The 57,029-nt window shown below is 66.6% G+C and carries 51 protein-coding genes and 1 riboswitch (2 of these 52 running past the window's edge); of the genes, 32 read left to right on the forward strand and 19 right to left on the reverse strand.

Annotation, left to right across the window (positions count from 1 at the left end; translation table 11 throughout):
- The 5 genes from EJV47_RS19780 to EJV47_RS19795 all read left to right on the forward strand — a co-directional run.
- Positions 1-974, forward strand: partial view of a glycoside hydrolase family 1 protein gene (locus tag EJV47_RS19780; protein WP_126694938.1) — the 3' portion only. 265 nt of this gene lie to the left of the window's left edge; 974 of the gene's 1,239 nt are visible here — the last part of the coding sequence; its start codon lies beyond the left edge, outside the window; its stop codon occupies positions 972-974.
- 129 nt (positions 975-1,103) lie between these two features.
- A complete protein-coding gene (locus EJV47_RS19785) occupies positions 1,104-1,808 on the forward strand; it encodes a phospholipase D-like domain-containing protein (protein WP_126694939.1) in 705 nt (234 codons plus the stop codon).
- Positions 1,809-1,984: 176 nt separating this feature from the next.
- Complete coding sequence (locus EJV47_RS28145) at positions 1,985-2,716, forward strand: tetratricopeptide repeat protein (RefSeq protein ID WP_165903839.1); 732 nt, start codon at positions 1,985-1,987, stop codon at positions 2,714-2,716.
- A gap of 58 nt (positions 2,717-2,774) precedes the next feature.
- Positions 2,775-3,473 (forward strand): outer membrane beta-barrel protein, encoded by a 699-nt coding sequence (locus tag EJV47_RS19790; RefSeq protein WP_165903840.1) that lies wholly within the window; start codon positions 2,775-2,777, stop codon positions 3,471-3,473.
- Between the two features lie 250 nt (positions 3,474-3,723).
- On the forward strand, positions 3,724-4,509 hold the full coding sequence (locus tag EJV47_RS19795) for an SDR family oxidoreductase (RefSeq protein ID WP_126694941.1): 786 nt from the start codon (positions 3,724-3,726) through the stop codon (positions 4,507-4,509).
- A gap of 62 nt (positions 4,510-4,571) precedes the next feature.
- Here EJV47_RS19795 and EJV47_RS19800 read toward each other — a convergent pair whose 3' ends face one another.
- From EJV47_RS19800 to EJV47_RS19820, 5 genes are all read right to left on the reverse strand, one after another.
- Positions 4,572-5,453 (reverse strand): ATP-grasp domain-containing protein, encoded by an 882-nt coding sequence (locus tag EJV47_RS19800; protein WP_126694942.1) that lies wholly within the window; start codon positions 5,451-5,453, stop codon positions 4,572-4,574.
- 363 nt (positions 5,454-5,816) lie between these two features.
- A complete protein-coding gene (locus tag EJV47_RS19805) occupies positions 5,817-8,279 on the reverse strand; it encodes a M4 family metallopeptidase (protein ID WP_126694943.1) in 2,463 nt (820 codons plus the stop codon).
- 351 nt (positions 8,280-8,630) lie between these two features.
- Positions 8,631-9,947: an amidohydrolase gene (locus EJV47_RS19810; RefSeq protein ID WP_126694944.1), complete on the reverse strand. Its 1,317-nt coding sequence runs from the start codon at positions 9,945-9,947 to the stop codon at positions 8,631-8,633.
- A 67-nt stretch (positions 9,948-10,014) separates the two neighbouring features.
- The gene (locus tag EJV47_RS19815) at positions 10,015-10,437 is read right to left on the reverse strand and encodes a BLUF domain-containing protein (protein ID WP_126694945.1); all 423 of its coding nucleotides are present in this window, start codon (positions 10,435-10,437) and stop codon (positions 10,015-10,017) included.
- Positions 10,438-10,492: 55 nt separating this feature from the next.
- Positions 10,493-11,311: a phytanoyl-CoA dioxygenase family protein gene (locus tag EJV47_RS19820; protein ID WP_126694946.1), complete on the reverse strand. Its 819-nt coding sequence runs from the start codon at positions 11,309-11,311 to the stop codon at positions 10,493-10,495.
- A gap of 301 nt (positions 11,312-11,612) precedes the next feature.
- Here EJV47_RS19820 and EJV47_RS19825 point away from each other — a divergent pair, with 301 nt between their 5' ends.
- The 10 genes from EJV47_RS19825 (at position 11,613) to EJV47_RS19870 (ending at position 19,963) form a co-directional block, all read left to right on the forward strand.
- Positions 11,613-12,398 (forward strand): WG repeat-containing protein, encoded by a 786-nt coding sequence (locus EJV47_RS19825; protein WP_165903841.1) that lies wholly within the window; start codon positions 11,613-11,615, stop codon positions 12,396-12,398.
- 328 nt (positions 12,399-12,726) lie between these two features.
- Positions 12,727-13,161, forward strand: coding sequence for a hypothetical protein (locus EJV47_RS19830; RefSeq protein ID WP_126694948.1), 435 nt, complete (start codon positions 12,727-12,729; stop codon positions 13,159-13,161).
- Between the two features lie 55 nt (positions 13,162-13,216).
- Entirely contained in the window at positions 13,217-13,939 is a 723-nt protein-coding gene (locus EJV47_RS19835; RefSeq protein ID WP_126694949.1) for an energy transducer TonB, read from the forward strand.
- Positions 13,940-13,975: 36 nt separating this feature from the next.
- The gene (locus EJV47_RS19840; RefSeq protein ID WP_165903842.1) at positions 13,976-14,743 is read left to right on the forward strand and encodes an energy transducer TonB; all 768 of its coding nucleotides are present in this window, start codon (positions 13,976-13,978) and stop codon (positions 14,741-14,743) included.
- A gap of 17 nt (positions 14,744-14,760) precedes the next feature.
- Entirely contained in the window at positions 14,761-15,573 is an 813-nt protein-coding gene (locus tag EJV47_RS19845) for an energy transducer TonB (RefSeq protein ID WP_126694951.1), read from the forward strand.
- Between the two features lie 12 nt (positions 15,574-15,585).
- Positions 15,586-16,308, forward strand: coding sequence for a hypothetical protein (locus tag EJV47_RS28150; protein ID WP_165903843.1), 723 nt, complete (start codon positions 15,586-15,588; stop codon positions 16,306-16,308).
- A gap of 6 nt (positions 16,309-16,314) precedes the next feature.
- The gene (locus EJV47_RS19855) at positions 16,315-17,073 is read left to right on the forward strand and encodes an energy transducer TonB (RefSeq protein WP_126694952.1); all 759 of its coding nucleotides are present in this window, start codon (positions 16,315-16,317) and stop codon (positions 17,071-17,073) included.
- Positions 17,074-17,088: 15 nt separating this feature from the next.
- Positions 17,089-17,832 carry a TonB family protein gene (locus tag EJV47_RS19860; protein WP_126694953.1) on the forward strand — a complete coding sequence of 248 codons (744 nt, stop codon included), beginning with the start codon at positions 17,089-17,091 and terminating at the stop codon, positions 17,830-17,832.
- A gap of 51 nt (positions 17,833-17,883) precedes the next feature.
- A complete protein-coding gene (locus EJV47_RS19865; RefSeq protein ID WP_126694954.1) occupies positions 17,884-18,303 on the forward strand; it encodes a hypothetical protein in 420 nt (139 codons plus the stop codon).
- A gap of 103 nt (positions 18,304-18,406) precedes the next feature.
- Complete coding sequence (locus EJV47_RS19870) at positions 18,407-19,963, forward strand: hydroxymethylglutaryl-CoA reductase (RefSeq protein WP_207895933.1); 1,557 nt, start codon at positions 18,407-18,409, stop codon at positions 19,961-19,963.
- A gap of 296 nt (positions 19,964-20,259) precedes the next feature.
- Here EJV47_RS19870 and EJV47_RS19875 read toward each other — a convergent pair whose 3' ends face one another.
- The 12 genes from EJV47_RS19875 to EJV47_RS19925 all read right to left on the reverse strand — a co-directional run bounded on the left by EJV47_RS19875 (position 20,260) and on the right by EJV47_RS19925 (position 32,215).
- On the reverse strand, positions 20,260-20,826 hold the full coding sequence (locus tag EJV47_RS19875; protein WP_126694955.1) for a hypothetical protein: 567 nt from the start codon (positions 20,824-20,826) through the stop codon (positions 20,260-20,262).
- A 149-nt stretch (positions 20,827-20,975) separates the two neighbouring features.
- Positions 20,976-21,287: a hypothetical protein gene (locus EJV47_RS28730; protein ID WP_243651232.1), complete on the reverse strand. Its 312-nt coding sequence runs from the start codon at positions 21,285-21,287 to the stop codon at positions 20,976-20,978.
- 50 nt (positions 21,288-21,337) lie between these two features.
- Positions 21,338-21,502, reverse strand: a complete 165-nt coding sequence (locus tag EJV47_RS28735; protein ID WP_243651233.1) for a hypothetical protein — start codon at positions 21,500-21,502, stop codon at positions 21,338-21,340.
- A 167-nt stretch (positions 21,503-21,669) separates the two neighbouring features.
- Entirely contained in the window at positions 21,670-22,209 is a 540-nt protein-coding gene (locus EJV47_RS19885) for a hypothetical protein (RefSeq protein ID WP_126694956.1), read from the reverse strand.
- A gap of 153 nt (positions 22,210-22,362) precedes the next feature.
- Complete coding sequence (locus EJV47_RS19890) at positions 22,363-23,565, reverse strand: homogentisate 1,2-dioxygenase (protein WP_126694957.1); 1,203 nt, start codon at positions 23,563-23,565, stop codon at positions 22,363-22,365.
- A 124-nt stretch (positions 23,566-23,689) separates the two neighbouring features.
- Positions 23,690-25,396: a S41 family peptidase gene (locus EJV47_RS19895; protein WP_126694958.1), complete on the reverse strand. Its 1,707-nt coding sequence runs from the start codon at positions 25,394-25,396 to the stop codon at positions 23,690-23,692.
- A 417-nt stretch (positions 25,397-25,813) separates the two neighbouring features.
- On the reverse strand, positions 25,814-26,533 hold the full coding sequence (bshB1, locus tag EJV47_RS19900) for a bacillithiol biosynthesis deacetylase BshB1 (protein ID WP_126694959.1): 720 nt from the start codon (positions 26,531-26,533) through the stop codon (positions 25,814-25,816).
- 52 nt (positions 26,534-26,585) lie between these two features.
- Positions 26,586-27,773 carry a cysteine desulfurase family protein gene (locus EJV47_RS19905; RefSeq protein ID WP_126694960.1) on the reverse strand — a complete coding sequence of 396 codons (1,188 nt, stop codon included), beginning with the start codon at positions 27,771-27,773 and terminating at the stop codon, positions 26,586-26,588.
- A 233-nt stretch (positions 27,774-28,006) separates the two neighbouring features.
- Entirely contained in the window at positions 28,007-29,146 is a 1,140-nt protein-coding gene (locus EJV47_RS19910; RefSeq protein ID WP_126694961.1) for a TlpA disulfide reductase family protein, read from the reverse strand.
- 84 nt (positions 29,147-29,230) lie between these two features.
- The gene (locus EJV47_RS19915) at positions 29,231-30,256 is read right to left on the reverse strand and encodes an LLM class flavin-dependent oxidoreductase (protein WP_126694962.1); all 1,026 of its coding nucleotides are present in this window, start codon (positions 30,254-30,256) and stop codon (positions 29,231-29,233) included.
- A 49-nt stretch (positions 30,257-30,305) separates the two neighbouring features.
- Positions 30,306-31,292 carry an ATP-grasp domain-containing protein gene (locus tag EJV47_RS19920; RefSeq protein ID WP_126694963.1) on the reverse strand — a complete coding sequence of 329 codons (987 nt, stop codon included), beginning with the start codon at positions 31,290-31,292 and terminating at the stop codon, positions 30,306-30,308.
- Between the two features lie 357 nt (positions 31,293-31,649).
- Positions 31,650-31,771, reverse strand: a riboswitch (SAM riboswitch).
- A gap of 126 nt (positions 31,772-31,897) precedes the next feature.
- Positions 31,898-32,215: a hypothetical protein gene (locus EJV47_RS19925; RefSeq protein WP_126694964.1), complete on the reverse strand. Its 318-nt coding sequence runs from the start codon at positions 32,213-32,215 to the stop codon at positions 31,898-31,900.
- 114 nt (positions 32,216-32,329) lie between these two features.
- Here EJV47_RS19925 and EJV47_RS19930 point away from each other — a divergent pair, with 114 nt between their 5' ends.
- The 9 genes from EJV47_RS19930 to EJV47_RS19970 all read left to right on the forward strand — a co-directional run bounded on the left by EJV47_RS19930 (position 32,330) and on the right by EJV47_RS19970 (position 39,055).
- The gene (locus EJV47_RS19930; RefSeq protein WP_126694965.1) at positions 32,330-33,061 is read left to right on the forward strand and encodes a hypothetical protein; all 732 of its coding nucleotides are present in this window, start codon (positions 32,330-32,332) and stop codon (positions 33,059-33,061) included.
- A gap of 156 nt (positions 33,062-33,217) precedes the next feature.
- On the forward strand, positions 33,218-33,637 hold the full coding sequence (ruvX, locus tag EJV47_RS19935) for a Holliday junction resolvase RuvX (protein WP_126694966.1): 420 nt from the start codon (positions 33,218-33,220) through the stop codon (positions 33,635-33,637).
- On the forward strand, positions 33,634-34,224 hold the full coding sequence (gene def, locus EJV47_RS19940) for a peptide deformylase (RefSeq protein ID WP_126694967.1): 591 nt from the start codon (positions 33,634-33,636) through the stop codon (positions 34,222-34,224). The genes ruvX and def overlap by 4 nt, the downstream gene beginning before the upstream one ends.
- Positions 34,225-34,318: 94 nt before the next feature.
- Complete coding sequence (locus EJV47_RS19945) at positions 34,319-35,302, forward strand: zinc dependent phospholipase C family protein (RefSeq protein ID WP_126694968.1); 984 nt, start codon at positions 34,319-34,321, stop codon at positions 35,300-35,302.
- 44 nt (positions 35,303-35,346) lie between these two features.
- Positions 35,347-36,549: an outer membrane beta-barrel protein gene (locus EJV47_RS19950; RefSeq protein ID WP_126694969.1), complete on the forward strand. Its 1,203-nt coding sequence runs from the start codon at positions 35,347-35,349 to the stop codon at positions 36,547-36,549.
- Between the two features lie 55 nt (positions 36,550-36,604).
- Entirely contained in the window at positions 36,605-36,976 is a 372-nt protein-coding gene (locus tag EJV47_RS19955; protein ID WP_126694970.1) for a DMT family protein, read from the forward strand.
- 143 nt (positions 36,977-37,119) lie between these two features.
- On the forward strand, positions 37,120-38,208 hold the full coding sequence (locus EJV47_RS19960; RefSeq protein WP_126694971.1) for a porin family protein: 1,089 nt from the start codon (positions 37,120-37,122) through the stop codon (positions 38,206-38,208).
- Between the two features lie 93 nt (positions 38,209-38,301).
- Positions 38,302-38,610: a CD225/dispanin family protein gene (locus tag EJV47_RS19965; RefSeq protein ID WP_207895935.1), complete on the forward strand. Its 309-nt coding sequence runs from the start codon at positions 38,302-38,304 to the stop codon at positions 38,608-38,610.
- 1 nt (position 38,611) lies between these two features.
- Positions 38,612-39,055 (forward strand): DUF2752 domain-containing protein, encoded by a 444-nt coding sequence (locus tag EJV47_RS19970; RefSeq protein WP_126694972.1) that lies wholly within the window; start codon positions 38,612-38,614, stop codon positions 39,053-39,055.
- 61 nt (positions 39,056-39,116) lie between these two features.
- Here EJV47_RS19970 and EJV47_RS19975 read toward each other — a convergent pair whose 3' ends face one another.
- Complete coding sequence (locus tag EJV47_RS19975) at positions 39,117-40,649, reverse strand: T9SS type A sorting domain-containing protein (RefSeq protein ID WP_126694973.1); 1,533 nt, start codon at positions 40,647-40,649, stop codon at positions 39,117-39,119.
- A gap of 139 nt (positions 40,650-40,788) precedes the next feature.
- Between EJV47_RS19975 and EJV47_RS19980 the strand changes: the two genes are divergently transcribed.
- The 6 genes from EJV47_RS19980 to EJV47_RS20005 all read left to right on the forward strand — a co-directional run bounded on the left by EJV47_RS19980 (position 40,789) and on the right by EJV47_RS20005 (position 52,230).
- Positions 40,789-43,134 (forward strand): patatin-like phospholipase family protein, encoded by a 2,346-nt coding sequence (locus EJV47_RS19980; RefSeq protein WP_126694974.1) that lies wholly within the window; start codon positions 40,789-40,791, stop codon positions 43,132-43,134.
- A gap of 634 nt (positions 43,135-43,768) precedes the next feature.
- Positions 43,769-44,305: a phage tail protein gene (locus EJV47_RS19985; protein ID WP_126694975.1), complete on the forward strand. Its 537-nt coding sequence runs from the start codon at positions 43,769-43,771 to the stop codon at positions 44,303-44,305.
- Between the two features lie 43 nt (positions 44,306-44,348).
- Entirely contained in the window at positions 44,349-44,885 is a 537-nt protein-coding gene (locus tag EJV47_RS19990; RefSeq protein ID WP_126694976.1) for a phage tail protein, read from the forward strand.
- Between the two features lie 48 nt (positions 44,886-44,933).
- On the forward strand, positions 44,934-45,470 hold the full coding sequence (locus tag EJV47_RS19995) for a phage tail protein (protein ID WP_126694977.1): 537 nt from the start codon (positions 44,934-44,936) through the stop codon (positions 45,468-45,470).
- 85 nt (positions 45,471-45,555) lie between these two features.
- Positions 45,556-46,500, forward strand: a complete 945-nt coding sequence (locus EJV47_RS20000; RefSeq protein WP_126694978.1) for a methionyl-tRNA formyltransferase — start codon at positions 45,556-45,558, stop codon at positions 46,498-46,500.
- An 84-nt stretch (positions 46,501-46,584) separates the two neighbouring features.
- Positions 46,585-52,230, forward strand: a complete 5,646-nt coding sequence (locus tag EJV47_RS20005) for a T9SS type A sorting domain-containing protein (RefSeq protein WP_126694979.1) — start codon at positions 46,585-46,587, stop codon at positions 52,228-52,230.
- A 133-nt stretch (positions 52,231-52,363) separates the two neighbouring features.
- On the opposite strand, the gene EJV47_RS20010 is transcribed toward EJV47_RS20005, so the two are convergent.
- Positions 52,364-54,505 (reverse strand): T9SS type A sorting domain-containing protein, encoded by a 2,142-nt coding sequence (locus tag EJV47_RS20010; RefSeq protein ID WP_165903844.1) that lies wholly within the window; start codon positions 54,503-54,505, stop codon positions 52,364-52,366.
- A gap of 459 nt (positions 54,506-54,964) precedes the next feature.
- Here EJV47_RS20010 and EJV47_RS20015 point away from each other — a divergent pair, with 459 nt between their 5' ends.
- Positions 54,965-55,303 (forward strand): hypothetical protein, encoded by a 339-nt coding sequence (locus EJV47_RS20015; RefSeq protein WP_126694981.1) that lies wholly within the window; start codon positions 54,965-54,967, stop codon positions 55,301-55,303.
- Between the two features lie 99 nt (positions 55,304-55,402).
- Positions 55,403-57,029: the 5' portion of a M61 family metallopeptidase gene (locus EJV47_RS20020; RefSeq protein ID WP_126694982.1), read on the forward strand. Its footprint extends 188 nt past the window's final position; 1,627 of the gene's 1,815 nt are visible here — the first part of the coding sequence; it begins with the start codon at positions 55,403-55,405; its stop codon lies beyond the right edge, outside the window.

Consider the following 57,029-nt stretch of genomic DNA (forward strand, 5'->3'; position numbering starts at 1 on the left):
TGGAAACCGGCCGGCGCCTGGGCGTGCAGCAGCTCTGGGATTTGTGCCACTTCGGCTACCCCGACGACCTGACGCCCCTGCACCCCATGTTTGCGCGCCGCTTCGCCTCGCTGTGCCGCGCCTTTGTGGACTTTTACCGCTCCCAGCGGCCCGAGGGGGAGCTGATTGTGACGCCCATCAACGAGGTGAGCTTTATGAGCTGGCTGGGCGGCGACGCCCGCGGCACCGTGCCCTACTGCGTGGGCCAGGGCTGGGAGGTGAAGTACGGGCTGATGCGCGCCTACGTGGAGGGCGTGGCCGCCCTGCGCGAAGCCGACCCCAGCATCCGCATCCTCACCACCGAGCCGCTGATCAGCATCGTGCCGCCGCACGGGGCATCGGCCCGGCAGCAGCGCGAGGCCCGGGAGCGGCACGAGCACCAGTACCAGGCCGTGGATATGCTCAGCGGCCGCATCTGCCCCGAGCTGGGCGGCCGGCCCGAGTACCTGGACCTGCTGGGCTTCAACTACTACTACGACAACCAGTGGGAGTGCCACAGCAACGCCCGCCTGGGCTGGGCCAACGAAACCTGTGACCCGCGCTGGCGCCCCCTGCGCAGCCTGCTGAAAGAAGCCTACCAGCGCTACCACCGCCCCGTCGTCATCACCGAAACCAGCCACCCCATGGAGCACCGCCCCAACTGGCTGCGCTTCGTGGGCGCCGAGTGCGCCGCCGCCATCGAGGCCGGCGTGCCGCTGCTGGGCGTGTGCCTCTACCCCATCATCGACCGGCCCGACTGGGACTTTCTGGACCGGCCCTGGCACCGCTCGGGCCTCTGGGACGTGGAGCAGCGCGCCGACGGCACCCTGGAGCGCGTGCTCTACAAGCCCTACGCCGAAGCCCTGCTCGACGCCCAGCAGCAGGTAGCCGCCGCCGTGCCCGGCCGACTCAAGCCCGCCAAAGCCCGCAAAGCGTCCTCCCTGCTGCTGCCGTAAGCCGTTCTTTTCGACATCAAAAAGTGTCAGGTCGAGCAGCGCGAGACATCCGGGCCAGGATGCCCGATGTTGTAACCCGGATGCCTCGCGCTGCTCGACATGACGTTCATTTAATTCTCTCCCACCCGCATGTCCCACGCTCCCGCTGCCGACCTCGACATCCTGCTCACCCGCTTCCACCAGGCCCTGCAGGATGCTACCCTTTCCGCCGCCGAAGCCGACCAGCTGCGCCGGTACGCGGCGGCCTACGCGGCCGAGGGCGGCGACGTGCCCCAGCTGCGGCGGCGGGTGTTTGAGCTGGCCAAGGAGTGGCTGAACCGCCCGCTCGACAAGGCCATCGTCAGCTGGCTGGCCGGGGCCACGGCCCTGCTGCCCGGGGCCGAGGCCCATAATCCGCAGGTGTTTTTCAGCCCCGGCTACCAGTGCGTGGCCGCCATTCAGCGCTTCATTCAGCAGGCCGCCCACCACCTCGACGTGTGCGTGTTCACCGTGGCCGACGACCGGCTGAGTCAGGCCCTGCTGACGGCCCACGAGCAGGGCGTGCGCGTGCGCCTCATCACCGACAACGACAAGCTCAACGACCGGGGCTCCGACGTGCGGGAGCTGCAGCGCGCCGGCGTGCTGGTGCGCGTCGACCAGACGGCCTACCACATGCACCACAAGTTTGCCGTGGCCGACCACCGAGCCGTACTCACCGGCAGCTACAACTGGACGCGCTCGGCCGCGCAGTACAACCTGGAAAACCTGCTCATCACCGACGACCCGGCCCTGGTGCAGCCCTACGAGCAGGAGTTTGACAAGCTCTGGCGGCAGATGGCCGTGTTCGAGGGCTAATAGCGGCTCCAGCAGCCCACCCCGAGGCTGCGGCTTTGCGGTGCGGCCGACGCCACCGTTACGTGGTGCGCAGGCAATGCCGCCGGCCGTTTCGTCGTTGGTCACCGCGGGCTGTTTGGCCGGGTGCTGTACCTTTAGGAACTCGGGACGCCCCACCCGTGTCCCGCTCAGTACCGATGAAACGAATTTCCTTCCTGCTTCCCCTGCTCACGGCGGGCCTGCTCCTGGGCACTCCCGCCCTGGCCCAGAAAGTCAAGTCCAAGACCAAAGGCGGTGCGGCCCCGGCCGAGCTGTCATTGGCGGCCCGGCGGCAGCTGCCGCTGTTTGGCGGCCTCACGCCCGAGGCGGCCCAGCAGCTGCTCGGCCCGGCCTTTTTGCAGAGCGCCGACCAGAGCTTCGCCTCCCGCACCGAGGCCAGCCAGTTTTTCGCCCGCAAAGGCTACGAGTACCTCACCGAGGGGAAGCTGGACACGGCCCGCTACCGCTTCAACCTGGCCTGGGCCCTCGACCCGAAAAACCCCGAGCCCTACCGCGGCCTGGGCCTGCTGGCGGCCAACGCCGCCCCCGACGAGGCCATCGGCCTGTTTGGGCAGGGCCTGGCGCTGAGCCCCAACAACGTGCAGCTGCTCTCGGACCTGGGCGCCAGCTACCTGCTGCGCTACGAACAAACCAAGAAGCCCAAGGACCTGAAAACGGCCGAGGAACAGCTGCGCAAGGCCATAGCGGCCGATGCCAACAGCGCCTACGCCTGGCAGCAGCTGGCCTGGGTGCACCTGCGCAAGGAGGATTACCCCGCCGCCTGGGAAGCCCTGCACAAGTCGCGCAGCCTGGATTTTAGCGGCATCGATTTCGAGCTGGTGTCGCAGCTCAAGGAAAAGCAGCCCGATCCGCAGGGCGTCTTCAAGTAAGCCCCGCAACGCCGGCCCGCCGCCGGGCGTACCGCTTGTCTCACCATTGCCTCTTTTCGTGCGCATAGCCCCTCTCCTTCTCGGCGCCGCGCTGCTGGCCCCGCTGGCCGCCACCGCCCAGGCCCCGCGCCGCCACTACGACGCCCAGGCCCGCGCCTTTTACCGCGGCCCCGCGCGCCTGACCGCCGGCGGCGGTGCCACGCTCTACATCGGCGACCTGGCCGGCCTGCGCCCCGGCCCCGCCCTCAACGTGGGCACCATCTACACCTGGCGGCCGCACTGGGCCGTGGGCGGCGAGCTGACGTGGTTTCAGCTGGCCGGCACCGATAAGGTAACGACGCGCAACCTCTCGTTTCGGGGCCGCAACCTCGCCCTGACGGCCTTCGTGCGCTACGAGCCCCTGCGCGACCTATCGTGGTACAGCGCCACCCGCAACCAGTACGCCCGCGTGAAGCCCTTCCTGCAGGCTGGCGGCGGCTTTGCCATCTACAACCCCAAAGCCTACCTCGGCCCGAACCTGCCCGGCAGCGACGCCTCCTTCCTGCCCCCGGAGCGTCCCGACTACCCCGGCACGGCCCTGATTGCGCCGGTGGGTGGCGGGCTGAGCTTCTACGTGGTGCCCCGCCTGTGGATAACCGCCCAGGGCAGCTACACCTTTACCAGCACCGACCACCTCGACGACGTCAGCCAGCGGGCCAACCCCGACCGCAACGACGGCTACGGCCTCATCGAGGTAAAAGCCGAGTACCAGTTCTGAATGGCTGAATGGCTGAATGGCTGAATGGCTGAATGGCTGAATGGCTGAATGGCTGAATGGCTGAATGGCTGAATGGCTGAATGGCTGAATGGCTGAATGGCTGAATGGCTGAATGGCTGAATGGCTGAATAAGGTGTACTCCCGGACTGCTGCCGGGTTATGTTTTAGCAATGTTTTTTCACCCCCTTACACCTACTTATCCATATGATAATCAACAATCTAACCATTCAACAATTTAACCTTTCCCCCCATGCCTTTTCCCGCTGATGCAGCCACGCGCTGGTCGTTGCAAGACCGCGTATTTCTCGTGACGGGTGCCTCGGCCGGCATTGGCGCGGCGGTGGCCCAGGAGCTGCTGGGCTTCGGCGCGACGGTGCTGGCCGTGGCCCGCCGCCCCGAGCTGCTGCAGGAAGCTGTGGCCGCCTGGCAGCAGCAGGGCCTCGACGCCCACGCCCTGCCCGCCGACGTAAGCCAGCCCGCCTCCCGCACTGCCCTGCTGGCGGAAGTGCAGACCCGCTTCGGCCGCCTCGACGGGCTGGTCAACAACGTGGGCACCAACGTGCGCAAGCCCACCACTGCCTACTCCGCCGAGGAATACCAGCACGTGCTGCAAACCAACCTCGACTCGGCCTTTCACCTGAGCCAGCTGGCTCACCCGCTGCTGCAGGCCAGCGCGGCAGGCAGCATCGTCAACATCTCGTCGGTGGCGGGCCTCACGCACGTCCGCACCGGCGCCGTGTACGGCATGAGCAAAGCCGCCCTGGTGCAGCTCACCCGCTACCTCGCCGCCGAGTGGGCCCCCGACGGCATCCGCGTGAACTGCGTAGCCCCGTGGTACATCCAGACGCCCCTGGCCGCCGGCGTGCTCGGCAACGAGGCCTACCGCCAGGAAGTCATCGGCCGCACCCCAATGGGCCGTATCGGCGAGCCGCAGGAAGTGGCCGCGGCCGTGGCCTTCCTCTGCCTGCCCGCCGCCAGCTACATCACCGGCCAGACGCTGTCGGTGGATGGCGGCTTCGTCGGGCACGGCTTTTAAGCGTCGGTTCACCGGCAGTCATTGCGAGGCGCAGCCGCGGCAATGACTGCCGGTGCTACCGCTTACTCAAACTGCGCCTCTAGCGCCTCGGTGTAGCGTTGGTACGCCGCCGGGCCGCCGGTTTCCAGGTACAGGAAGGGCTCAATCAGCTCCAGCTCCATCAGCCAGAAGGCGCCGCCCTCGGCTTCCACCCCGTCGACGCGGGCGTAGAGGCAGCCGGGAGCAAAGCGGCGCACGATGTCGGCGGCCTGCTGCTGAATGGCGGCCGGCGGCGTTTCGGCGTGGATGCCGCCGCCGAACAGGTGCTGGACGCGGAAGTCGCCGGCTTTGGGGGTTTTGCGCAGGCAGTGGCTCAGCTCCCCGCCGAAGAACACCAGGGACCATTCGCCCGAGGTCTGAATCTGCGGCAGGAAGGGCTGGGCCATGAAGTCGTACTCGTCCACCAGCGCCTGCAGCTGCGCGGTGGCGGCTTCGGCCTCGGCGGCCGTCAGGGCGAAGGTGTCCTTGGCCCCGCCGCTGACGGTGGGCTTGAGCACCAGCTTCTCGGCGCCCAGCTCGGCCAGCAGCGCGGCGGTATCCACCCGGCTGCCGCGGGGCAGCCAGCGCGTGGGCACGATGGGCACGCCGGCCTGCTCCATCTCGCGCAGGTAGCTTTTGTCGGCATTCTGGCGCACGATATGGGTCGGGTTCAGCAGGCGCACACCGCGGCTATCCAGCTCATCGAGCCAGCGGTGAAACGCGGCGGGCCGGTCGAAGTAGTCCCAAGGCGACTTCAGCACCACCGCGTCGTAGGCCTCCCAGCGCACCGCCGCATCCGACCACACGGCAAACGTGACCTCGTGGCCGCGGCTGCGCAGGGTGGCGGCCAGGCGGTGGTCTTCATCATCGACGCCGGTGGCCGCGTACCGGGCCAGCGCGTCGCAGGTAACAAGGGCAATATGCATAGGGTCGACAGACGCAGGGGCCGCGCGGGGAGTTGCAGTTGGGGCAGGGCGGCCAAACCAGAACGTCATCCTGAGCAGAGCGAAGGACCTTCCTCGCACCCTGCACCGCCGCTGATGCCAACGTGCTAACGCCAATCGACCAGAACGATAAAGTCGCAGCCACTAACGCACAATAGGCCGGGCCCCAGTGACCCGCTCTTTACCCGACACCAAGAAAAACGTCTGTACGTTGGCATCAGCGGCGGTGCGGGGTGCGAGGAAGGTCCTTCGCTGCGCTCAGGATGACGTTCTGAATACAAAAACGCCCGTCGTGCAGCTGCACGACGGGCGTTTTTGCATTGTTCAACCAAACTGAGAAGGCCGTTACTCCTTCACGAAGCGGGTGCGGAAAGCCTTCTGGCCGTCCGACAGGCTCACCTGGTAGATGCCGGCTTTCAGGCTGCTCACGTCGAGCTGGCCGCCGTCGAGCACGCGCACTTTCACTTCGGCGCCGCGCTGGTCGTACACCTTCACCGACTGCACCGCGCCCTCGTTGGGCAGGGCTACCGTCAGCAGGCCGGCCGTGGGGTTGGGGTAGGCGCGGGCCTCGCGGGCCACTTCGTTGCCGATGGGCGTCGCGCCGCTGATGCCGGCCAGCGTCGGAGCCAGAGCCGTGCCGCCGCTGATGTTCACAGTGTAGTCCTCCGTTTCGCCGTAGCTGAAGGTGCCGCAGCTGGTGGTAGCCGAGGCGTCGCTCATCACCACGCGCAGGCGGGTAGTGCCGTTCTTGGCCGTGGTGGGCGGGGTGAAGGTGCCGCTCAGCGTGCCGGTGCTCGACGAGGAGCCCGATACCACCAGCTCGCCCGAGTCGGTGAAGTCGCCGTCCTTGTTGTAGTCGATATACACCTTCCAGTACTCGGTGTAGGCGGTGCTGGTGAAGCCGGCCGAGAAGTAGATGGTCGTGGCCGAGCCGGCCGTCAGCGTGGTGCTGCTGGCCGTGCCGTTGTAGTAACCGCCGGTTTCCTTGCTGGAGCTGCGGTTGATGGAGCCCAGCTGCACCAGGTCAATCCACTCGTAGCCCTGGTTCGTGCCGTTGGAAGCGCAGTAGGTCGGCGTGGTGGGCGTGGTGCCCCCGCCGCCAGCCGCGGCCCCTACGCCCACGGCGTACCAGGCGTTGGTCACGGCCGTGACCTGGGTGGAGCCGGCGCCGAACAGGTCGGTGGCGGCCGAAATGCCGGCGGTGCGGGCCGCGGCGTAGTTCGAGGAAGCCGACAGGTACACGCTTTCCATGCGGTAGGCAATTTTCGCCGCGTTGTCGATGCCAATGCCGGCTACCGAGTAGGCGCTGCCCTTGTCGTTGGTGCCCGAGCCGCCCTGGGCCAGCAGGTAGAACCAGAAGTTCAGCACGCCCGAGTTGGTGTGCACCCCGCCGTAGTCGTTCGACTGGGTGGGGCTGCTGGTCGTGGCCTTCCAGTAGGTGCCCTGGTAGGTGTCGGGCTGGCCGTAGGCGTTGGGGTTGCTCATGGAGCGCAGCGCCCCGCCGGCCTTCATGATTTCCTCGCCGATGAGGTAGGTCGACTTGCCGGTGAGGCCGTAGGAGGATACCGCGCGGGCTTCCACGCAGGCGCCCCAGATGTCAGAGAAGCCCTCGTTCATGGCGCCCGACTCGTTCTGGTAGGTCAGGTTAGCGGTTTTTTCGCACACGGCGTGGCCGATTTCGTGGCCGCACACGTCCATGGCCGTCAGCGGCTTGAAGGTGCTGGCCCCGTCGCCGTAGGTCATGACCGAGCCGTTCCAGAAGGCGTTTTCGTAGCCGGCGCCGCCGGGCACGTCGTCGAAGTGCACGTAGCTCTTGATTTTGGCGCCCGCGTTGTCGTAGGAGTTGCGGCCGTGCACCAGCTTCCAGTAGTCGTAGGTGGCCTGGGCGCCGAAGTGCGCGTCGCCAGCCACGTTGTCGTAGTTGGCGTTGTTGTATTCGGCGGCCGTCCAGTTATTGTCCGCGTCGGTGAAGTCCACCGAGGAGGTGTAGCTGTTGCTCTTGCGGCTGTTGTAGGTTTCGATGCCCAAGCCCCGGGTGTACTCGCGCAGGCGGTAGGAGCCGTTGTAGCTGTCGGTGGCCAGGGCGCGGGTGCCCGAGTAGGCCGTGGCAAAGTTGCCGGTGGCGGCGGCGTGCTTGATGATGGCGTCCTGCAGCACGATTTCGCCGGTGTGGGCGTCCACGTAGACGTAGGCGCGGCTCACCGGCTCGGCGGCGTACACGTCGAACTTCCAGGCCAGGGTGAGCTTGCCGTTCTTGGCCGCGTCTATGCTCATCACGTTGCGCACCAGCACCAGCTCCCCGGCGGGCCGGAAGGTCGATTTGCCCTCCATCTGCTGGGCCATGGCGCCTTCATTCGCCGTTTCCCACATGTAGCGGCGGGCGCGCACGAAGCTCAGGGCCGCATCCAGGGCGGCATTGGCCGACACCGTGGGCCGCACGCTCAGCTCCTGGGCGGGCTGCTCAAAGTCGCCGCTGAGGCTTTCCACCTGCCCGTTGCGGCGGTGGGCGGTGTAGGTGGCGTGCTCCACTTTCACGCCCTTGTAGTACTGCTGAAATTTTTCGTGGGTGAAGCCCAGGCCGTCGGCCTCGGTGCGGGCCGGGCGCAGCTCGTCGTGCTGCGTCAGCGGCAGGGCGGCGGCAAAGGCGGCGTGGGCGTCGGCCGGGCGGGCCGTGGCGGCAAACTGCACAAACTCGGGCAGGCCGTCGGCCCCGTTGATGCGCTGCGCGGTGGCGCGCGAAGCGTCCTGGGCCTGGGCGGCAAAGCCGGTCAGCAAGGCCAGACCCAGGGTGGAGTATTTGTTGAGCATGAAGTGGGGAGTGGTGATTGGGTTGTGAAGAAAGTTGTACTGTCGCCGGAATTGCTCCGAGCGGCGGCCAAATTAAACATTTTTTAATCCGCGCAATACATTGATGCGTTTCACCTGAAAATATTTTCTCTGATAAAAATTTATCAACCGCTCAACCCAAATACCGCCGATTCGTATTGCGCGCCCCCGCCCCCGAGCAGTAATCAGACCGCGCTGCCAGTTTGTATATTTTCAATCAGCCATATTTCACCCACCTGCTGATACCAGCCCCTCAAACGCCGCTTCGCCCCGGCCGCGGCGCTCCGCAGAGCAGCCGCCACCGGGGCGAAGCAGATCGGGTAAGACGGCCGGCTACTTGCCCGCGCCGCTCAGGTAATCCACGGCCAGCATGGCCAGGGTGCGCACGCCGATGGGCAGGGCGCCCTCGTCCACGAAGAAGCCCGGCGTGTGGTGCGGGGCCGTGGTGGCCGGGTCGACGCCCTGGGGCATGCCGCCGAGGTAGAGGAACACGCCCGGCACCTGCTCCTGGTAGCAGCCAAAGTCCTCGGCCCCGGTCACGGCGCGCATTTCCGACACGCCGGCCGGGCCCACCACGCGGCGCAGGGTGGGCAGCACGCGGGCCGTCAGCGCGGGGTCGTTGTAGGTAAGCGGGGCAGCGGGGCGCACTTCCACTTCGGCGGTGGCGCCGGCGGCCTCGGCCACGTTGGTAGCCACGCGCTTCACGCTGCGGGCCAGCAGCTCCCGGGTACTGGCGCTGAGGGCGCGCAGGGTGCCCTGCAGCTCCACCTGCTCGGGAATGATGTTGTTGCGCACCCCGCCGTGCACCATGCCCACCGTCACCACGGCCGCGTCCTCGGTCAGGGGCACCTCGCGGCTCACGATGGTCTGCAAAGCCAGCACCACCTGCGCGGCGGCCACCACCGGGTCGACGGCCAGCCAGGGGTAGGCGCCGTGGGCCGATTTGCCCTTCACTTTGATCTGGAACACGTCGGCACTGGCCATCATGCCGCCGGCGCGGTACTTGAGCTGGCCCACCTCGGTCTGGGCGTTGATGTGCAGCCCGAACACGGCGTCGACCTTGGGCTTATCGAGCACGCCTTCCTTCACCATGAGCTTGGCGCCGCCTTCCTCGCCGGGGGGCGGGCCCTCTTCGGCGGGCTGGAAGATGAACTTCACGGTACCGGGCAGCTCAGCTTTCATCGAGGCCAGCACGTTGGCGGCGCCCAGCAGCATGGCCGTGTGGGTGTCGTGGCCGCAGGCGTGCATCACGCCCACTTCCTGCCCGCTGTACTGGGCCCGCTCCTTGGAGGCGAAGGGCACCTTGCGCTCCTCCGTCACGGGCAGGCCGTCCATGTCGGCGCGCAGAGCTACCACGGGGCCGGGCTTGCCGCCGCGCAGCAGGCCCACCACGCCGGTTTTGCCCACGCCGGTCTGCACTTCCAGGCCCAGCCGTTTCAGCTCGGCGGCCACCAGGGCGGCGGTGCGGGTTTCGCGGTTGCCCAGCTCGGGGTGCTCGTGCAGGTCGCGGCGCCAGGCTATTACCTGGGGCAGCACCCGGGTGGTGGCCGCGTCGATGCGGGCGTCGAGGGCGGGTTTCTTTTGGGCCTGGAGGGGTGCAGCTGTCAGCAGCGCGGCGGCGGCCAGGAGGGGAAAGCGGAATCGGAGCATACGAGCCGGGGGGCAGGATGGGCCGCCAAGGTACGACAGACCGCCCGGCAGGCCAATCGGCGGCGGGCTATTCCGGCGTTTGCAGCAGGTGGGCGCGCAGCATGTCCAGCAGCATCACGTCGGCGCGGCTGAGGCCGGTGCGGGTCAGGTCCACTTCTTCCAGCGTCTTGAAGCCGTGCACGTAGTCGAATAAGGCCGCATCGAGGGGGCGGAAGGCCATGCTCCAGTCGAGGAAGCTGCGGCCGGCAATGCTTTTGTCGGCTAGCTTCACCAGGCTGTGGTGGCGGACATCGGTGCCAATCTGCTCGTAGAGGGCCGCCAGCGTTATTTCGTCGCCTTCGAGCAGCTGCAGAAAGTGGCCCGGACCGTAAAACAGCATGCCCGTCACGTCCAGCTCGGCGTTTTTGGCCCGGGCGGTGGTCAGCAGGGCGTGCAGCTCGGCGTCATTGAGCGGCTGGGTGGGCGTGCTGAGGTAGATGAGGTGGTGCATGCGGCAAATCCGGTCGGTGGAGCGCCGGCCCCCTAAAGTACACAGCTGCGCCGATTTACCGCAGCCAGTCCAGAAACCGCAGGTACAGCGGCGTGGGGCTGCCCGCGTGCTTGGGCCGGTAGGGGCCGCTGAGCACCGGCACGTAGAGCACCCGCCGCCGCGAGGCCGCGCCGCTTACCTGCGCCCGGGCCACGCGGTGCCACATGCGCCCGTCGTGCACGGTCAGGTCGCCGGGCTCGGTTTCGATGGGCAGCTCCGCGGGGTCGGGACGGGTGTTGAGGAAATACAGCTTGCGGGTGAGCAGCTGCCAGCGCGACTGGCGGTGGGTGCCGGGCAGCACGCGCAGGCCGCCGCAGCGGGCCGGACAGGCGTCGAGGTGCAGGCCCACGTTCAGGAGCGGACCGGGCCGGCGGCCGTAGAACACGTCGCGCAGCGCGTCGGTGTGCCAGCCCATCTGCGAGAAGGTGGAGCCGGGCGCGTGCAGGTAGTGGCCCGCCACGAGGCCGTCTTTTTCGTCGGCGCCGATGCGGCCGCCGGGCCCCCCGAGCAGCTCGAACAAGGCCGGCAGGCGCGCATCCTGCAGCAAAGCGCCCAGCACCGGGCTGTGCTGGGCCGTGAAGGCTAGGCGCTGAATCAGCGGCTGCCCGTCGACGTCCCGGCCGTATTTCAGGGGCACGCCGCTGACCTTGCGCCGGCCCGCCGCCCGCCACTGCTGCTCCAGCGCGGCCACGGCCCGCAGCAGCGCCTGCACCTCTTCCGGGCTGCTGAAACTGCGGAAGTGCAGAAAGCCGTGCTGCCGGAAAAACGCCACCTGCTCCGGCGTCAGGCCAGCGCGGCTGAGCGTGAAACGGGGGTAGTCGGCGGGGAGCAGCATGGAGAGGGGAAGGTACTGAAGCGGCGTAAATCGGCTGTCATCCTGACGAAGGAAGGACCCTCCTCGCACCCTGCACCGCCGCTAATTCCAACGCTCTACCGTCCTTTTAACAGCACAACTGAAAAGCGCAGCCACCATGCCCCAACGAATGGGCGTTAGCGGCTGCGCTTTTCAGTTGTGCGGGGTGCGAGGAAGGTCCTTCCTTCGTCAGGATGACAGGCGGAAGAGAACCGGCGCTAGCGGCGCGGGCGAAGTTGCGTATCTTAGACCTGCCCGTTTCCACCCTGTCTCTCCCCTGCCGATGATTCGCTTTGCCCGGCTTCTTCTGGCCCTGCTGCTGCTTGGCTCCGCCCCGAGCGCTTTCGCGCAGTCGGGCGGGGAGGTACGGCTGGTGCCCTACCGCAAGGGCGCGCAGTGGGGCTACGCCGACCGCCGGGGCCGCGTGGTGCTGCCGCTGCGCTACGACGAGGCCGGCCCCTTCGTCGACGAAATAGCCTGGGTGCGCGTGGGCACGCTCTACGGCTACATCGACGGGGCCGGCAATCCGGTCACGCCGGTGCAGTACGCGCGGGCCGGTACCTTTCGGCGCGGCCGCGCCAGCGTGCAGCTGCCCGACGGCAGCACCTTCGACATCGGCCCCAGCGGGCAGCGCCTCACCGAGCCGGCCGAAGTGACGGAGGAAGACTTTCTGGCCCAGGGCGACCCGGTGCGGCAGGGCGGCAAGGTGGGCTTCCGCTTCACGGTGGGCTCGGCCGTGGTGCCGCCGGTGTACGACGAGGTGCGCGACCTGTACCACGACGGCCTGGTGCTGGTGCGCCAGGGCCCGAAGTGGGGCGTGGTGGACAACCGCGGCCGCCTGCGCCTGGAGCCGCAGTTCGACGCCATTACGGCCGTGGAGCAGAACGGCTACCAGTTTCCGGTGGTGGAGCAGCAGGGCCGCTTCGGCTACCTCGGCCCCGACGGCAAGCTGCTCGTCGCGCCCAAGTACGCCCGCGCCGAGCCCTTCGAGGCCGGCGTGGCCCGCGTAACCACCCCCGACGGGCAGACGGGCTACATCGACCAGAGCGGGCGGGAGTATTTCGAGTAGCCGGGTACCAGAAAGCCTCTTACCGAATACTTATCAATCAACTACCGATACATTAGCCATTATCTGGGATACATGTCAATTATTAAAGCATCGGTGTGAACCCTGCCAGATTCAATACAGAAAACATGAATACGGTAGGAAACCTACCAAAAGCACGAGAAAAATATAGAAGTCGGTAGGCATCCCCCCGGATACCTGCTGATTGATTTCGACATCGAAATATTTCGCCCTGTATCATATTGAATGATTGCGTAGCAGCTACCCCCTCCGGGATACCACTGAAGCTGCATCAGACCCCACGCTTACTCACATCAATACTTCTTCTGCTATGTCTGATACCCTCCCTACCCTTGCCGGTCAGGCCGCCATCGACCGGCTGGCCGAACGCATTGCCCTGCGCGACACGCCCCCGGAGCTGCGCAATCCGCACCGCTACGAGCCGCCCTGGGTGCGGGCCCGCCTGGCCGGGGCCCTCACGACGCTGCTGCCGGGGCGTAACAGCCGCGGGCTGGCCATTCGGGCCGCCATGTGCCACGCCTTTGTGGAACGGGAAGCCCTGACAGCCGCCGAACTGGCCGCCGTGGCCGGGGTACAGCGCCTGGCCGCCGGCCGCGCTCTGGCCGATCTGGGCGAGGTGGGCTTGCTACGGGCGGCCTACAAAGGCGGCAAGCGCCGCCGCTACCGCCTCACCCGCTTCGGCGAGGACTGGCTGCTAGCCCTGGCCCGCTGTGAGACGCCGCCCCTGGCCCCAGCGGCCCCGTAGCGGCGGCCAATATTTCAGCTGGTCTGCGCGTTAGCCTGATCTATCCCCGCCCGCTATGCTGCACGAGCTGCCCATTACCAACGTCCGCCTCAGCGCCTGCCCCGAAGCCTGGGAGCAGATGACGCCCACCGCGCGGGGCCGCCACTGCCGCAGCTGCCAGCGCGAGGTTATCGACTTCACCCAGGGCACTGCCGCGCAGCTGTCTGCGGCCCAGGCTGCCGCGTCTGATGGCCGGGTGTGCGGACGATTTCGGGTCGAGCAGGTAGCGGCGGGGGCCAGCTTGCGGCTCCGGCAGCGCTGGTTTCTGGCCGCTGCCGTGCTGGTACTGCTGCAGGGGCTGTCGGCCTGCGAGGTGCGGGAGCAGCTACCGGCGGCACCTGCCACCACCAAATCGGATGCCCTCGCCTTGACCGCGCTGGCTGATTCAAACAACGTTGCGACGCAGTCCTGCTCGGAAGAGCGAGTATTTGTCGGCATGATATCGGAACCCATGCCCGAATTTCCGGGAGGCCAGGAGGCTATGCTGGAATTTTTGCGCGCCACGGTCCGCTACCCGGCCACGGAGGCAGAGGGCAAAGTGTTCGTCACCTTCACGATTGATGGCACCGGCGCCATTCACGATGCCAAAGTGCTCAAGGGCGTGCACCCGCTACTTGATGCCGAGGCCCTGCGCGCCGTGCGCCTGATGCCCCGGTGGCAGATAAATTTTCACGTTCAGCCACCGCGCCCGTCATATGGGGTCGGCTATACCTTGCCCATAAGCTTCCGGCGCGGTTGATTCGTCGTCGCGGAAACGCCTGCATTAATGTCCGCCATGCTGTACGAGTTGCCCATTTCAAACGTCCGCCTCAGCGCCTGCCATGTGCCGGCCGAACAGCTCACGCCCGTAGCCGGCGGGCACTTCTGCGCCAGCTGTCAGCGCACGGTGCAGGACTTCACGCAGGCCTCGGCCGCCGAGCTGGCCCGGGCCCAGGCCGCCGCGCCCGATGGCCGGGTGTGCGGGCGGTTTCGGCTCAGCCAGCTGGCCCCCGAAAGCCGCCCGGCGCCGCTGCGGCTGCGGCCCCGGCTGCGGCAATTCCTGCTGGCGGCGGTGTTGGTGCTGGCACAGGGGCTGAGCGCCCGGCAGGCTTGGGCGCAGCTGCAGCCGCGGCCGGTGGCCCCGTTCCGACCAGCGGCTACGGCGCCGCTCTACCAGCTGCCGGGCAGCCTGCCCGCGCCGGTAGCCCCGGACACCACAAAGACGCCCGAACCAACCGTTTTCGGGGGCATGATGGAGGTGATGCCCGTGCCGCCGGGTGGCATGGAGGGCCTGCTGCAGTTTCTGGGCCAGCACCTGCGCTACCCGGCTACGACGACGGTGGAGGGCAAAGTATTCGTGAATTTCATCGTGCAGCGGGACGGGCAGCTTACCGATTTCCGGGTGCTCAAGGGCTTGGACCCGGTCCTCGATGCGGAGGCCTTGCGCGTGCTGAAGCTGATGCCCCGCTGGACGCCCGGCCAGCAAAACCACCGGCCCGTGGCCGTACGGTACACACTGCCCGTCACCTTCCGCCGCGACGCCCCGCCCGCGACCCGCCAGTAAACGTAGCTCCCGCCCCTATGCTACACGAGCTGCCCATTACCAACGTCCGCCTGCTGGCCTGCCACGAAGACTGGCAGCAAATGACACCTGCCGCCCGGGGCCGCCACTGCCAGAGCTGTGACCGGGTAGTTATTGATTTCACCCAGGCCGCAATGACCGAGCTGGCCCGGGCCCGCGCCGCCGCCCCCGACGGGCGGGTGTGCGGGCGGTTTCGGCTCAGTCAGCTGGCCCCGGAAAGCCGGCCGGCGCCGCCGCAGCTACGGCCCCGACTGCGGCGGTTTCTGCTGGCGGCGGTGCTGGTGTTGGTACTGGGCTTGTCGGCCCGGCAGGCCTGGGCGCAGGCGCAGCGGCCGGTGGCGCCGTTCCAGCCGGCCGCAACCGCACCGCTGTATCAGCTGCCCGGCAGTATGCCCATGCCCACCGTGGCCCCGCCCGATACGGCCCAGCCCGCCCCGGCGGAAAACCAAGAGCAGGTATGGGTGGGCCTGCTGGTTGAGAAAATGCCGGAGCCCCGAGGCGGTATGGAGGGCCTGATGAAATTCTTCCAAAAGGAGGCCCGTTACCCAGCGGAGGCCCTGCACGACCAAGTAGAGGGGAAAGTATTCGTGAGCTTCGTCGTGAAAAGCACCGGCCAGATTGCCGAGGCCCAGGTGGTGCGGGGGCTGCATCCGCAACTCGACGCTGAGGCCCTGCGCGTGGTCAGGCTGATGCCGCCCTGGACGCCTGGCGCCCAAAACGGCAAGCCCGTAGACGTGCAGTACACCATGCCCATTAACTTCACTTACCGCGCCGGTAAGGCGGCCGGCAAACGCGCCCGCCCGACCCGGTAACCCCCTGCGCTTATGCTGCACGCGCTACCCATCCGCAACGTCCGCCTCAGCCCCTGCCACGAGGACTGGCAGCAGATGACGCCCACCGCGCGGGGCCGCCACTGCCAGAGCTGCCAGCGCGTGGTCGTCGACTTCACGCGGGGCACCGCGGCGGACATTGCCCGCGCCTACGCCGAATCGCCCGACGGCCGGGTGTGCGGGCGGTTCAGCCCCGGGCAGGTCGATGGCACCACCCGGCGGCGGGGGCAGCTGCGGCCCCGGCTGCGGCTGTTTCTGGCGGCCGTGGTGCTGGTGCTGCTGCAGGGCCTGAGCGCCGGGCAGGCCTGGGCCCAGCTGCAGGCGACGCCGCACGTGTGCCCGCCCATCGGCCGGGGCTTCGTGGGCATACACGAGTCGGACATTCCCACGGGCGGTATGCAGTACAAGGCCGGCAGCCAGCAGGACTTTGAGCGGCTGGTCAGCGCCCGGCTGCAGTGGCCGCTGACGGCCCAGGGGCGGCCCGCCGGGTCGGGGCAGCGGCGCTTGCAGGTGGTATGCACTGTCGATACGACCGGGCAGGTATACGCCAGCTGGGTAAAGGGCCACCGCCCGCCGCCGAAGCAGCAGCCGTTTCTGGATGAGTTGAACCGGGTGCTGGCCCAGCTGCCCCAGCCCTTCGAGGCGCCCAACCACCACGGCCGCCTGATTCCGGCCAGCGTTATTCTACGCTTCACCTTCCAGCGGCCCCGTTCCTGAGTTGCTATGCTACACGCGCTGCCCATCCGCAACGTCGGCCTCGACGCCTGCCCCGAAAACTGGGCGCAGATGACACCGGTAGCTGGCGGCCGGCACTGCGCCAGCTGCCAGCGCGTGGTCATTGACTTTCGGCAGGCTACCGAACCCGAGCTGGCCTGGGCCCGCCTGGCCGCCCCCGACGGGCGGGTGTGCGGGCAGTTTCGCAGCAGCCAGCTGGCGCCGGAAAGCCGGCCGCTGCGGCCCCGGCTGCGGTGGTTTCTGCTGGCGGCGGTGCTGGTGCTCGTGCAGGGCCTGTCGGCGCAGCAGGCCTGGGCGCAGGTGCAGCGGCCCGCCGCCGGGCCGCCGCCCCCACCGCCTCCGCCCGGCGGCCTCAGGCCCCCAGCTACGCCGCCACGAGCCGCCCGTTACGCCCGCTTCGAGGGCCGGCCGCTGTACCAGTTTGTCGACCAGATGCCGGTGTACAAGCACGGCGGCGTGGACGGGCTGCAGCGGGATTTGGCGGCGCAGCTGCACTGGCCCCCGGGCCGCGCGTGCGCCGAAGGCAGCGTCTTCGTGCGCTTCGTGGTCGACCGGGCGGGCCGCATCCGCACGCCGCGGGTGGTCAAGGGCATAGCCCCCGGCTACGACGCCCAGGCGCTGCAAGCGGTAAGTGGGCTGCGGGGCTTCGCGCCGGGCCGGCAGCAGGGCCAGGCCGTAGACGTGGAGTACACCGTGCCGGTGAAGTTTGTCATGCGCCCCGCCGAAACGCCCCCACCGGCTCAGTAATCAAGAACAGTCGCCATGCTGCACCAGTTGCCCATCACCAACGTCCGCCTGCTGGCCTGCCACGAAGACTGGCAGCGCATGACGCCCACCGTGCGGGGCCGCCACTGCCGCAGCTGCCAGCGCGAGGTTATCGACTTCACCCAGGCATCCGCCGCCGAGCTGGCCGCGGCCCAGGCTGCCGCACCCGATGGCCGGGTGTGCGGCCACTTCCGGCGCGGTCAGCTGGCCGGCGGGCAACCGGTGCGCTTCGGGCTGTGGGCGCGGGCCTTCGTGCTGACGTTGGCGCTGGTGCTGCTGCAGGGCCTGACGGCGCGGCAGGCCTGGGCCCAGACGCGGAAAGCGGCGCCCAAAGCTAGCCACCCGGCCGCCCCACCGCTGCCCCCAAGCGCCTACGAGGCCGATGGCATCGTGGCGGCCCCGCCAGCCGAGTCGACGGGCACAGCCCGCCAGCCGTACGTGTACGTAGACCACATGCCCGAGCCCCCCGGCGGGCAGGAAGCGTACCGGCTGGCTATGGGCAAGCAGCTGCGGCGCCCGGCCGGGCAGCCGCTGGCCGGTAAGGTCTTCGTCAGCTTCATCGTGCAGCCCGATGGACACCTGACCGATTTGAAAGTCATCCGCGGCCTCTCCCCCGCCTACGACGCCGAAGCCCTGCGCCTGGTGCAGCGGCTGCAGCCCTGGACGCCGGGCCGGCTGCACGGGCGAGCCGTACCGGTGAGCTTTACTCAGGTGGTGGTATTCGGGGCGGCGAAAAAATAGCGGGCTAACACGATGCGACCAGTGCAACATCTACTACTGCCGTTAGGGCTCATGCTGGCAACCGAGAGGGTACAGGCGCAGGAGCTGACCGGCATCGTCTGCACCGTGCCGTCGGCAGTGCAGCTGCTGCAGCCGGTAACCGTGGGAGGCTGGCACGATATTCCGCCCTCGTTGCCCGGCGACTCGCTCGGGGCCGTGGCCCGGCTACTATCGTGGCAAAGCTGCGCCACAAACGGCCGGCAGGCGGAGGTGGCGCGGCTGGTCATCGACGCGGGCGGCCACGTAATCCGCGTAACGTTCGATACGCCGCCGGGCATGCAGTTCTCCGATGCCGGACTGCAGCGGCAGGTGGCCGCCCTGGCGCGGCAGTTGCGCTTCCGGCCGGCATTTCGGGCGGGGCAGCCGACGTACTGCCAACTCTTGGTGTTAATCAGCGCCTGGCCCGAAGGCCAGCTACGCTACGTGCGCTGACTCTACCCGCCCCCGGTATTAGCATTCCACCCGGAAACCCTTAAACTTATGGCCGGGCACGCTCCGCCTGCGTACTCTTCTGCATTCCGAACCCCTCCCGGCCATGATCTTCACCCCGAGCCCGATGCTGCTCAAGCTGCTCTACACCCGCGGCAGCCTGCACAACCTCCCCGACAACGGCGGCGTCGCCTTCTCCCTCAAGAACCGCCTCGATACCGTGCACCTCACCCGCATCGACTCGGTGCGCGTGGATGGCCGCACGCTCGGCCCCGAGTCCATTACCGTGGATTTGGGTGAGGGCAACGTGCGGCCGGCTACCGAAATCGGGGAAAACGGGGGGCTGAACTTCCCGGTGGGCCAGAGCATCACCATTCGCCTGCACACCGAGCCGCTGCCCGAGGGCATGCACCCGGTGCACCTGCACTTTCAGACCGACCCGTTCGGGGAGCTGCACGTGGAAGTTGAAGACGCCATTGTGCACCAGGATTCCCGGGTGCGCATTCCGCGGCAGGAGCAGGACGACTACTCCGAGGCCGCCATCAAGGCCCGGCAGCGCTTCGCCGAGCAGTTTACCGGCCAGGAGTTTGAGCACCTGACCAAGTACTCGTTCGACGCGCACATGCTGCAGGGCAACTGCGAGCATTTTACCGGCGTGGCCCAGATTCCCATCGGGCTGGCCGGCCCCTTGCGCGTCAACGGGGAGCACGCCCAGGGCGACTTTCTCATCCCCATGGCCACCACCGAAGGCACCCTGGTAGCCAGTTACAACCGCGGCATGCAGGTAATGAACCTCTGCGGCGGGGTGAAGTGCACCGTCATCGGCGACGCCATGCAGCGCGCCCCCGTGTTCGTGTTCGAAGATGCCCGCGGCGCCCGCGACTTTGCCAAGTGGATTGAGCAGGAAATCGGCCCCATCCGCGCCGAGGCCGAGTGCACCTCCCGCGTGGCCAAGCTGCAGTACATCGATACCTACCTCGCCAACAAATTCGCCTACCTGCGCTTCAACTACTCGACCGGCGACGCGGCGGGCCAAAACATGGTGGGCCGGGCCACCTTCGCGGCCTGCTCCTGGATTCTGGAAAACTACAAGGGTGCGCCCATCCGGCACTTCTATCTGGAGTCGAACTTCGCCACCGACAAAAAGGCTTCGCAAATCAACGTGATGCGCACCCGGGGCAAGCGCGTGGTGGCCGAGGCCGTTATCAAGCGCGACATCCTGCAGCAGCGCATGCGCGTGACGCCCGAGCAGCTGGCCTACCACGGGCAGGTGAGCAACGTGGGCGCCTTCCTTTCGGGGGCCAACAACAACGGCGCGCACTCGGCCAATGGCATCACGGCCATGTTCATTGCCACCGGCCAGGACGTAGCCAACGTGTCGGAATCGTCGGCCGGGGTGGTATACTCCGAGGTGACGCCCGAGAAGGATCTGTACCTGAGCATCACCATTCCCTCGCTCATCGTGGCCACCCACGGCGGCGGCACCGGCCTGGCTACCCAAAACGAGTGCCTGCGGATGCTGAACTGCGTGGGCCGCGGCACGGTGAACAAGTTTGCTGAAATCGTGGCGGGCGTGGTGCTGGCCGGCGAGCTAAGCCTGGCCGCCGCCATCAGCTCCTCCGACTGGGTTAGCTCGCACGAGCAGTACGGCCGCAACCGGTGAGGTGGTGAAATGGCGAGTTGACCGCCGGCCGCACCCGTTGTTATTGCGAGCAACGCGAAGCAACCGCAGGAAGGCGTAGCCAATTGGTCCTGTACAAGGTGCTGCCGCCACAGCTAGCAGAAGCCCAAAAACCGTCAGAACAACACAGCACCGCCCGAAACTTCTGCAGTTTCGGGCGGTGCTGTTTTTGGCTCCTGCCAGTGCTAGCGTCGTGCCGCGAGGGGCAAGACTGACGCCGCTTGATGCGCGGAATGTCGTTGCTCCTCGCAATGACTGTCGGCGTCACCGGCAGCTGGCTACAGCGGGTCGGCGGTGACTTTGAATTTGTAGTTGATGCGCATAGTGTACACCTGCGAGGTGGTGGCGCGGAACGTGGGCTCCACGGTCAGGTAATAGCCCGTCGTGGATTGCAGAAACTTGTCGAGCTTGGCGTCGATGGGCACCATGCTAATGGTACTTACGCCGCGCGGCACGCTGGTCAGGCTGGCCACTTTCACCTTGTCGGTGCCGGCCTGGTCGGTGCTCATGTAGAATGATACCCGCTCCAGGAAGTCGAAATTGGCCCCGGCCGGGCTGCTAATGGCCAGGGTCAGCTCGTCGAGCTTCACATCCTTTACCAGGCTGGCGGCCGTGTTGGCGGCTTTGAAATCTTCCTTGTATTCCTCGGTAGCATCGGCGCTGGCTTGGAAGGGCACCGGCACCGTTTGCCCGACTAGCGCAGTGGGCACCGGCACCAGCGGAAAGGTGTAGTCGTCGGCAATGTAGAAGGTCAACAGCTTGTCGATTTTCTTTCCGACTTTCTTGCAGCCGCCCATACCCAGCAGGGCCACGGCAATCAGCAGCAGGGGTAACAATTTTTTCATCTTCGGCAAAATCTGGTTAGCGGCGGTAAGGTACACGCTGTGACCGGATTGCCGGGCAAAAGGCTGCTTGAAGCCACAAAAAAACTCCGCCCCCGCCGCAGCTCCAGGCCGGAGCCACCGCGGGGGCGGAGTCGAGGGTGCAAGGGGCCTTACAGCGGGTCGGCCGTGACTTTGAAGCGCGAATCGGCGCGCACGGTCACGTCCTGGGGCACGTTGCGGCCCACCGTCGCGCGGGTCTTGAGCGTGTACCGCTCGGCCTTCAGGTAGGCGTCGAGCTTGGCCGTGGTGGGCGTAAGCGTGATGCTGCGCTGCCCCTGCGGAATGCTGCTGAGCGAGGCCAGCACGATTTCGTCGGAGCCGTCGGTGGTGATGCGGATTTCGATGCTCTGCAGGAAGTCGAAGTTCTGCGACGAGGGGTCGGTGATGCTGAGCGTGAGCTTGTCGAGCTTCACGTCCTTCACCAGGTCGGCGCGGGTGTCGTTGTTGGCGAAGGTCTGCGAGGAGTTGGTCGTTACCGCAATGGGGGCCAGCTGGGTGGCAATGCCAGGGGGAAGTTGGAGGAAATGCGAATGTTCTGCGAATCCTCCACGTAGAAGGTCAGCAGCTTGTCGACCTTCTCGCAGGCGGCCAGCCCGAGGAGTAGCACGGCCGAAAACAGAAACAGGATTTTTTTCATGGGGAGCAAGGGTGTATGGCGCAACTTACGGGATTCGCAAGTCCCGTGGTTTCGCCCAAACTACCTTATTGCGCAGATTCGTTTCAGAATCCTACCGCACGAAACTTAAGTACAGCCAAGCCGCTATTATTGTACTTACACGTTTTTCCTCCCGAGCCAGCGGCACCTCAGAGCTGACGCGCCTGCACCCGGTAGCGGAGCTGTAGCTGCACCCGGGCCACCGTCTGCCCCGGCTGGCTGAGCTCCAGCTGGGGCTTGAGGTAGTATTCCCGGTTGCGCAGGTAAGCCAGCAGGGACGCGTCGGTGGGCGTGAGCGTCAGGCGGGTGGCGCCCCGGGGAACAGCCGTGATGGAGGCCAGCGGAATCTGGTCGTTGCCCTGATTCGACATGATGTAGAAGGTCATGCTCCGCAGAAAATCAAAGTTCTGGCCGGGCGGGGCATCCACCGTCAGCGTGGCCTCGCTCAGCGCGGCGCTCTGCAGCTGCTCCAGCGAGGTTTTGTTCCGCCGGCAGGTATCCGCACAGGCCGACCAGATCCGGCTGGTGGGCATAAACAGCGGTGAAGACCCGCCCGGGGCGGCGGTGACGTCCAGCAGGGCCGTCCATTCGTCGACCACCTCCAGGGTGGCCACGGGCCTGACTTTGTCTTTCTGGCAGCCGAAGCTTACCAGCAGCAACAACAGGAAGAATAGCTTGGCGGAGCGCATACGGCGAAGAATGGCGAAAAAGCTGACTAAATACGGTAGGGCGAAGGTAGCCAAGGCTCATCGGTGGCCCCTTGATAATTATCAAAAACGAAGCGGTGCGGCGCCGGCAGAATTGCCCGTACCGCACCGCTTCGAGCGGTTTTCAAGCCTTGCTTAATCCATCATATCCGCCGGCCGGGGGGCGTGCGGGTAGTCGGGGTTCCAGCTCATGGGGTAGCCGGTGTCCTCGTACTGCAGGGCGGTTTCGGTGAGGTAGAGCGGGCGGAAGGTGTCCACCATCACGGCCAGCTCGTGCGTCTCCTTCTTGCCGATGCTGGCCTCCACGGTGCCCGGGTGCGGGCCGTGCGGCAGCCCCGAGGGGTGCAGCGTAAACGACGCCAGATCCACGCCGCGGCGCGACATGAAGTTGCCGGCTACGTAGTACAGCACCTCGTCGGAGTCGACGTTCGAGTGGTTGTAGGGCGCCGGAATGGCCTGCGGGTGGTAGTCGAACAGGCGGGGCACGAAGGAGCAGATGACGAAGTTGTGGGCCTCGAACTGCTGGTGCACGGGTGGCGGCTGGTGAATGCGGCCGGTAATGGGCTCGAAGTCGTGGATGCTGATGGCGTAGGGGAAGAAGAACCCGTCCCAGCCCACCACGTCGAAGGGCGTGTGGGCGTAAATCAGCTCGTGCAGGGCGCCTTCGCGCTTCACCAGCAGGCGGTACTCCTCCTTGTCGTCGTCCTCGGTCACCAGCTCGCCGGGCGGGCGGATGTCCCGCTCGCAGTAGGGCGAGTGTTCGAGCAGCTGGCCGAAGTGGTTGCGGTAGCGCCGGCACGTCTCCACCGGGCTGAACGACTCGATGATGAGCAGGCGCACCGGCCCGTCCTCGAAGTGAAACTGGTGGATGATGGTGCGCGGAATCACCACGTAGTCGCCGGGCTCGAACTGCACCTTGCCCAGCTGGCTCCACAGCTCGCCGCGGCCCTCGTGCACGAAGATGACCTCGTCGGCCAGGGCGTTTTTGTAGTAGTAGTCCATGCGCCCCGGCTCGGGGTTGCAGATGCTCAGCGTCACGTCGGCATTGCCCAGCAGGGTCTGGCGGGCGGCCAGGTAGTCGGGGCCAGTGACGGTCTGGGGCAGGGTGCGCAGGTGGGTGGGCTGCAGCGGGCGGTCCTTCAGCAGCTGGGGCGCGTAGGGCTGGGGCGTGCCCACGCGCTTAATCTGCGTCGGCGGGTTCTTGTGGTAGAGCAGCGACGAGACGCCGTGGAAGCCCAAAGTACCCACCAGCTGCTCGGCGTACAGGGAGCCGTCGGGCTGGCGGAACTGGGTGTGGCGCTTGCGCGGAATCTGACCGAGGCGGTGGTAATACGGCATAATCAGACGGGAAACGGGGTGGGAATGCGGCCCGGGGCCGGGGGCGGTGAAGGTACGAAAAAGCCCTGCCCGGCGCACCGGACAGGGCAGTAGCTTTCCGACGGCCCCAGCTGGCTCACTGGCTTTACTGCCCGTTCGTCTCGCCCAGGGCCAGCTTGGCGTTGGCGTCCTGCAGGGTTTGCAAGGCCTGCTTCAGCTCCCCGTCCTGCTCGCGCAGCACGGCGTAGTAAGCGTCCTTGCCGAAGGCGCTGCGGGCCACCAGGGCCTTGAGCTGGTTGCGCAGGGCGGGCGCGCAGCGGCGCAGCGAATACGGGTCGGCGCGCAGGCCGCCCTGGGCGGCGCGGGCGGCCAGGGCCTGCAGCTGCACCTCGCTCACGTCGAACGTGCGCTGGTACTGGTCGAAGGTGAGCTGGGTTAGCTCGTCCTTGTGCTCCTGGTAGAGGTTCAGGGCGAATTCGCGCACCAGGCTGGTGCCCTGCAGGCGCGAGAGGTAGCGGTTCTGGGTGGTACTGTCGCGGGGCACGAACACGTCGGGCATGATGCCGCCGCCGCCGTACACCGTGCGGCCGTGCGCGGTGCGGAAGCGCAAAGCCGGCGCGAAATGCACACTGTCGGCGTGAAAGGCCTCGCCGCGGGCGTAGCGTTCCTGCAGGTCGCGGTCGTAGGCGGCCACGCCGTCGCGGTAGGGCTTCTGGATGCTGCGGCCCGAGGGCGTATAGTAGCGGGCAATGGTGAGGCGCAGCTCCGAGCCGTCGTTCAAGGTAATCGGCTGCTGCACCAGGCCCTTCCCGAAGGAGCGGCGGCCCACCACCAGGGCGCGGTCCTGGTCCTGCAGGGCGCCGGCCAGCACCTCGGAGGCCGAGGCCGAGCCTTCGTCGACGATGACCACCAACGGGCCTTCCTCAAACTCGCCGGCTGCGCGCGAAAACGTCTGGGTGTCGTACTGGTCGCCCTTGCCGTCGGTGTACACGATTTTGCGCGTGCCGCCGATAAATTCGTCGGCAATCTTGGTGGCGCGGTCGAGGTAGCCGCCGGGGTTGCCGCGCAAGTCGAGCACCAGCTTGGTCATGCCCTCGCGGCGCAGCCGGCCCAGGGCTTCCTTGAACTCGTCGTAGGTGCCGGCGGCGAAGCGGCTGATTTTGATGTAGCCCGTGGCCCCGTCAGCCAGCACGGCGGCCACGTCCACCGAGGCGTTCGGAATGCGGTTGCGGGTGAGGGCGAAGGTCATGGCCCGGCCCTGCCCGCGGCGCAGCAGCAGCAGCCGCACGGTGCTGCCCCGCGGCCCGCGCAGGCGCCCAAACACCTGCTCGGTGGTCAGGTGCTGGCCCGATACGCTCTGCCCGTCGATGGCCAGCAGCCGGTCGCCGGGCTGCAGGCCGGCCTGCTCGGCGGGGCCGCCGCTCAGCGGGGCCACTACCGTCACCGTGTCGCGGAACATATTGAATTCCACCCCGATGCCGTCGTAGTCGCTCTGCAGAAAGGCGGCGGCCTGCTGCTGCTCCTTGGCCGGAATGTAGACCGAGTGCGGGTCCAGCTTTTCCAGCATGCGCTTGATGGCGTAGTCCGACAGCTGCTCGGCGTCGACGGTGTCCACGTAGTCGCGGTCGACGTAGCTGAGGATTTCCTTGAACTTCAGGTAGCCGCGGGAAGTGGCGTCGGGGTTCTGGTCGGTGGGCCGGAAGGGGTTGGAGCCCAGCAGCAGCCCGCTCAGCAAGGCTGCCCCCAGCAGCAGGGGCTGCCGCCACCGCTGCCACTTCTGCCAAACCTTGCGCACAGGGCGCGACGGCGCGGAATCCGGCTGCGGGGCGTCGGGGCGGGCGGCAGAGGGCATTAGCAGCGGGGAGAAGTGGGCAATAAGGGGCGGCTGATTCTCAGAATACTAGGCAAATTTAATCCAAGTCTGGCAAGCCAACCGGCGCAAAACCGGGCGCTTGGCAATTTTCCAATAAAAAGCCAACGCTATATTCGATTAGAACAAAGCGTTGGTTGCCTGGGTGAGCAGTCTGGCAAAGTTCGGGCAGTGGCGCGTCCGCGTCAATCACATGAAATGCAGTGATGAAGTGTCACGAAGCCGCTGGTATCTGACGAATATCAAAAGCACGTCCTGCTGAGCTTGCCGAAGCATCTCTACCGAACAATGAAGCGGTAGAGATGCTTCGGTAAGCTCAGCAGGACGGTCTGACTTTTTCCGTTTTGATCTTCTGCCCCAGATGTCTCGCGTTGCTCGACATGACAGCTGCTTTTCCCCTCAGCGCAGCTGAAACAAATCATCCAGCCCCAGGGGACGGCGGCAGGTGAAGCCTTCGGCGAAGGCGGCGTGGATGTACTTGCCGTACTCGCGGGCCCGGGCTTCCAGGGTCAGCCAGAAGTCGGGGGTGGAAATGAAGGTGTGGGTGGGGTCGTCGTACTCGGGGTGATAAAACTGGCTTTTGAAGGCGCGCAGGGCGGCCAGCTTCTGCTCCCAGTAGGGCGTGATGTCGACCAGGATATCGGGGCGGACGTAGGTGTTGTGGATGGCCTGCAACAGCAGCCGCGGGCGCCAGGCCAGCTGCGGCTCACCCTCCCACTCGGTCTGAATCTTGGGCAGACCGGCCAGGAAAGCGGCGTCGTGGACGAGGTCGGCGGCGCGGCCGTGGTCGGGGTGCCGGTCGAGGCTGGGGTTGGTGATGACGATGTCGGGGCGGTAGTGGCGCAGCACCCGGATAACCTGCAGCTGGTGCGCTTCGTCGTTGGCGAAGAATCCGTCGCGCATGCGCAGGTTCTGGCGCACCGCGAGGCCCAGCAGCTCAGCGGCCGCCTGGGCTTCCTCGTCGCGCAGCTCGGCCGAGCCGCGGGTGCCCAGCTCCCCGCGGGTGAGGTCGACTACGCCCACGCGGCGGCCGGCGGCGGCGTATTTGAGCAGGGTGCCGGCGCAGCCCAGCTCGGCGTCGTCGGGGTGCGCGGCAATCATCAGCAAATCCAGCTTCATGGCATGGCAGCGGGGCCGCCCCGCCGACGCCCCCACCCGACCAGCGGGGGCGTCAGACAAGCTCGGCGCGGAAAAGGTTGGCAATCTGGGCCACGGCGTATTCCACTTCGTCGGCGGTGTTGTAGCGGCTGAGCGAGAGACGCAGCGTGGCGCGGTCGGGGTCGGTACCGAGGGCGCTGAGCACGTGCGAACCGGCTTTGTCGCCGCTGGTACAGGCCGAGCCACCCGACACGGCCACGCGGTTCAGGTCGAGCGTGGAAAGCAGCTCGGCGTTGCGGGGCGAGGGCGGCAAACTCACGCTTAGGATGGTGTAGAGGCTCTGCTCGGCTTCGGCGGAGAGGCCGTTGAACTGCACGCCTTCCACCTCGGCCTGCAGGCGGCGGATGAGCTGGTCTTTGAGGCCCTGCACGTAGCGGCGGTGCTCGTCGAGGCCCTGGTAGGCAATTTCCAGCGCCTTGGCCAGGCCCACGATGCCGGGAATGTTTTCGGTGCCGGGGCGCACGTGGCGCTCCTGCGAGCCGCCGTGCAGCAGGGGCTGCACCGGCAGGCCCGCGCTGCGGTAGAGGAAGCCGGTGCCTTTCGGGCCGTGGAACTTGTGGGCCGAGCCGACAAGGAAGTGGTTTTGCAGCAGGCGCACGTTGTGGCGGTAGTGGCCCATGGTCTGCACCGTATCGGTGTGGAAAATGGCGTTGTGGCGCACGCACAGCCGCCCGATGGCCTCCACGTCGTTGAGGTTGCCCAGCTCGTTGTTGGCGTGCATCAAACTCACGAAGGAGCGCGGGTGGGTGGTCAGCAGCTCTTCGAGGTGGTTCAGGTCGAGGCGGCCCTGGGCGTCGTGGCGCACGTAGCTCAGGCGGATGTCGCCCACGCGCTCCAGCGCCTGCAGGGTGTGCAGCACCGCGTGGTGCTCAAGGGGTGAGGAAATGGCGTGCGTGAGGCCCAGCGTGCGGATGGTGCCGATGGCGGCGTAGTTGTCGGACTCGGTGCCGCCCGAGGTGAAGAAGATTTCGTTCGGGGCGGCGTTGAGCAGGCCGGCAATGGTGCGCCGGGCCGTTTCGACCACGCCGCGCAGGCGCCGGCCGTAGCTGTGCTGGCTGCTGGCGTTGCCGTAATGCTCGCGCAGGTAGGGCAGCATGGCATCGAGCACGGCCGGATCGAGCGGGGTGGAAGCGGCGTTGTCGAAGTACACGGAGCGCGGCTCAGCGGCGGCCGCAGCCCGCGCCGGGGTGGTGGATGGCATTCGGAGGTGGGGTTGGGGGTGAAATAAGGAGGAAACCCGAACGTCATCCTGAGCAACGCGAAGGACCTTCCTCGAACCCTGCACCGACGGCCAAGTCTTAGCGCCAACGTTCTGACTGCAAGGGCGTCAGTAGCTATTTTTCGGTTGGTGCTGCTTAGCGTCTGCACGTTAGCATCAGCGGCGGTGCAGGGTGCGAGGAAGGTCCTTCGCGTTGCTCAGGATGACGGTCAGGTTTAGTTGGTCTTTTTCAGCAGGCGGCCGAGGGTGCTGTGCAGCGCCTCGCCGGTGAGGTTGGCGGCCACGATTTTGCCCTGCGGGTCGATGAGGAAGTTCTGCGGAATGGCCTGCACGCCGTATTCCTGGGCGGCGGCATTCTGCCAGAACTTCAAATCCGACACGTGCTGCCAGGTCAGGCCGTCGTTCTGAATGGCTTTCAGCCAGGCGTCGCGGCCGGTGGGCTTGTCGAGCGAAACGCCGAGCACGGTGAAGCCCTGGTCCTTGTAGGCGTTGTAGGCCTTCACCACGTTGGGGTTTTCGCGGCGGCAGGGGCCGCACCAGGAAGCCCAGAAGTCGATGAGCACGTACTTGCCGCGCAGGCTGCTTAGGCTGACGGGCTTGCCGTCGGGGTCGTTCTGGGTGAAGTCGGGCGCCACGGCCCCGATGGCGGTTTTCTGCACCTTTTTCAGCTGCTCAGCCAGCCGTACACCCTGCGGGGTAGCGCGCAGGGCGGGCGTGAGGCCGCCGTAGAGGGCGGCAAACTCGTCGGCCTTGGGCACGTAGCCGATGGCCTTGGGCAGGGCAAACAAACTGAACCGGCTGCCGGGGTTGGCCTTCACGTAGGCCGCGTACACCTGCTTTTCCTGCTCGTCGAGCGGGTCGAGCTTGGCTTCGAGGGCCTGGATGGTGGCCGCGTCGCTCTGCTTTTCCTTGGGCAGGGCGCGGAATTCCTTCACGTAGGCCTCGTACTTGGTGCTGAGCGGCTTGAGCTGGGCGTCGAGCTTGGCGGCTTCGGCGTTGAGCGGGGTGCCCGTCACCTTGGCGCGGCGGGCCGAGTCGGCGCCGCTGACGAGGATGGTGCCCTTCTCCAGGTACACCTCCGTCACGTCCTGCGACTTGGCGTAGGTTGTGCCCTTGTGGGCGAAGGTGAGGCGGGCCAGCAGGGGCTCGGCGGGGGCGCCTTTGAACTCGAAGGCCCCGTTCTGCACGGTTACCGAGTCGACGGTGCGCTGCTTGTTCAGGGAGTAGCTCAGGTAGGCCTTGGTCACGTCGGCTTTGGGGCTGAGCTTGCCTTTGAGCACGTAGGTTTCGCTCGGCGGCGTCTGGGCGGCCAGCAGGGTAAGCAGCAGGGCGCTGCCCTGGAGGAGGAATTTCATAAGCGCGGAAGGGTTGGCGTGAGAAACGGGAAGCGGTGCGGGTGCCCACCGGCGCGGCGGGCACCCGACCGTAAGATGGTCAGCCTAAGCCAATACCTGGATAACGGCCTCGGAGAAACGCTCCATTTCTTCCAGCTGCGGGCTGCACTGCAGCAGGAAAAGGTCCACGCCCACGGCCTCAAACTCGCCGATGCGGTCGGCTACCTGCTGCGGGGTGCCCGTCAGGCCCGAGCGCAGCCCGCGGTTCGACACCGAGTAATCCTGCAAGGACACCTGCTTTTCGAGCTGGGTGCCGGCCAGCCACTGCTGGTAGTTTTTGTAGCCGGCGGCCGAGCCCTGCACGTTGGTAATGCGCGCCAGTTCCTTCTTGACCTCAGCTTCCGAGTCGCGCACCACGCTGTAGGCGGCCACCCCGAACTTCATCGGCGGCAAACCTAGCCGGTCGCGGCGCTCCTGCAGGTCCTGGATGCGGCGGCCGATGGCGGCCGGCTCGTCGCCGTGCATCACGTAGCCGTCGCACTGGGCCGCAATGAGGTTTTTGGCCGCTTCCGATTCGCCCCCGGCGTACAGGAAGGGCCGCGGGCGCGACACGGGCTTGGGCTGCAGGATGGAGTCCGTCACCTCGTAGTACTTGCCTTTGAAAGTGAAGTGGTCCTGTTTCCACAGGTTATCCACCACGTGCAGCCACTCGGCGGTGCGGGCGTACCGGTCGTCGTGCTGCTCGAAGTGCACGCCGTACTTCTTGGCCTCGTCCTGCCACCACGACGACACCACGTTCAGGCTGAGCCGGCCGCCGCTGATGTGGTCGATGTTGGCGGCCTGCTTCGCGAGCAAAGCCGGCGAGTGGAAGGTGGGCCGCACGGCCACCATCAGCTCGATTTTCTTTGTGACGGCGGCCAGGGCGGCGGCCGTGCTCCAGGCATCCAGGCTGGGCGCTTCCTCGCCCTTGATGTCGTTCAGGTTCAGCTCGGCAATGAGCGAAAGGTCGTAGCCCAGCTCCTCGCTGCGCTGGGCCAGCGTCTTCACGTAGTCCCAGTCGGCGCGCATGTTCTCGTCCTCGACGTTGCGCAGCCACCCGCCAAAAACGGGCATCCAATATCCGTAGCGCATCTTTTTTAATGTGCTGATGTGATGGAATGTGCTGATGTGTTAATGCGTGCTACTGAGCCAGGGCTTCGGCGGTGGCGGCGGCCAGCTCCTGCTCGAGGTAGTCGACGAAGCGGGCGTAGGGGTCGAAGCCGACCACGTTGACGGCGTCGGCCACGAAGTTGGACAGGGCGTTGATATCGTAGAACAGCACCTCGCCGCTGCGGTCGTCCACCAGGTACTCGATGCCGCCCACGTCGATTTTGGCGGCGGCCACCAGGCGCTCCACGGCTTCGATAACCTCGGCCGGCGGGGTGGTGGATTCCACCTGGATGCCCTTTTTCGGCGCTTCCGTCAGGCAGAACTCGCCTTCGGTGGCCGGCTCGTCGGGAATCTGGCAGATTTCGGCCGGGCAGAGGTTGAAGCTGGTGCCGGTGGTATACACCTTCATGGCGTACAGAAACTTGCCGTTGAGCGTTTCCACCCGGGTGATGTGGCCGCCGCGGGGCTGCACAAACTCCTGCACCAGGGCCGTCTGGTCGATGCCCAGGTCAATTTGGCCCGCCTCCACGGCCGCCTGCAGGCCCTCGGGCGTATCGAAGCGCACGATGCCGGCGCCGCTGCCGCCGATGTTGACCTTCACCACCAGCGGAAACTGCAGCTCCCGGGCCGCGTCGGGAATGCGCGAGACGTGGTTGACCACCCGCGACTTGGGGAATTTCAGGCCCAGGCCGGCCAGCAGGTCGAGCTGCCGGGCCTTGTTGGTTTCGATGCCCGAGGCCACCGTGCCGTTGATGACGCGCACGCCCAGGCGCTCCAGGTGCGTCAGAAAGCCGGCGGTGTGGAAAATGCCCTGCCCGTGCCCGCGCAGGTAGGCCGAGGAGCTCATGCGGTTAATCACCAGCCCGTAGCGGCTTTCCTGTTCGGACGGGTCGAAGAGGTGGTGGGCGGCGTCGATTTTTTCGTAGGGCAGGCCGCGGCGGTCCAGCTCGGCGAAAAGGGGCTTAAACCACTCGGGGTGCTCGTAATAAATGCCAATGGGCTTGGGGTACTGAGCCATGTCGGGAAACAGCTTGACGAAATGAAAAGGCCACAGCGCCGCGCACGGGCGGCCAGGGCGGAGAAAAGTCGGAAAACGGGGGGGGGCGGCGGGCCGCGCCGGCAAAGGCCGCAGCTAGGCCACGGCGGGGCGCTGCAGCCAAGGAAGCCGCAGCAGCGGCGCGGCCGACGACAGAGCAGGCGCTAGGCGCGGCTCCGGGTCAGCGGCGGAAACCAAGAAGGAGAAGAGGGTAGCTAGCTCAACAACAACAAGCCGCGGCAACCGAAGCCCAACAGGCAGCGCAACAACAGCACTGGGCCTGCGGAGCCTGAGAAGCGGAGGAGAAAGCGGCGAAGCGGTTGGTGGCAGCCATGCTTGTTTTTATATGGTCAGGACTTAGCTGTGCTGACCTTCGGTTGGCACCGTTCCCGGGAGAAAGCCTCCCGCGGATGGTTGCCGGCGCTTCGCAGAGCCTGTCTCTCCACGCCTCTGTATAAAAACAATCCTTTAGTCGGAAAGAATTGGTAGGGCAAAGGTACAACCGCGCGCTTAAGAAAGCCAAACTTCCGGGCCGCGGCTGCCGGCGCGCGGTGCCCGGCCGGGTTTATCGGCCTTGTCAGTATGCCCTAGAAAATGGAATTCCACCGGTCGGAGCCCTCGAATTCGCTGTAAAGGGCAAACCGCTGGCCCTGGGCGTCATACAGCAGCATCTGCGTCGGCAGCACCAGCACGGCGTAGCAGCTGCTCTTATCGGCCAGCACCACGCGGCGGCCGTCCACGCGGCAGTTGCGGCAGGGCATAAAGTCGCCCAGGTACACGCCGCGGTCAAACTCCCACGACGTGCTCTGGATGCGGGGAGCGGCGAATAATAACTGGTCCAGTACAAGGAAGAGGGCGGCGCCGCCCAGAATGGCTTGCAGCAGCTTGCGTTGCGACTTCAGCATGGATAAACGGCCTAGCTCTTGTAACGGGCCTAAGCTAAACAGGCAGCGGAAAATTATGGCTACGGCCAGCCGAAACCAACTACCTAGCCGCGGCCGACTTCCTACTTTTCGGGCATGAAACCCATCTTGTTGCTGAGCCTGGTATTGGGGTGCGCGCTGCCGCTGACCGTGAACGGGACTTCCCTGCGTGCCCTACCGGCCGATACGGTACCGGGCCACACCCACCTAGTGCGCCGGCTGGTGCAAACCATGTGCGCCCAGCTGGCCGACCCTAAATCGGGCCCGGCCAGAAACATGACGCCGGCGGAAGCCACTCAATATGCGCAGCAGCTGTACGCCCGGGCCGTGAGCAGCCACAGCACCGCTTACCAGCAGCAGCTAAATGCCGCCGATAAAGCCGGCATCAGCCCCGATGCCGCAGTGCAACGAGTAGCCAAAGACGCCCAGGCCGCGCTGTGGCGCAACTGCGCCGCTTCGGTCGGGCTATTCTCGCAGCTGGCCCAGACGCAGCAGATAAAGCAGGTGCTGGCCGGCCGCCTCCTGGACATTGGCGCCGCCGAGCGGCGGGTGCTGCAGCCCGTGGCCCGCGCAGTCTGCCAGCAGCTGGCGGCTGCAGATAAGCAGCTGGCCATCAGCCAACGCCCCCTCCGCGAGCAGGACGTGCTGGTAGAAGGCAGCATCCGGAAAAGCCTGGCGGCGCAGCGGCCGCAGCTGGAAACGTTTTACAGCACCGCGCAGCTCAGCAACCAGGACTACATCCGGGAAATCATCGTCAAGGTCATGCTGCTGGTCGTCGGCCCGGAGGGCTGCGGGCAGTACGTGGTGCCGCCGGCCGCGGATGAGTAAGCGCGCCCGGCCCGCGAGTTGCCGCTTGCGGCGGGGCTGCTGGTAGTCGCGCCCGGCTTATGCCGCTGGTTTTCTGCTCTCCCGCCCGGGTCGCGTATCTTTGCGGGCCCGCACCGCGTTGGTGCGGGTTGTTTCGCCGCTCATTGTCCAGCCCTTATGCCCCGCCTGCTCGCCATCGACTACGGTAACAAGCGCGTGGGCCTGGCCGTGACGGACCCGCTGCAGCTCATTGCCACCCCGCTCGACACGATTCACAGCAAGGATCTGTTCGACTTCGTGAAGAAGTACCACCAGCAGGAAGGCGGGCTGGCCGGCATCATCGTCGGGATGCCCCGCACGCTCCTGAACGAGGCCACCGACGTGACTTCGGCCGTGGTGGGCGTGGTACGCAAGCTGCGCCGCGAGCTGCCCGAGGTGCCCGTGCACGAGGTTGACGAGCGGTTTACTTCGCGCATGGCCCACCAGGCCCTGCGCGACGGCGGCCTGGGCCAGAAAGCCCGCCGCGACAAAGCCCTGGTGGACCGCGTCAGCGCCACCATCATTCTGCAATCTTTTCTCGACTCCCGTCCGTTATGATTTACCCCATCGTGGCCTACGGTGACCCGGTGCTGAAAGCCCGCGCCAAGGACATCCCGGCCGATTTCCCGGCCGATGAGCTGCAAAAGCTCATCGCCGACATGTACGAAACCATGTACTACGCCAACGGCGTGGGCCTGGCCGCTCCCCAAATCGGTAAGAGCGTCCGCCTGTTCGTTATCGACTCGGCCCCGATGGTGGACGACGATGAGGATGGCGACGACGCCCCGGCCGAAGTGGGCGTCAAGCGCGCCTTCATCAACCCCGTCATCCTGGACGAAACCGGCGAGGAATGGGGCTTCGAGGAAGGCTGCCTGAGCATTCCCGGCATCCGGGAGCGGGTGTTCCGCAAACCCGACATTGTCATCCGCTACGAGGACGAAAACCGGCAGCTGCACGAGGAAGGCTTCTCGGGCATGACGGCCCGCGTGATTCAGCACGAGTACGACCACCTGGAGGGCGTGCTGTTTACCGATAAGATTTCGTCCTTTAAAAAGCAGATTATCAAGAACAAGCTCACCCGCATTGCCAAGGGCGACGCCAAGGCCGACTACCGCATGCGCTTTGCCGGGCAGCGCGGCCGCTAAGCTGTACTTTCCGCTGATTTTCTTTTCCGAACGCCCGGCCGAGCCGGGCGTTTTTGCTTTCTTTGGGTAGGCCAATCTGCCCCATCGTTTCCCTATGCTCCGCCGCCCCGTCTTTGCTGGTTTGCTCGCCGCCGTGCTGTGGCTGGCGCCGCCCCGCCCCGATTCCCGCGCCTGGGGCTTCTACGGGCACCGCAGCATCAACCGGCTGGCCGTCTTCACCCTGCCGCCCGAAATGGTGGGCTTCTACAAAAGCCGCATCGAGTACCTCACGGTGCAGGCCACCCGCCCCGACTCGCGCCGCAACGTGGTGCCCGGCGAGGCCCCGCGCCACTTCATCGACCTGGACGTGTACGGCGACTCGGCCGCCTACAAGCTGCCCCGCAACTACGCCGACGCCGTGGCCCGCTTCGGCGAGGACTCGCTGCAGCGCCACGGCATCGTGCCCTGGCACGTGGTGCGCATGAAAAACCAGCTCACCGAGGCCTTCCGCAGCCGCGACGCCGACCGCATTATCAGCCTCTCGGCCGATTTGGGGCACTACGTGGCCGATGCCTGCGTGCCCCTGCACACCACCCACAACTACAACGGGCAGCTGACCAATCAGAAGGGCATCCACGGCCTGTGGGAATCCCGCCTGCCGGAGCTGCTGGCGGCCAATTACGACTTCTTCACCGGACCGGCGCCCTACCTCGTCAGCCCCACCGACGCCATCTGGGCCACCGTCACCCGCAGCAGCGCCGCCGTCGACTCGGTGCTGCGCTTCGAGCGGGAAGTGTCGCAGAAGATGCCGGAGGACCAGAAGTACTCCTTCGAGGACCGGGGCCGCAGCACCATGCGGGTGTACTCGCAGGAGTTTAGCCGCGAGTACCACCAGAAGCTGGGCGGGCAGGTAGAGCGGCAGATGCGCCTGGCCACGCGCCTGGTGGGCGCCTTCTGGTACACCTGCTGGGTGGATGCCGGCCAGCCCGACCTCAACAACCTGCCCAAGCTGACGGAAGCTCAAATACGCCAGCTCGCCCTGCAGGACAAGGAGGAAAAAGCGGCGCCGGCCGTGGAAACGCACGGCCACGTGGACTAGCTTTGCGCTTCTAACCGCTCATTTCCCTGTCACCAGTGTTTGCTATGTCATTACTTTCCGCTCCGGGCAACGTCATCCGGGCCGCGGTCGGCGCCGCGCTATTTCTGGGACTGACGCCGCTGGCCTGGGGGCAAAAAGGCGCCTTCCGCGCCGGCTACGTGGTGCTGGCCGCCACCCCGGCCGATACGCTGCGGGGCGAAGTCGATTTGTACCGTGCCGGCCGCGTCCAGCCCCAGGTGTTGTTTCGCACGGCCCAGCAGGCTCCCCGCACTTACGGGCTCGACGAGCTGCTGGCCGCCGGCGACGCAACCGGCCTGCAGTACCGGCGCTGCCAGGTGCCCAAGGGCGAAGCCAACGTGCCGGCCATGCTGCAGGTGCTGGTGGCCGGCCCGGCCAGCCTCTACTCGGACCCCACCGGCCAGCTGCCCGCCCCGTTCTACCTCGACAAGCCGGGCCGGCAGCCCATGCCCCTAAAGCGGGAGCAGTTCATGCAGGTGCTGGAAACCGCTTTTGCCGATTGCCCGAGCCTGAGCGGCTCCCGCCGCTACGTGTACGCCGCCTCGGAGCTGCGCCAGTACGTAGCCTACTACAACCGTTGCGTGTACCCGCAGGCCACGATGCAAAATCAGCCGGTGTCGCGCAGCAAGGACCGCGTACGCCTGGGCGTGCAGGCGGGGCTGGCCCGGGTGTTTTTCTACCGTCCGTACAGGGCCGGCGGCAAGGCCCTTCCCGGAACTCTTACGCCCACGTTTGGCCTGCTCGCGACGCTGCCGCTCAACAACCACTTTGCCGTCTTCACGGGCTTTACTTACAACGGCTACCGCTCCGATAACTCCTTTAGCGAGCTGATACCCGGCTCCAGCTACCTCCGCACCTACCGCTACCAGACCAAAGGCTCGGTGGTACGCTGGCCCCTGGCACTGCGCATCACCGCCCGGCGGCCCGAGGCCCTCTGGCGCCCGTATTTCCAGGCCGGCATCCAGATGAGTTACCTGCTGGCCTCGGAGCTGAAGACACAGATCAGCCACCCCGACCCGAACACCCCGCAGGATGACGTATCGACTGCCGAATCCATTGATGGGCTGGGCCGGGGCCTGCACGGCGAAGCGGGCCTGCTGCTGCCCTGCGGCAAGGCCCGGCTGGGCATCGGCCTGCGGGGCGAGTCGACCAACGGCTTTCCGGTGCGGGGCCGCCTCTTTCTTACCGACTTCCGCCAGCTTACCCTTGGCCTGACCTACTACCACTAACCCGGCCGTTTCTGGGTAGTGACAGGCTACTGCTGCTTTTACCACCCCTGCTCCAATGAAAGGCTTCCTGACCATTGCCCTGCTCTCCGTTTCCAACCTGTTCATGACCTTCGCCTGGTACGGGCACCTGTACTTCAAGAAGCTGCCGTGGTTTGCCAAAACCGGGCTGGTGGGCGTGGTGCTGCTGAGCTGGGGGCTGGCCCTGTTTGAGTACGCCTTTCAGGTGCCGGCCAACCGCCTGGGCTTCGAGGAGAATGGCGGGCCCTTCAGCCTGTTTCAGCTCAAGGTCATTCAGGAAGTCATTACGCTGACGGTGTTTACCCTGTGCGCCGTGTTCGTGTTCAAGTCCGACACGCTGCGCTGGAACCACCTCGTGGGCTTTGGGCTGCTGGTGGCGGCCGTGTACGTCATCTTCCGCAAGTGGTAAGGCAGGAGAATTGTCCAACCGTATTTTCGTAGAAATACTCTTTTTACAAGTTCAACGTGCGTTGTTCGTTTCTTCTTCTATCCGCGCTGGCGTTGCCGGCCGTCGGTAGCGCGCAAAGCGTCCTTTTCCAACCTGGCTACGTGGTGCGCAGCGCCGCCCCCACCGACACCATCCGCGGCTACGTCGACACGTACCGGGGCACGCACCGCTGGGGCTTCGTGCGTTTCCGCGCGACGCCGGATGGCGCCACCGAAGTGCTGCACACGCGCGAGCTACAGGCCGTAGGCACGGCCGATGGCCGGCAGGTGTTGCGCACGCGCCCGGTCAGCGGCGACAGTCTGCGCCTGCTGGAAGTGGTGGCCGATGGCCCCCTGAACCTGTATTACGGCTACTCGCCGCGCGCCGACGTGGATTTCTTTCTGCAGCAAAACGGGGGCGAGGTACTGCCGCTACGCCGCACCCAGTTCCTGCCCGTGCTGCAGAGCGTAATGGCGGGCTGCCCCACGCTCGCCGTCAACGGTGGCAAGCAGCGCCTGCAGTACGCGCGCCAACCGCTGGCCCAGCTTGTCGATGCCTACAACCGCTGCTCTACCGTGGCCGGGAAAGCCCACCGCTACCCCGGCGCCCGGCCGCCCCGCCCCGAAATAGGCGTGCGCGCGGGGCTGCAGCGCAGCCAGCTCTGGTACGAAGACAATGGCCACGCTTTCGGCTACCAGAAGCCGGATGCCAACACCAACTTTACGGGTGCCGTCCAGCTCACCCTGCCCATCGGCGGGAGCTTCCGGGCCGTGGTGGAGGGCGCCTACAGCCAGGCACACTCCTACGTGCAGGTGCACGACTTGCCGCGGGCGTCCGTCAACTACTTCACGCGCAGCGCCGATTTAAAGGCCAGCTACCTGCAAGTGCCCCTGATGCTGCGCTGGCAGGTGGGCCGGGAGGGGCGGCTGGTGCGCCCCTTCGTGGAGGCCGGTGGGGGCCTGAACGTGGTGCTGAACTACCGGGCCTGGTACACCGAAACGCCCGATGTGTCTTACGACAAGGCCGACGCCTACGATTTGGGAATGGACCGCGTGCAATTCATGGTGCGCGGGGGCGGGGGCGTCGATGTGCGGACGCCCATTGGCAAGCTGGGCGTAGCCCTGCACACCCAACGCGTGAGCATCGGCAGCCCGCGGGAGAAAACCGCCTTCCGCCTGCTGCAATCGGATTTGTCCCTGTCTTATATGTGGTAATTTCTAGCCGCCTTGCGCACCTGACAGGTGCTAGTTGCGCGCTTTGCTTACCTTCCCACCCAACCACTTCACCTCTTAAACTTTCTAACTCTTATGGAGCAATCCTACACGTCGCCGACCGGTATGCCGCCGGGCAGCCCCCGCCCCAAAAACTGGCTGGTCGAATCCATTCTGGTAACGCTGTTTTGCTGCCTGCCATTCGGTATCGTGGCCATTATCAACGCGGCCAGCGTGAATACCAAGTACGATGCGGGTGACTACGCCGGCGCCCAAGAAGCATCCGCCCAAGCCGGCAAGTGGGTCAAGTATGGACTTTACGCCGCCATTGCCCAGGTCGCCCTTGGCATTATCCTGTCGGTGATGGGCGTATTCGGCGGCATGATGAGCGGTCTGGCCTCGTAGCATGTCCCTCACCACCAACTTTGTAGCGCCGCTTCGGGCACTGCCGCCGGCCCGTTTGCTCGGGCTGGGGCTGTTGTTCGGAGCGGCGCTGCTGTTTGTTACCGTTTACTACCGCCTCGACCCGGCCCGGCATTTCTTTCCGCGCTGCCCGCTGCATTGGCTGACTGGCCTGCACTGCCCCGGCTGCGGCACGCAGCGCGCCCTGCACGCGCTGCTGCACGGCCACTGGCAACAAGCAGCCGGCCACAATCTGCTGGCGGCCCTGTACGCGCCGGTGCTAGTCTTTGGGGCAGCCGAGCGCGTGCGCGCGGAGTTGACCGGGCGGCCCCGGCGTACTTCGTTTTTGTACCGGCCCTGGTTTGGCTGGCTTACGGTGACGCTGGTGCTGTCGTTTGCCGTGCTGCGCAACCTGCCAGGGCCGCTGGGTCACTGGCTGGCACCTTAAGCCTCCTGACATAAAAAAGCCCCTGCTCAACCAAGCAGGGGCTTTTTTTGTGCTACCGGGGCTATTGCGCCGCCATTACTTTCAGCACCTGGCTGCGGCCGTCTACTGTCAGCTGCAGGGTGTACAGGCCGGCGGCCAGCGCGGGCACGGCCAGGGTCAGTTGCTGCGCGCCGGCCGCCACCGGGGCCGTTTGCCGGTGCACCAGCTGGCCCAGGCCGTTGAACAGGCGTACCTCCACCGGCTGGGCCCGTTGCGCCTCGAAGCGCACCATCAGCTCCCGCGCGAAGGGGTTCGGGAAGGCGGCCGTGCTGGCGGCCGGGCGGTAGTCGGCAGCTTTCAGAATGTTGGCGAAGGTGCGCATACTGCCCCAGGTTTCGGTGCCGCTGGAGGTGGGCAGATTAACCTTGCGGTAGCCCAGCAGGGTATTGAGCTGCTCGTAGTAAACGCCCCCGGTGTAGGACAATACCAGCCCCAGGCCCGCCGCGTAACGGCGGCCACTTTCGTTGTCGATGATGGAGCCGAGCTGCAGACTGTCGCCGGTAGCGGGCAGGCACACCTGCCGCATGATGACGTCCTGCACTTTGCGGCCCCGGTACTCGGCCGTGCGCCAGCCGGCCCGGGTGAGGGGCCGCCAGATTTGCCCGGCAGGCCCACCCACCGCGTCGGTGAGCTGGCTAAGCAGGCTTTCGTCGGTGGCGGCCACTGTGAGACTGTGGGTGGAGCCGGCAGTGAGCACGGTGCCGGGCGTGTTCTGGCAGAAGCCTGCCGGGGAGCCGGGCCTGCCGTAATTTCGCGTCAGCACCCGGCGCCAGATGGTGTAGCGCACCGTGTCGCCCTGGGCACTGAGGCGGCGGGTGAGCACGCTGTCCCGGGTCCAGCTTTCGGAGCAGATGTCGCCCCCGCTGGTGGTGCGCTGCTGGGCGTAGCGCAAAAACACGTCGCCGGGCTGGTAGTCGTGAATGGCGTAGTGGCCCACGGCGGGCTGGCCTACCCAGCGGCCCGCCACCTGCAGCGCCGTCAGGGCAAGGCGGCGCGGGCGCTGCCCGTTCAGGTAGCTGCCCAGCGCGGGCCCCTCCACAAAGCCGAACTGCTTGCTCAGCAGCAGCGTCTGCCCGTCGGAAAAGGTGATGGTGGTTATCGAGTCCGGCACGCCGAGCACCGTGCCCACGCCGCGGGCGGTGGTGCGGGCCGTCAGCCCGGCGGCCGTGGCCGTCCACACCTGGTTGAGCGGGGCCTGGGTTTTGAGCAGCAGGGTACGCCCGTTGGCCGCGCGCAGCTCGTATTCGTGCCGGCGGTAACCGATGACGACGGTGGCGCCGAACAGCCCGTCGGGCCGCGCCACTTGCTCGGCCCGGCAGGCGCTGGCCCACCGCGTCGGGATGCCCACCACGCGGCCGCTGAAGCGCCCGAGCGAGTCGGGGGAAGTGACGGGGCCGGCGTAGCTCAGGCGCACGGTGTGGGTGGTGTCGCCGGGCGTGCCCACCTCGCTTAGCTGGTATAGCACGCCAGCCCGCAGCAGCGGGCGGTAGATGGTCTGGGCCGGGGCCGCGGAGGCTAGCAGCAGCCCGCAGAGGCAGGCGTACAGGTGTTTCATAAAACGCGGAAAATGAAGAAAATAAATACGGCCGCAGATTACGCATAAGCCCGCGAACAAGCAAGCCGGCCGGCCCGCACAACTCCGCTTCCGGGCCTGCGTACCTAGCGCGTTGCCCAGCCGCTTCTTCCCCCCTTATATGACTCGTTTTCTTCGCCTTCCCCTAGGCTTACTGTTGTGTTGCGCCCTGCTGCTGGCCCACCCAGCCCAAGCCCAGAAAGTGGGTTTGGTGCTCAGCGGCGGCGGTGCCAAGGGCCTGGCCCACGTGGGCGTGCTCAAAGTGCTTGAGCAAAACCGTATTCCCATCGATTACATCGTGGGCACCAGCATGGGCGCCATCGTCGGCGGGCTGTACGCGGCCGGCTACTCGCCCAAGGAAATTGAGGAAATTGTCATCAGCCCGCAGTTTCAGGACTGGGTGGCCGGCCGCCCGCTCGAAGGCAAGGTCTTCAACTACTACGACGCCGACCCCTCCCCCGCCGCCCTGCACCTGCGCCTGGCCCTCGACTCGACCCTGAAAGCCCGCGTGACGCCCAAGCTGGTGGACGACGTGACGCTGAACTACGTGCTGGCCACCATGCTGGCTCCGGCCGGCGCCATTTCCGGCTACGATTTCAACAAGCTCTTCGTGCCCTACCGGGCCGTGGCTTCCGAGGTGTTTACCCGCGAGAAAGTGGTGCAGCGCAGCGGCTCCCTGTCCGACGCGGTGCGCAACTCCATGGCCTTCCCGCTGGCCTTCCGCCCCATCCGCCAGCCCGACGGCCGCTACCTGTTCGACGGAGCCGTGGTTGATAACTTTCCCACCGGCGTGATGAAGGAGGAGTTCAAGCCCGATATCATCATCGGGGTGAACGTGGGCGACGTGGCCTTCAAGAACTATCCGAAGAACCAGGATGACGCCCTGCTCACCGGCACGCTCATTTTCCTGGGCTCGAACGCGGCCGATACCTTGTCGGTGGGCCGCAACGGCATTTTCATTCAGCCGGATCTGCAGGGCATCACGGCCGGCGACTTCGGCAAGGTGCGCAAGCTGGTGAGCCTGGGCGAGCAGGCGGCCAGCGCCAAGCTGGCGCTGACGCTGCAGCGCATTCCGCGCCGCGAGGATACGCTGGCCCTGCAGCAGCGCCGCCGCGCCTTCCAGGAGCGCGCCCCCAAGCCCGACTTTAAGGAAATTCGGGTGCAGGGCATTCCGCAGGTGCAACAGAAGTTCGTCACGCGCTTTTTCCGCCGCACCGGCTCCTCCTACACGCCCTCCGACATCGAGGAAGGCTACTACCGCCTCGTCAACAACGACTTTTTCAACAACGTGTACCCGCGCATCCGCTACGACCGGAAGCAGGAGGGCTACGTGCTGAGCATGGATGCGCGCCAGAACTCCAACCTCACCACCGATTTGGGCGTGCTGCTGACCACGCGCTCCATGAGCAACTTCTACCTCGGCGCCGCTTACCGCTACCTCAACCGCTACCTGTACACCATCAAGGCCGACGCCACCATCGGGCGCTTCTACAACGGGGCCGAGGGCTCGTTCCGGGTCAGCATTCCGGGCCGCATTCCGTTCTACGTCGAGCCGACCATCATCTTCAACAACTTTAACTACCAGGATACCGGCGGCTTGCTCGGCACCGAGCGGGCCAGCAACACGGCCCTGCAGCAGCGCGACCTGAAAACCTTCGTGCAGGTGGGCATCAGCCCCAACTACCGCAGCCGCTACATCCTCAGCTTCGGGGCGTTTACCAACCGCGACCGGTTTACCAACTCCGACCAGATCCGCACCGACGACGTACTCGACCAGAACCGCTTCCAGGGCTTCACCGGGGCCGTCACGTTTCAGCGCAACTCCCTGAACCGCCGCCAGTACGCCACCCGCGGCCGCCGGGCCGAGTTCAGCTTCCGCGCCGTGACGGGCCAGGAAAAATACGAGCCTGGCTCCACGGCCGACAGCCTCGAAGGCCGCGAGCGAAACCACCAGTGGCTGCAGGGCAAGCTGTTCACGGAGCAGTACTTCAGCCTGAACAAGGCCGACACCGTGGGCGCCCGCACCCACGCCTGGGGCTACATGACGGAGCTGGTGGCCACCACCCAGGGGCTGTTTTCCACCTACCGCTCCACGCTCACCGTGTCGCCGGCTTTCCTGCCCCTGCCCGACTCGCGCACCATCTTCCTCGACAACTACCGCGGCACGGCCTACGCCGCCGCCGGCCTGCGCTACGTGAAGGCCATTGCAGGCACGCTAGAATGGCGCACCGAGGCCTACGCCCACCTGTTTGTGCGTCCCTGGGACCGGCGCCCCGACAACCCGCTGCTGGCCCAGCGCACCAACTTCCTGAGCCGGCCTTACCTCACCGTGATGACCGGCCTGCAGTACCAGACGCCCGTAGGGCCGGCGGCTCTGCAGTTCATTCACTACGACGAGCAGGAGCACCAGTTCGGCGTCTTCGCCCACATCGGCTACGTGCTGTTCCGCGACCGGTCGCTGGACTAGCCCCCTCCTGGCCCCGCCCCTTCGGCCGCCGCCCGGTTCCTGGTGGAACGGGGCGGCTGTTTCGTTTGGCGCCGGCTCGGTCAGAGGGTCCATACCGGGGGCAGGTACCAGGCTACAGCCGGCCGACTCACCAAATTCCGGCGTTGACCGCCCACCACCCGTCGTTGACAGTATTTCGACGGGGCGGTAGCAGGGAGTGACTCTTCTTTGTGCGTGCCAGCCTCACCGGACGCCCCAGATGCGGCACTGCTTCTGGCAGTATACGGGGTAATCAGCAGCAGCAGCCACAAAATGCCGGTTTCTCGTCCTCGTTTGGGTGGTAATCACTGCTCTCCAAGCCAAATAACCGGCCCGTTTTGGGAATAGTTGGGCTTAACCAACACACTCCATGAAGTTACGCATAAAAGCAAGTAAAATTATGCTTTAAACGGGTTATTTTACCACATTTAGCCGCACGAACTCCGCTTACCCCATTGCCCAATGCTTGTCACTGCATCGGGCTGCCGCCTCCCGCCTGCCTGCCTATTGCAACGCCGCTTTACCCGACCCGCTTTCGAGGGTTGGACAGTTTGTCGCACCCTCTGACTTCGCACCCCGCTTACTTTTTTCACACCCTTTTTCCATTCCTCTCCTAATGGATGCATTCCTCGGTGAAATCCGCCCGGTCGGATTCAATTATGCCCCCGCTAACTGGGCCTTGTGCCAGGGCCAGCTACTGCCCATCAGCCAATACTCTGCCCTGTTCAGCTTGCTGGGCACGATGTACGGGGGTGACGGCAAAACCACTTTTGCCTTACCCAACCTCTGCGGCCGGGCCGCCGTGTGCGCCGGCCAGGGCGCGGGCCTGACGAACTACGTTCCCGGCATGACCCTGGGCTCAGAAAACGAGACGCTGCAACTCAGCCAGCTGCCGGCCCATACCCACGCATTTGCCGGTACCGTGCAGGCCAGCTCCGCTGCGGGGGCCTCCACCCAGCCGTCGGGTAACTACTTCGCCAGCAATGGGCTCGACCAGTTCAGCGAAGAGCCGGGCACCAGCAAGATGGCCCCCGGCGCCATTGGCGGCGCCAGCACCCCGGCGGGCGACGGGCAGCCCCACCCCAACATGATGCCCTACCTGGCGGTGAACTTCGCCATTTGCCTGAACGGCATTTACCCGCAGCGCCCCTGACCGCTGCGTCGAACCGCTTCCCCCTCATTTTCTTCCTTTTCTCATGGATAACTACCTCGGAGAAATCCGCATGTTCGCCGGCAACTTCGCCCCCCAGGGCTGGTTTTTTTGTCAGGGCCAACTCCTGAGCATCTCGCAGTACGACGCGCTGTTTGCCCTGCTGGGCACCACCTACGGGGGCGACGGGATGACGACGTTTGCCCTGCCCAACATGCAGTCCCGCGTTATCGTCGGGCAGGGCCCGAGCCAGAGCGGCACCGCGTACCCGCGGGGCACGATGGGCGGTAGCGAAACCGTCGGGCTGACAACCCAGCAGATGCCCGCGCACAGCCACGCGGTCAAGCCCGTGCTGAACGCCAACCAGGGCGGCCCTGTCACCAACAACCCCGTCCAGGCCCTGCCCGCCACCAGCGCCACCGATGCCTACAACGCCACCGCGGGCGCCAGTATGGGGGCGGGGGCCATTGCCGATGCCCAGTTGGGGCCAGCCGGCAACAGCCAGCCGCACAACAACCTGCAGCCCGTGCAGGCCATCAACTACATCATCGCCTGGGAGGGCATTTACCCCTCGACAAACTAAGTCGCCGCCGCGCGGCCCGTTTTCTTTCCACGCCTACGCTTTCTTCCTATGGAACCTTATCTGGGCGAGATTCGCCTGTTCGGCTTCGGCCAAACGCCCCGGGGCTGGATGCCCTGCAGCGGGCAGCTGCTGCCCATCAACCAAAACCAGGCCCTGTTTGCTCTGCTGGGCACCACCTACGGCGGCAACGGCGTCAACACTTTCGCGCTGCCCAACCTGAACGGGCGCGTCATGCTCGGCACGGGCCAATCGGCCAGCAGTGGGGCCACCTACTCCTGGGGCCAGGTGGGCGGGGCGGAAAGCGTCACGCTGCTGGCGGGGCAGATGCCCGCGCACCAGCACATGCTCAGCGCCACGCTGTACGCCACCAACTCGGCGGACCAAAACTCGCCGGCCGGTAACTACCTCAGCCAGAGCACCAACAACCAGTTCAGCACGAGCCCGGCCAATACCGGCATGGCCGCCGCCGCCATTCAGGGCACGGTCAGCAACGCCGGCGGCAGCCAGGCCCACGAAAACCGCCAGCCCTTCATTGCCATGAACTACCAGATAGCAGTGCAGGGCATTTTCCCGTCGCGGGGCTAGCCCGACGCTTTCGGCACGCGCGCCGGCGCTGGGGCCTGCCGCCCCGGGGCCGGCGCCGTTGCCGCTGTTTCTATTACCCATTGCCATGCCCGAACTAGCCGTCATCATCAGCAGCACGCTGGGCTGGCCCCTGCTGCACGACCTGGCCACCCAGGGCGCCGTGGCGGGCGTGGCCGTGCCCGCGGCGCCCCCTGCGGAAACCGACGAGCTGGCCGCCCAAGCGGCCGCCCTGGGCCTGCCGGTGGTGCGGCTGTCGCGCCCCGGCCTGGCCGCCGCCCTGGAAGCCTGGATGACGCCGCTGGCCCCGCAGGCCGTGCTGGTGCTCACGTTTCCGTGGCGCGTGCCCGCCCGCGTGCTGGCGCTGCCGCCGCTGGGCTTTCTGAACGTGCACTTTGCCCCGCTGCCCGGCTATCGCGGCCCCGAGCCGCTGTTCTGGCTGCTGCGCAACGGCGAAACCAGCGGCGCCGTGACCCTGCACCGCATGGAAGCCGACTTCGACACGGGCCCGGTACTGCTCACCGAGCCGGTCCCCCTCGGGCCGACCGACACGCACGGGCTGCACCGCGGGCAGCTGGCCGGCCGGGCCGTGGCCGTGGGCCGCCGCCTGCTGGCCGCCCTGCGCGGGGCGGCGCCCCCGCTGCAGCCGCAGCCGCAGGCCGCCGGGGGGCGCTACTGGCCCCGCGCCACCCTGGCCGACGTGTGCGTGCGCTGGGACGAGCCCGCCGAGGCCATTCACCGCCTGGTGCGGGCCAGCAACCCCTGGAACCGCGGCGCCCTGGCCACGCTGCGCGGCCAGCCCCTGCGCCTGCTGGGCGTGACGCCCGTGCCCGCCACCGTGCAGGCCCCGCCCGGCACCGTGGTGCGGGCTACTGCGGCCGAGGGCCTGCTGGTGGCCTGCGGCGCCGGCCAGGTGCTCCGGCTCGACATCCTGGCCCTGGACGAGGGCTACTTCACCGGGGCGCAGCTGGTGGCCTTGGGCGTGCAGGCGGGCGAAGTGCTCGGCCAGCTGGACCCGCCCGCAACCGCCTAAAAAAAAGCGCGGCCGTCTGTTCCTAACCCCGTAGCTTTGCCCGGGCAAACGCACGTCGTTTCCAACTCATCCTCAATTCCTTGCATGAGACATCTTTTACTTACCCTGCTGGCTTTCCTGGCCGTGCTCGGGGGCGCCCGGGCGCAGACCCTGCTGCGGCAGGAAAGCTTTGAAACCGACGGCGAGGGCACGCGCTACACCTCGACCACCTTTGACCGGCGCAACGAGTCGCCGACGCCTTTCACGGCGCAGTACTTCCTGCGCGAGGACAACCCGGTGCAGTCAGCGACCGGTCAGCAAACGTTCGGCACCACTGCCAGCCCCGTTACCATCGGCAACGTGACGGGCAACACGGGCACCGTGCCCGTGACGCCGGTGCCCGCCAGCTACCCCGCCGGCACTTTTTTCTGGGCCTGCGAAGGAGCCCGGGGACAAGGCACCGTGCTGCGGCCCGCCCCCACCGTGACGCTGAACCCGGTAACCGTGACGGGCTACAGCAGCCTGAAGGTGCAGGTGGCGCTGGCCGATGCCCGCGGGAGCGGCTCGCCCCTGGCCGCCGCGCAGTGGGAAAACGACGATTACGTGCGCGTGCAAGTCCGGCAGAACGGCACCGGCGCCTGGACGACCGTCGGGCAGTTTGTGGGCGACAACAGCGCGGCCAATACGCCCGGCAACCTGCGCCGGGACACCAATCTCGACGGTATTTCCTACAACGAGTCGTCGGCGACGCTCTCGGTTTCGCTTACTGATTTTACCTTCGACGTAAGCGGTACCGCCACGACGCTGGAAGTGCGCGTGGAGGTGGACGCCAACGGCGGCACCGAGGAGCTGGCCTTTGACAACATCCGCGTGCTGGGCACCATTAGCGCCACCCAGCCGCCCGTACTGGCTAACATCGAGAGCAGCAACCTGACCTACAACGAGGGCGACCCGGCCACCCTCATCACCAGTGCAGTGACGGTGGGCGACCAGGACAGCCCCACCCTGACCGGCGCCACCGTAAGCCTGACGACGGGCTTTATCACCGGCCAGGACCAGCTGCTGTTCACGAACCAGAACGGCATCAGCGGCAGCTACAACCCCAGCACCGGGGTACTAACGCTGACGGGCTCGGCCTTGCTGGCCAACTACCAGACGGCGCTGCGCTCGGTACGCTACCAGAACACGCAAACGGTCACGGCCGTGGGCGGGCTGCGCCTCGCCAACTTCCAGGTGTCGGACGGCACGAATGCCTCCAATACGCAGTCGCGCTACATCAACGTGGTGGCCCAGCTGAACGCGCCGGCCGCGCTGCCCTACGTGGAAGACTTTGAAACCAGCGGCGAAGGGCTGCGCTATGCCTCCAACGCCTGGGAAGGCTCGGGGGTCTGCCTGGGCTTTCTGCGCGTGAGTACCAACCCCTACGCCTGCTCGCCCGTCACGTTCGGCAACGTCAGCAACACGTCCTACTGGTACTCCGAGGGCACCTCCAACCCGGCCAACCCCAATACTGTGGACATCGGCACGTTCGTGTTGGCGCCGGTAAACGCCAGCGCTTACCGCGACTTGCGCTTCAGCATCCGGCTGGCTACGGGGCAAGCCCTGCAGTGGGAAAACGACGACTACTTCAAGGTATTCTACCGCGTCAATAACGGCAGTTGGACGCTGTTTGGGGCTTTTTACGGCAATGGCACGCCGTCGGTCCCCGGCGAGCTGCAGCGCGACCTGAACCTGGACGGCGTGGCCGATGGGACGGGCACCATTCTGGGGCCGACCATGCAGGCCATTGACTTTATCGTGCCAGCCGGCGCCAACGAAGGCAGCGCGGTGGATTTCATGATTGAAATCAACAGCGACGGTCAGGAAGAGCTGGCCTTCGACCGCATCAGCGTGACGGGCACCCAGATAGTGCTACCGACGGTAACCACGGCTGCGGCCAGCAACGTGGCCCCCACCACGGCCACGCTGGGCGGCAACGTGACGGCCGACGGCGGCGGCACCATCACGGAGCGGGGCGTGGTGTACGTGCAGGGCACGGGCACTCCCACCACCAGCAACACCAAGCTCACGGCCACGGGCACTACGGGCGGCTTCACGGTTTCGGCCACGGGCCTGACGGCCAGCACCCAGTACACGGTGCGAGCCTACGCCATCAACAGCCAGGGCACCAGCTACGGCAGCAACGTCGCCTTCACCACGCTCGCCCCGGTGAGCGGCACGACGGTGGTGACGAACGTGGCCTGCCGCGGCGGCAACACCGGGGCCATCAACCTGACGCCCACGGGCGGCGTGGCCCCCTACACCTTCAACTGGGGCGGCGGCGTCACTACTGAGGACCGCACGAACCTGGTGGCGGGCACCTACACCGTCACCATCACCGACGTGAACGGTAACACGGGTACGGTCAGTGCCACGGTGAACCAGCCAGCCAGCGGCCCCGGCGGCACGACCGTAGTAACGAATGTGGCTTGCTTCGGCGGCAACACCGGGGCCATCAACCTCACGCCCACGGGCGGCACCGGGCCCTACACGTTTAACTGGGTCGGCGGCATAACGACGGAGGACCGCACGAACCTGACGGAGGGCACCTACACCGTGACCATCACCGACGCCAACGGCTGCACCGGCACCGTCAGCGCCACGGTGACGCAGCCCGCTACGGCGATAAGCGGTACGACGGTGGTGACGAACGTGGCCTGCTTCGGCGGCTCGACCGGGGCCATCAATCTCACGCCTTCGGGCGGCACCGGGCCCTACACGTTTAACTGGGGCGGGGGCGTGACGACGGAGGACCGCACGAACCTGGTGGCGGGCACCTACACCGTGACCATCACCGACGCCAATGGCTGCACGGGCACGGTCAATGCCACGGTGACGCAGCCCGCCGCGGCCCTGACGGTCACCCCAAACTCGCAAACCAACATCGCCTGCTTTGGCGGTAACAACGGGCGGGTGCAGGTGGCCGTCAGCGGCGGCACCACGCCCTATACCTACGACTGGACCCCCGGTAACCCCATTGGCGACGGCACCGCGTCCGTATCGAACCTGAGCGCGGGCACCTACACCGTGACCGTGACCGACGCCAGAGGCTGCACCGCTACGCGCAACTTTACCATTACGCAGCCCTCGGCCCTGGCTACCACCGGCTCGCAGACGGACGTGACGACCTTCGGCGGCTCGAACGGTACGGCCACGGTAACGGTGTCGGGCGGCACGCCCAGTTACACGTACTTGTGGAGCCCGTCGCCCGGCGGCGGGCAGGGCACGGCTACGGCCACGGGCCTGACGGCTCGCACGTACACCGTCACTGCCACCGATGCCAACAGCTGCACCATTCAGCGCAGCTTCACCATCACGCAGCCCACGCAGGCCCCGGTGATATTCGCGCCGGCCAACGGGCAAACGATCAGCAGTACCACGCCCACCTACGCGGGTACGGCGGTGCCCAACGCCACGGTGACGGTGTACGTGGACGGCGCGGCGCTGGGCAGCACGGCCACGGCCAATGCCTCGGGCAACTGGACGCTGACGCAGCCCACGCCCCTGAGCAGCGGCAGCCACCAGGTGTACGCCACGGCCCAGGCCAGCGGCGCGGCGGTGAGTGCCAACTCGGCCACCAATACTTTTACGGTGCAGAACCCGGCCACCTACACCAGCAGCACGGCCGACCAGCCTAACACCGGCCGCGTGGCCGCGGATAGCCAGAACCAGGAGATTCTGCGCGTAGCCATTACCATCGGGGGCGGGCCCGACCTGCCGCTGAATGCCCAGTCCTTCTCGTTTACCACCAACGGCAGCACCGACCCGGCCGACATTACCGCCGCGCGGGTGTTCTACACGGGGACCAGCGGCACCCTGAGCACGACCAACCAGTTCGGCAGCACTGTAGCCAACCCTAACGGCAGCTTCACCGTGACCGGCGCGCAGCAGCTGACGACGGGCACCAACTACTTCTTCCTGGTGTACGACGTGGCCGCTAATGCCGCCACCAACAACCTGCTCGACGCCACCGTGCCCAGCCTGACCATCAGCGGTACGGCCTATACGCCGAGCGTGACGAGCCCGACGGGTAGCCGCCGCATCATCAGGACCGAGCGCGTAGCGGGCAACGCCCTGCGCTTCAACGGCACCAGCAACGGCTACGTGGACCTGGGCGCCTCCTTCCCGACGCTGGGCGCGCAGTACACGCAGGAGCTGTGGGTGAAGCCCCTGGCCGCCAGCGGCAACGTCATGCGCGGGGTGCTGGGCTACGACCCGGGCAACCCGAACAACCGCTCCCCCTTCGTTGCCATTTCCGAAAACAACGAGGTGCAGATCGGTTTCGGCACGGGCAGCAGCCTGGTATCGTACACGTCGCCCAACAACACGGTGGTCCAGAACCAGTGGAACCACGTGGTGGCCACCTTCGGCGGGGGCAACCTGCGCCTGTACGTGAACGGGGTGCTGATCAACACGCAGAGCACCGGCGGCGCGACGCCCATCCTGACCACGGCCCCGCGCTTCGTGGGCAAGCTCAACGCCAACACGGCCACGGCGTACTTCAACGGTGACATCGACGAAGTGGCGCAGTGGAACTCGGCGCTGACGCTGGACGACATCCGCCTGCGCCGTCACCTGGTGCTGAGCGGCGTGGAAGCCGGCCTGGTTTCCTACCTGCAGTTCAACGAAGGCAGCGGCAACGTGCTGGACCCGGTCAGCGGTGCTTCGGCGCCGCTTACGGGCACCGGCGTCGCCCGCGCGACGAGCACGGCGCCGGTGGGCTACGGCACCAGCGCCCGGCAGACCATCAACGCCAACGGCACGGCTACCTTCGCGGGCACCAACACCGCCCTCAACTTCAGCAGCGTCTCGGGCTCCTTCGACGTGACGGTAGCCCGCCTCGACGGCCTCCCCCAAGGCACGCAGCCGAGTGGCCTGGCCCACTATTACACGCCCGCCTACTGGATTATCAACAAGTACGGCACCGGCAACTTCGGCAACGCGGCCGTGACCTACACGCTCGGCGCCACGGACATCAGCGCAGCTGATGCGGGCAGCCCGGCCACCACGCTGCGCCTGCTCAAGCGCGCCAGCAACAGCGACGGGGCCTTCGACACGCCCATTCCGGCCGTGGCTGCCAGCGCCTCGGGCACGGTGACGTTTAACGTTACCTCGTTTAGCCAGACGGTTATCGGCACGCTGGGTACCTCGCCGCTGCCGGTGGAGCTGAAGAGCTTCACGGCCGAGCGCGTGGGCGAAGACGGCCTGCTGCGCTGGACCACCGCCCAGGAGAAGAACAACGCCTACTTCGAAGTGGAAAGCTCGGCCGATGGCCAGCAGTTCCGCAGCATCGGCCGCGTGACGGGCAACGGCACCAGCACCGTGGCCCGCGAGTACCAGCTGACCGACCGCAACCTGAGCCGCTACGGCCGCTCGGTAGTCTACTACCGCCTGCGCCAGGTCGACCAGGACGGCACCGAGCACGAGTCGGCCATCGTGACGCTGGCCGTGCCGCAGCAGGAGCTGACGGCCGAGGTCTTCCCGAACCCGGCCGCCGACCAGCTGACCATCCGCGTGGCGGGCCTCGGCGCAGCCAAGGTACAGGCCCAGCTCTACGACGCCCAGGGCCGCCTGGTGCAGCGCCTGACCCAGGCCGTAACGAACGGCTCCGACATCCAAGCCTCGGTGAAGGAGCTGCCCAACGGCGTGTACACCCTGCGCCTGCTGCTGCCCGACCGGGTGCTGCACCGCAGCATCGTGGTGCAACACTAAGCGGCTGCTCCGCGCTGAACAGAAAAGCCCCGGCTGCACCAGCAGTCGGGGCTTTTTGTTGCGGGCTGCCCGGTGGGCTGCGTGCGGGCCTCCTACGCCCCTGGCAGCAGCCGCGGCCAGCCGCTCACGGCCATTAGTAGCGTACCAGCGGCAGTGACATCGGGCGCTGCGGGCCGCTTACCTGCACCACGTAGGTGCCAGGGCGCAGGGCCTGCAGGGAAAGCGGTTGGAGCTGGGCGCCGGCGGCCTGCAGCTGCTGCACCACGCGGCCGGTTACGTCGAGCACGCGCACCGAGTAGCGGCCGGCGGCCAGGGCGCGCAAATCGAGGGTGGCGTCCGCCCCGGCGGCGGGGTTGGGGTAGAGCGCAATGGCCGGGGTCAGCTTGTCGGCGAAGCGCACGACCCGCACCTCGGAGTACGAGGCGGTGCCGTCAAGGTCGACCTGGCGCAGACGGTAGTAGAGCTGCTGGCCGGCGCGGGCCGCGGCGGCGTCGTGGTAGCGGTACTCGGCGGCCGTGGTGGCGGTGCCGCGGCCGCTCACGCTGCCCACCCGCTCGAAGCGGCGGCCGTCGGCGGAGCGCTCCACCTCAAACCGGTCGTTGTTTTTTTCCTGGGCCGTGGTCCAGCTCAGCGCGGCATCCGGCCCCTGGGCGCGGGCCTCGAAGCGCGTCAGCTCCACCGGTAGCGGGGCGCCGCTGATGGCCGTCGTCACCGAGGCCGAGTTATTGGCGTCGACCGGGTCGGGCACGGCCGAGGAAGCGGCGGTAGCCAGGCCGGCTACCGGGCCGGTGCTGGGCGCGCGGAAGGTCACGGTGTGGTCGACGGGCGTGCTGCTGCTGGCGAGGCTGCTGATTTGCCCGAAGGTCACCCAGCCGGTGCCCGGGTCGTAGCTGCCGCCGGCGGCCGTCACGTTGGCAGCGGGCAGGCCGGTGGGCAGCTGCAGCTTGGGCACCACGTTGGTAGCCGTGAGGCCGCCGGCGTTGCTGGTGCGCATGGCGTAGGTGATGTTGCTACCGGCCGTAGCCGTGGTCGGGCCGCTCACGGTGGTGGCCAGGTCGGCGCCCTGCACCGTCACGGTGATGTTGGCCGGGCTGGAGGTATAGTCGCCGCGCAGCACCGACTGCACCGTGTACGGGGCCGTGACGGTGCCGGCGAAGGAGCCGCTGGGCGTGAAGGTCACCACGCCCGCGCTGTTGACGGCGAAGGAGCCCTTGCCCGGCACGGCCAGGGAAGTCTGCACGCCGGCCGTGTTCGGGTCGAGGTCAACCGTGGCGGGGTCGAGGTTGCTGCCCGGGGCCACGTCATTGCCCAGGATGGACACGTTCACGGCTGCGTTGTAGGCCGTGGTGGCGGCATCATCGGCGGCGAAGGGCACCTGCACCAGGTTGAGGTTGCGGATTTCGTGCACGTTGGTGCTGCCGCCGGTGGCACCGGCAAAGCCCAGGCGCAGGTTCGAGGGCGGGGTAGCCACCTGGAAGCTGCTGATGGCGGTGTGCACCGCATTGCCGTGCTGAATGCGCACCGTAATGCGGTAGGTGGTGGTGCCGCCCGCGGTGGTGGGCACCACGTCGATGTAGGCGCGGCGGTAGTCGGCCGAGCCGGCCTGGGCCCGGGCGGTGGGCACGTCCAGGGTGAAGCCCAGCGCGTTCAGGCTGGTGCCGGTGAGGTAAGGGTAGTCGGTGCTGGAGGAGCCGTTGCCGGCGCCACGGATGGCCACCGCGTTGGGTACCTTGCCCTCACTGTCGCCCACGGCGGCCCCGCCCGAGCGGCCTTCGGTGCCGGCCGAGTAGTTGCCAAACTCGTCGATACCAATGCCGATGTAGCCGCGCGAGACGCCCGCCGCCACCGGGTCGACGGTTTTCTGGGCGTAGCCGAGGGAGCCGCCCGAGGCCCCGATGCGGAAACCCGAGCTGGGCTGGTTGGCCGCGTCGACCAGGAACACGCTGAAGCCGTCGGCGCCGTCGGCAGTGGTGCGGCCGTAGCTGAAGAACTCAAACGAGATGGTAAAGCCCGCCCCGGCCGGGAAGCCTACGTTGTCGATGGCGTAGCCGGCTTGGTTGGTCACGGCGTCGGTGAGGCGCAGGTAGCCCTGGCCCACGGCGTCGTTGCCGCTGCCGCCGGTACCCGTCAGTCGGGCCGCGCCGCCGAAGGTAAAGTTGGTGGCCGCGTTGCCCTTAAAGGTTTCGTTGCGCGGAAAAGCGGCGGTCTGGGCCGCGGCCCGGGGCAGGTTCACGGCCAGCAGGCTGCCCAGCAGCAGCCCGCCAACCGTACGCACGAGGGTATTGCCTCGCAGGGGGAGAGTACAAGTTGTGTTCATAGCATTAGTAGAAGGAAGTGGCGTGGAGAAGCAAATCATATTTGCACTTCTAAGGTAACAGAGTCGTTTTCCGGCGCACAATAGCTCATCCTATCGGTTTCTTAGCAAAAGCATATTTTTCACGCATATTCTTTTCCTATTGACGCATTTTATTTCTTTAGTCCTACACAATAATTCTTAACAGAAAGAAAACCCCAGCGCCTCACTATCTGGAATATTTTTAAACTATCCCCAGACAACGCATTCGACACTGGGGCACCCCGCCTTCGGATATAGTACAATAAACACCCCGAGCCAACTCTATCGTACCAAGCCCATTTCAGACCGCTACGCATGGAATCTGCGTTAGCCTGCTGCAACCTCCGCCGGCCCGGGCCGCCAACCATCCGACCGCGGGCCGGTTTTTAGCTTCACTCCATGAAATACACTCTCTTCGCGCTGACCCTGACCGCCGGACTCGGCAGCTGCCAGCAGGCTCCGCGCCTGGTCAACTCCAATACCGTGGCGGCCCAGGCGGGCACGGCGGCCGGCCCCGTGGCCGAATCCGAGGCCGATGCCCGCAACGCGCTGCGCCGCTACATCAGCGCCCAGCCCAACGCCAGCCTGTTCGTGGTCGACTCGGCCGCCTTCGTGGAGGTGAATGCGCAGTGGCAGGCCCTGGTGCCGCGCACCGACTGGCAAGGCCGCATGCCCAACCGCGCCGCCTTCGAGGTGGACAAGCTCACCGGCGAAGTGCGGCCGCTGAACGTGAAATAGGGCCGCTGACGTCTGCCAGCGGGCCCGCGGCAAAAAATGGGCGGCGGGCGCGCAACGCTCGGGCGGCTTCTGCATCCGTTAGGCGCCTTACTTTTGCTTATGCTTACCTCCCTCCGCCCGGCCCCGCTGGCCGCCCTGCTTTTCTGCGCCGCCCCGGCCCTGGCCGCCACGCCCCCGGAGCTGACCTACACCGTCACCATCGACCCGGCCAAGTCCACCGATGAGTTTCAGGTGACCTTGCAGCTGCCCAAGAAGCTCAAGAAAGACCAGGCCATCTACCAGTTTGCCTCCACCGCGCCCGGCACCTACCAGGTCATGGACATGGGCCGCTTCGTGCGCAAGTTCGAGGCCCTCGACGCCAAGGGCAAGCCGGTGGACAGCAAGCAGCTCAGCCCCAACCAGTGGCAGCTCAGCCAGCCCGATAAGGTCCGCGAAATCCGCTACACCATTGCCGAAACCTGGGATACGCCCGTGCAGGAGCACCGTATCTACCGCATGTGCGGCTCCTCGCTCGAAGCCGACCACGCCCTGCTCAACGGCCAGACCATCCTGGGCTACCCCCAGGGCATGCAGAGCGCCCCGCTGCGGCTGAAAATCAACTACCCCAGCGGCTGGCAGGCCGGCTCGGCCCTCACGCCCGACGCCCAGGGCTACTACCACGCCAAGAACTACGACCACGCCGTCGACTCGCCCATCCTGCTGGGCCGCCTCACGCAGGCCACCACCAAGCTCGGCGACGCCGAAGTGGCCCTGTACTGCTACTCCAAGACCGACCAGATCAAGGCCGAGCCGCTGCTGGGCGCCATGCAGAAGATGCTGGGTGCCGCTCAGAGCTTCCTGGTGCAGCTGCCGGTGAAGCGCTACGCCTTCCTCTACCATTTCGAGGACCAGAGCCAGGGCGCCTGGGAACATTCCTACAGCTCGGAGTACACGCTGAAGGAGCAGCCGCTCACGCCCGAGTACGCGCAGAGCATCACCGACATGGCCGCGCACGAATTTTTCCACATCGTGACGCCGCTGAACATCCACTCCGAAATCATCGAGCAGTTCAACTTCGTGCAGCCCACTGGCTCGCAGCACCTGTGGCTGTACGAGGGCACCACCGAGTGGGCCGCCCACATGATGCAGCTGCGCGGCGGGCTGATTTCGCTGGATGACTACCTGAACACCCTGCGCGACAAGGTGGCCTACGACCACCTGCGCGCCGACACCACGTACTCGCTGAAAAAGCTGGGCCTGAACTCCTTCACCGACGAGGGCCAGGAGCAGTACGGCAACATCTACCAGCGCGGGGCCATGACGGCCGCCCTGCTCGATTTGCGCCTGCTGGAGCTGTCGGGCGGCAAGCGCGGGCTGCGCGAGGTGCTGCTGGAGCTGGCCAAGCAGTACGGCCCGAGCAAGCCCATCAGCGAGCAGAACTTCTTCGACGACTTCACCAAGGCCACCTACCCCGAAATCCGCGACTTTTTCCGCCGCTACGTGGAAAACGCCGAGCCCCTGCCGCTCAAGGAATACTACGGCAAGGTGGGCATCCGCTACGAGCCCGTGTACCGCACCGGCCGCAAGCTGGGCTCCTTGGGCACCAACGGCTACGCCCCGCTGGCGGGCGGCGGCATTGCCTTCGCCCAGGTCAGCCCCGCGCTGCAGGCCTGCGGCATCGGCGTGGGCGACCAGCTTGTGAGCTACAACGGCGCGGCCGTGAAGGCCGAAACCTTCCGCCAGACCC

Source organism: Hymenobacter gummosus (genome assembly GCF_003970915.1).
Lineage (GTDB): Bacteria > Bacteroidota > Bacteroidia > Cytophagales > Hymenobacteraceae > Solirubrum > Solirubrum gummosum.

Coding starts and splice junctions, on each gene's coding strand:
- EJV47_RS19915 (WP_126694962.1), bottom strand. CDS start 30,256: ATGCGCTACGGATATTGGATGCCCGTTTTTGGCGGGTGGCTGCGCAAC.
- EJV47_RS19965 (WP_207895935.1), top strand. CDS start 38,302: ATGGAGCAATCCTACACGTCGCCGACCGGTATGCCGCCGGGCAGCCCC.
- EJV47_RS19805 (WP_126694943.1), bottom strand. CDS start 8,279: ATGCTCAACAAATACTCCACCCTGGGTCTGGCCTTGCTGACCGGCTTT.
- EJV47_RS19840 (WP_165903842.1), top strand. CDS start 13,976: ATGCTGTACGAGTTGCCCATTTCAAACGTCCGCCTCAGCGCCTGCCAT.
- EJV47_RS19895 (WP_126694958.1), bottom strand. CDS start 25,396: ATGCCCTCTGCCGCCCGCCCCGACGCCCCGCAGCCGGATTCCGCGCCG.
- EJV47_RS19985 (WP_126694975.1), top strand. CDS start 43,769: ATGGATGCATTCCTCGGTGAAATCCGCCCGGTCGGATTCAATTATGCC.
- EJV47_RS19820 (WP_126694946.1), bottom strand. CDS start 11,311: ATGCTGCTCCCCGCCGACTACCCCCGTTTCACGCTCAGCCGCGCTGGC.
- EJV47_RS20005 (WP_126694979.1), top strand. CDS start 46,585: ATGAGACATCTTTTACTTACCCTGCTGGCTTTCCTGGCCGTGCTCGGG.
- EJV47_RS19890 (WP_126694957.1), bottom strand. CDS start 23,565: ATGCCGTATTACCACCGCCTCGGTCAGATTCCGCGCAAGCGCCACACC.
- EJV47_RS19815 (WP_126694945.1), bottom strand. CDS start 10,437: ATGCACCACCTCATCTACCTCAGCACGCCCACCCAGCCGCTCAATGAC.
- EJV47_RS28150 (WP_165903843.1), top strand. CDS start 15,586: ATGCTGCACGCGCTACCCATCCGCAACGTCCGCCTCAGCCCCTGCCAC.
- EJV47_RS19835 (WP_126694949.1), top strand. CDS start 13,217: ATGCTGCACGAGCTGCCCATTACCAACGTCCGCCTCAGCGCCTGCCCC.
- EJV47_RS19885 (WP_126694956.1), bottom strand. CDS start 22,209: ATGCGCTCCGCCAAGCTATTCTTCCTGTTGTTGCTGCTGGTAAGCTTC.
- ruvX (WP_126694966.1), top strand. CDS start 33,218: ATGCCCCGCCTGCTCGCCATCGACTACGGTAACAAGCGCGTGGGCCTG.
- EJV47_RS19825 (WP_165903841.1), top strand. CDS start 11,613: ATGATTCGCTTTGCCCGGCTTCTTCTGGCCCTGCTGCTGCTTGGCTCC.
- EJV47_RS19810 (WP_126694944.1), bottom strand. CDS start 9,947: ATGCTCCGATTCCGCTTTCCCCTCCTGGCCGCCGCCGCGCTGCTGACA.
- EJV47_RS19925 (WP_126694964.1), bottom strand. CDS start 32,215: ATGCTGAAGTCGCAACGCAAGCTGCTGCAAGCCATTCTGGGCGGCGCC.
- EJV47_RS19875 (WP_126694955.1), bottom strand. CDS start 20,826: ATGAAAAAATTGTTACCCCTGCTGCTGATTGCCGTGGCCCTGCTGGGT.
- EJV47_RS19860 (WP_126694953.1), top strand. CDS start 17,089: ATGCTGCACCAGTTGCCCATCACCAACGTCCGCCTGCTGGCCTGCCAC.
- EJV47_RS19865 (WP_126694954.1), top strand. CDS start 17,884: ATGCTGGCAACCGAGAGGGTACAGGCGCAGGAGCTGACCGGCATCGTC.
- def (WP_126694967.1), top strand. CDS start 33,634: ATGATTTACCCCATCGTGGCCTACGGTGACCCGGTGCTGAAAGCCCGC.
- EJV47_RS19830 (WP_126694948.1), top strand. CDS start 12,727: ATGTCTGATACCCTCCCTACCCTTGCCGGTCAGGCCGCCATCGACCGG.
- EJV47_RS19990 (WP_126694976.1), top strand. CDS start 44,349: ATGGATAACTACCTCGGAGAAATCCGCATGTTCGCCGGCAACTTCGCC.
- EJV47_RS19955 (WP_126694970.1), top strand. CDS start 36,605: ATGAAAGGCTTCCTGACCATTGCCCTGCTCTCCGTTTCCAACCTGTTC.
- EJV47_RS28145 (WP_165903839.1), top strand. CDS start 1,985: ATGAAACGAATTTCCTTCCTGCTTCCCCTGCTCACGGCGGGCCTGCTC.
- EJV47_RS19800 (WP_126694942.1), bottom strand. CDS start 5,453: ATGCATATTGCCCTTGTTACCTGCGACGCGCTGGCCCGGTACGCGGCC.
- EJV47_RS19995 (WP_126694977.1), top strand. CDS start 44,934: ATGGAACCTTATCTGGGCGAGATTCGCCTGTTCGGCTTCGGCCAAACG.
- EJV47_RS19910 (WP_126694961.1), bottom strand. CDS start 29,146: ATGAAATTCCTCCTCCAGGGCAGCGCCCTGCTGCTTACCCTGCTGGCC.
- EJV47_RS19970 (WP_126694972.1), top strand. CDS start 38,612: ATGTCCCTCACCACCAACTTTGTAGCGCCGCTTCGGGCACTGCCGCCG.
- EJV47_RS19785 (WP_126694939.1), top strand. CDS start 1,104: ATGTCCCACGCTCCCGCTGCCGACCTCGACATCCTGCTCACCCGCTTC.
- EJV47_RS19870 (WP_207895933.1), top strand. CDS start 18,407: ATGATCTTCACCCCGAGCCCGATGCTGCTCAAGCTGCTCTACACCCGC.
- EJV47_RS19945 (WP_126694968.1), top strand. CDS start 34,319: ATGCTCCGCCGCCCCGTCTTTGCTGGTTTGCTCGCCGCCGTGCTGTGG.
- EJV47_RS19975 (WP_126694973.1), bottom strand. CDS start 40,649: ATGAAACACCTGTACGCCTGCCTCTGCGGGCTGCTGCTAGCCTCCGCG.
- EJV47_RS19795 (WP_126694941.1), top strand. CDS start 3,724: ATGCCTTTTCCCGCTGATGCAGCCACGCGCTGGTCGTTGCAAGACCGC.
- EJV47_RS20000 (WP_126694978.1), top strand. CDS start 45,556: ATGCCCGAACTAGCCGTCATCATCAGCAGCACGCTGGGCTGGCCCCTG.
- EJV47_RS20015 (WP_126694981.1), top strand. CDS start 54,965: ATGAAATACACTCTCTTCGCGCTGACCCTGACCGCCGGACTCGGCAGC.
- EJV47_RS28735 (WP_243651233.1), bottom strand. CDS start 21,502: ATGAAAAAAATCCTGTTTCTGTTTTCGGCCGTGCTACTCCTCGGGCTG.
- EJV47_RS19950 (WP_126694969.1), top strand. CDS start 35,347: ATGTCATTACTTTCCGCTCCGGGCAACGTCATCCGGGCCGCGGTCGGC.
- bshB1 (WP_126694959.1), bottom strand. CDS start 26,533: ATGAAGCTGGATTTGCTGATGATTGCCGCGCACCCCGACGACGCCGAG.
- EJV47_RS19845 (WP_126694951.1), top strand. CDS start 14,761: ATGCTACACGAGCTGCCCATTACCAACGTCCGCCTGCTGGCCTGCCAC.
- EJV47_RS19905 (WP_126694960.1), bottom strand. CDS start 27,773: ATGCCATCCACCACCCCGGCGCGGGCTGCGGCCGCCGCTGAGCCGCGC.
- EJV47_RS19930 (WP_126694965.1), top strand. CDS start 32,330: ATGAAACCCATCTTGTTGCTGAGCCTGGTATTGGGGTGCGCGCTGCCG.
- EJV47_RS19855 (WP_126694952.1), top strand. CDS start 16,315: ATGCTACACGCGCTGCCCATCCGCAACGTCGGCCTCGACGCCTGCCCC.
- EJV47_RS19980 (WP_126694974.1), top strand. CDS start 40,789: ATGACTCGTTTTCTTCGCCTTCCCCTAGGCTTACTGTTGTGTTGCGCC.
- EJV47_RS19920 (WP_126694963.1), bottom strand. CDS start 31,292: ATGGCTCAGTACCCCAAGCCCATTGGCATTTATTACGAGCACCCCGAG.